The sequence below is a fragment of the Achromobacter sp. ACM01 genome, from assembly GCF_014851745.1.
GTDB lineage: Bacteria > Pseudomonadota > Gammaproteobacteria > Burkholderiales > Burkholderiaceae_B > Achromobacter > Achromobacter aegrifaciens.
The window spans coordinates 55,719-113,389 of the sequence record NZ_JACVAF010000010.1 but is presented as its reverse complement, the minus strand read 5'-3'; the positions used below and the strand labels follow the sequence as shown (position 1 = coordinate 113,389).

The following is a 57,671-nucleotide window of genomic DNA, read 5'->3' as shown; positions in this document are numbered from 1 at the left end:
CGGCGCGCGAACAAGGCGGCAAGGTCACGGGAGGCGAGCGCGTGCTGGCCGAGCAATATCCCGACGCCTGGTACGTGCGTCCCGCCATCGCCGAAATGCCGGGCCAGACCGACGTGGTCTGCCACGAGACCTTCGCGCCTATCCTCTACGTGATGCGCTACGCCGACTTCAACCAGGCGCTGGCCTTGCAGAATGGCGTGCCGCAGGGCCTGTCGTCGGCCATCTTCACCAATGACCTGCGCGAAGCCGAGACCTTCCTGTCGGCGGCCGGCTCGGACTGCGGCATCGCCAACGTCAATATCGGCACCTCGGGCGCCGAGATCGGCGGCGCGTTCGGCGGCGAAAAGGAAACCGGCGGCGGCCGCGAATCGGGTTCGGACGCCTGGCGCAACTACATGCGCCGCGCCACCAACACGATCAACTATTCGCGCCAGCTGCCGTTGGCCCAGGGCATCAAGTTCGGCGAATAAGCCCGCGCGCAACGCTGTCCCCACAAGCCCCCGCCATGCGCGGGGGCTTACGCTTTCTACATACGATTAGCCTGCCTTACAAACTGTAGCGGGGGTCGATGCTACATTTCCTGGTCACAAAACTACGTTATGACCAGATGACCATCAGCCGTCCTGCACGATCCGCCCTCCCCCTGCGCACCCTGGCCGCCGCCCTGGCCATGGGCCTGGCGGGCGCAGCCACCGCGGGCGTGTCGTACCGGCTGGATCGCCCCTCGGCCGCCCCCGGAGAGACCGTCACCATCGAGGCGGTGTACTTCAACGAAGGCACTTCCCGCTCCACCTGGGAAGCGCCACCGGAACTGGTGCTGCAATGGCGCGGCCAGGACGGCCAGATCGTGCGCAGCCTGGCCAAGCTGCGCGGCGGCACGGCCAGCTTCAGCGTGCCCGTCAACAACTTCGCGCGCATGGCCTGGACCGCCGTCGTGCCCGCCACGGCCCAGGGCCTGCAGGCCGTATCCATCGAAGGCCAGCCCGCGATGATGGCGCTGGACGCCACCGGCCGCGACAGCGGCACCCTGGCCAGCACGCCCGCGCGCGGCCCGGTGGTGGACGCCAGCAGCGGAGAACCCGTGCCCGCCGCCGCCGTGGCCGCGGTCGGCGCATCGCCCGAAGGCGGCCCCTCGCCCGACGCGTCCGCCGTGCCGACGGTACAGCAGCAGACCGCGTTCGACCGCTTCCGCAGTTCCATTTCCGAATACAAGCCGGTGTACTTCGACGTCGGCACCCGCGGGCAGACCACCGCGCGCTTTCAGATCAGCGCCAAGTACCGACTCTTCAGCCCCGCGGGCGACCGTCCCGCGACCTGGGACGAGAATTTCTACCTGGCGTACACGCAGACCTCGCTGTGGGACCTGGAAGGCGATTCCATGCCCTTCATCGACACCACCTTCAATCCCAGCGCCTTCTGGCTGTCCGACAACATCTGGCAGTCCGCCAGCCAGAACTGGCGCTTCGGCATGAATACCGGCGTCGAGCACAACTCCAACGGCAAGGACGGCGAGGATTCGCGCTCGCTCAACGACGGCTATATCGAGCCGCGCTTCCATTACCGCTTCGACGGCGGCAGCACGCTCACCTTTGCGCCGCGAGTCAAGGCCTACTTCGGCGTCGCCAGCGAGAACAGCGACTATGCCGACTACGCCGGCCACGTCGACTGGCAATTGCGCTGGGCCCAGGACAATGGCGCAGTCATCTCCGCCATGTACCGCCAGGGCGACCAGAAGCGCCGAACCACCCAGCTCGATTTCGCCTGGCCGCTGCAGCGCACCTGGCTGAACATGAACGGCTACCTGCATCTGCAGTACTTCAACGGCTACGGCGAAACGCTGCTGGGCTACAACCAGCGCAACGAATCGCAGTTCCGCATCGGCCTGTCGCTGGTGCCGTAAGGCGCGCCGCCAGACTCGCGTAGGCGTCCTAGCCTTCCACCGCCAGCTCTTCCCAGCCCAGTTCGCGGGTGCGCTCCAGCGCCACCGTGACCTGGGCGGCGGCCGAGCGCACCGCCTCGACCAGCACCTGCCCGTTCAGCAGTTGCGCCGTAACGCCGGCCATGAACACGTCGCCAGTGCCGTGCACCGAAGGCGGTATCGCAATCTCCGGATGCGTCACGACCGTGGCCTGATCCCGCGTCACCACCGCCAGCTGCAAGGTGCCGGCCGCGGCGGCCATGGGCGCGGCGCTGGTCACGACTATCCAGTCCGGACCGCGCGCGATCAGTTCGCGCGCCGCCGCCACGACCTCGTCGATCGACGACAGGGCGCGCCCCACCAGCAACTCCAGCTCGAAGTGGTTCGGCGTCATGCCGTCGGCCAGCGGCACCAGCAGGTCCCGGTATTGTTCGACCAGGCCTTCGTTCACGTACAGCCCGTCGTTACGGTCGCCCATGACGGGGTCGATGTGCACCTTCAGATCAGGCCGGGATGCGCGCAGCGCAGGCAGCCAGCCGGCCAGAAGCCCGGCCTGCCCGGGTTGGCCCAGGTATCCGCAGACCACCGCGCGCGCAGTCCGGGTGACGCCGCGCTCGTCCAGGCCCTGCAACAGGCCCTCGAACCAGTCCAACGGCACCGCGCCGCCATGCAGGGTCGGATAGTGCGGCGTGTTGCTCAGGATCACGGTAGGCACCGCGATCGCGTGCAGGCCGGCCTTGCGGAAGACGGGCATGGCGGCGTTGTTGCCGACGCAGCCGTACACGACCTGGGATTGGACGGAAACGATATCCACCTGCGCGGTAACGGCGGGGATTGCGCTCATGGGGCTGGCTCCTGGGCTGCCGCGGTCTACGCGGCGCTACATGCGGGTGATGAAATAGATCTTCTTGACGAACTGGTCCACTTCCCAGCGGCCGGTATAGCCTTCGGGCATGACGAAAGCCTCGCCCACGGTCAGTTCATGCACGGTGCCGTCCGGATCGACCAGGCGCGCCGCGCCTTCGACGATGTAGCCGAACTCGATATAGCCCGTGGTGTTGGACTGGAACACGCCCGCGGTGCTTTCCCAGACGCCGGCTTCAGCCTTGCCGCCGTTGCCTTCGAAGGCAGTCACGGTGCGGAACGCCGCGTCGCCCGAGATCGGGCGGCGGGGCTTTCCAGGCACCGGATTCTTCATGGGGCCGGCATCGATGCGGACGAGCCGCGATTGATCGTTCTTCATGGCACTCCTGTATGCGGATAGATGATGAGTCCGAAGGCCTGCTCAGTGCGAGGCCACCACCAGCACCTCGGCCATGGCCCGGCTGACGGTGCGCATGCGGTGCGGCAGTTCGGAGTCGAAATAGACGGAATCCCCGGTCTCCAGGCGGAACTGGCGTTCGCCCACATGGACCTCGATGGCGCCCTTGAGCACCAGCAGGAATTCCTCGCCGGGGTGCGGAAACACCGCGGTCGCATCGGGAAAATCGCGGGGCGGATGCACCACAAAAGGCTCCATCGCCTTGACCTTGCGGCGACCGGCCAGCGACTCGTAGTGATACTCGGTGCCCAGCCCCCGGCGCTGCAAGGCTTCGCGGTCCGCCACCCGCACCACGCTGACCACTTCTTCCTGCGCAGCATCGTCCGTGCCCACCAGCTCCGACACGCCCAGGCCATAGGCTTCCGCCAGCCGCAACACGGTGGAAATGGAGGGTTCGCTCAGGCCCCGCTCCAGTTTGGAGAGGTAGCTCTTGGTCAATCCGGTGCGCTGCGCCAGCTGTTCCAGGGACAGGGTTTGCTGGCGACGCAGGGCGCGCAGGCGGTGCGGCAGGTCTATCATGGACGGGGTTGCAAAAATACGGTCGCGGAATACGACCGGTAAGCATGCCCTAATCCGGCCCTGCCGTCGAGCCGGCCCCGCCCGCCGCCGCCATCAGGCCAGCACGTCGGGATGCGCCCGCAGCGCGCGCCGCGCATAGTACGAAAAGCCGACCTGCGAACGCTTGGGCGTCAGGATCCAGTCATGGGCCTCGCGGCCCAGCGCCGGCGGAATGGGCTGGATCTTGCCGGCGGCCATGGCCAGCAACTGCATGCGGGCGGCGCGCTCGAACTGCAGCGCCAGCACGCAGGCCTCTTCCACCGAACCCGCCGCAATCAGCATGCCGTGGTGCGACAGCAGGATGGCGCGTTTCGAACCCAGCGCGGCCGAGATGATCTCCCCTTCCTCGTTGCCCACCGGCACGCCGGGCCAATCCTTCAGGAAGGCCACGTCGTCGTACAGCGGGCAGTTGTCCATATGCGAGATTTCCAGCGGCACCTCCAGCATCGACAACGAAGCCGCGTGCAGCGGATGCGTGTGGATGATGCAGTTCACGTCCGGACGCGCGCGGTAGATCCAGGAGTGAAAACGGTTGGCCGGATTGGGCATGCCGCCGCCTTCCTGCACGCGCAGGTCTTCGTCCACCAGCAGCAGATTGCTGGCGGTGATCTCGTCAAAGCCCAGGCCCAGGCGTTGCGTGAAATAGCGGTTCGGCTCCGGCGCGCGCGCCGTGATCTGTCCGGCCAGGCCGGAGTCATGCCCGCCGTCGAACAGGATGCGGCAGGTCAGCGCCAGGCGCTCGCGCAGGCTCCAGTCGGGCGTCTCGAACTGGCGCTGCATTTCGGCTTTCGCCCGCGCGATCAGTTCGTCCTTGCCCAGGTGCATCGTATCGGCCATCGTCGTCACTCCTAAGATAGTGTCTCTGTCATGCCGCTTCGATCAGCGGCGTAAACCCTGGCAAGGCGCGCATGCGCGCCAGCCAGGCATCGATATGGGTAAAGCCGGACAGGTCGTAACCGCCCTCGGCCGCCATGCTCGTATAGGGATACAGCGCAACGTCGGCAATGGTCGGCGCGGTACCCACCAGATAATCGCGGCCGGCCAGATGCGCGTCCATCAACGCGGCCGCCTTCATGCCGATCTCGCGCCACGCCCGCATCGCCGGGTCGTCCACCTGCGCGGTGTTGCGCAGATGGATCAGCAGGCGCGGCTGCGCAAAGGCGTGCATGTGCTGGGTCTGCTCGAAACTGAGCCAGCTGCTGACCTGCGACTGCTCCAGGCGGCCGGCGGGCAGCCAGGGCGTGCCCATCGCCAGATACCAGAGTATCGCCTGCGACTCGGCCAGCCACTCGCCCTCCGGCGTCAGCAAGGCCGGCACCTGGCGCCACGGATTGATGCGCGCGAACGCCTCGGTCTCTAGGTCGCCCTGCACGATGTCGAAGGTGCGCCGCTTGATCGGCAGCCCCATGTAGCCGCAGGCCAGCCGGATCTTCCAGGCATTGCCCGAACGCAGCGTATCGGCCAGTTCCAGCGGCTTGCCCGCCAAGGGATGCGGTATCTGGTTCATCGTCAGTCCATCTTGATGTTGGCGCGCTTCACGATCTCGGTCCACTTGGCCTTCTCCCCGGCGATGAAGCGTTGGTACTCGTCCGGCTTGCCCGTGTACAGCTGCGTCCCCTGCGACGCCAGCCGGTCCTTCAATTCCGGCGACGCCAGCGTCTTCTGCAGCGCCGCGTTCAGCTTTTCCATCACGTCGGGCGGCGTGCCTGCGGGCGCGAAGAACGCGTTCCACGAGCTGATCTGCAGGGCCGCGTCGCCCACCTCGCTGCTGGCGGGCACGTCCGGCGCGGACGGCAGGCGCTTGTCGGCGGCCACCGCCAGCGCGCGCAGCTTGCCAGACGCCGCATGTGGCATGATCACCGGGCTGGCGTCCATCACCACGTCGACCTGCTCGCCGATGGCGGCATTGACGGCTTCGCTACCGCTCTTGAACGGCACGTGCACGATGTCCAGCCCGGCCGTCAGCTTCAGCAGCTCCAGGCCCAGGTGCGGCGAACTCGCATTGCCCGCCGAACCGAAGTTCAGCTTGGCCGGATTGGCCTTGGCATAGGCCACGAACTCGCCAAAAGTCTTGGCCGGCACGCCCGCACGCACGGCCAGCAAATACGGCGATCCCGACACCATACCCACCGGCGCGAACTTGTCCGCGTCATAGCTGAGCTTGCTGTAGATCAGCGGGTTGACCACCTGCGTGCCCACCGTACCCATGAAGATCGTATAGCCATCGGCCGGCGAGGTGGCGGCCACCTGCGCCGCGATCACTCCGCCCGCGCCCGGCCGGTTCTCGATCACGATGCTCTGCCCCAGCGCGTCGCCCATGCCCTTGCCGACCTGACGCGCCACGATGTCCGTGATCCCCCCCGCGCCGAAAGGCACCACCAGCCGGATCGGCCGGTCCGGATAGGCCGCCTGGGCCCCATTGCCCGCCATTGCCGCAACCAACGCCAGCGCGCCGGCGATTCCCGAAATCTTCATGTCATCCCCCTACGGGCGCCGCCTATCGGCACCATCATGACACGAAGTGTCCTATAGGAGATTGATTTTCCGCAAGGAAAATGAGTTTAGGGAAAACCCTGGGCCGCAGGAATATAGTTCGCCTTTGAAGTTCGCCTTTTGGCTTTGGCGCGCGAGGCCCGGCATTGCGCACGCATCTTGCGCTCGTCTCTGCGCATGGAGACGCAGCGTCATGCTGACGCTGCGGTGCCAATACTGGGAAGTACGCGGATCAGACCGGGCGGTGACACACCGCTTCTATGTTGTAGCCATCCGGGTCCAGGATGAACGCGCCGTAATAATGCGGGTGGTATTGCGGACGCAAGCCAGGCCCGCCGTTATCGCGCCCTCCAGCCGCCAGCGCCGCCTGGTGAAAGGAATCGACCTCGGCACGGCTGCGGGCGCGAAAAGCCAGATGCACGCGCGGGGTGCTGGGCGTGCCCTGATGGATCCAGAATTCGCCGCCCGGGTCTTCAGACTCGTGAGGCTGGCCTACTCCGAAGCCCATCCCGGTCGCGAGCACTTTGCGCGGTATGTAGCCTAGCGCCGCGAGCGCGCTGCGGTAGAACATCCGGCTGCGCTCGAAGTCGCTCACGTGAATTTCGACATGATCCAGCATGCGCTGACCCTTCGGAAAGCGGCCCCAGCGGGCCAGAAAGATCAGGATAGGTCAGTTGGCAAGTCAGGGAAGCTTCGATTTGCAACGCGGGCCTCGCGATTCTTCCGCAATTCGCGCACCGCAAGCGCAACTCCGGCTCGCCGCGATCAACGCTCAAACGCGGCCTGCGACACTCGTTTGGGAGAACGGAATGATCTTGCGCTCCATCAGCACCCTCAGCCAGTGCTTCACGCACGCCTCGGTGTCGTAGGTTTGCGTGAAGCCCGCCTGCTTGATCTTGACCGTGCTGACAAATGCGGGCGCGGGCGGGGTCTTCAGGCCATAGCCGAAACGGGCGTCGGCGGAGTAATGGGATTCGCCAAGGATCTGCGCCATACTCAGCGGCCGCAAGCCATGCTGCTTGACGATCTCGTTCCACAGGTCCGCCCGGCCGGGCAGGTACTCGGCCAGGCGCAGGGGCTGGTCCGGACCCGCTTCGACGTCCAGGAACTCCGCCAGGGACGGCCATAGGTCATGCCAGCTGAACACTTCGCCGTTGGTAAGGTTGTAGTGCTCGTTCCAGGACGCCGGATTCTCCGCCGCCCAGACGCCTGCATCGCCGATCAGGCGCGCGTCCACGGCTTCACGCGGATAGGAAATGTGGCCGGGATAGCAGAACGGCTTGCCTTCGGCGCGGCACACTGCCGCGTAGACGCCTATGACCGGCACCGTGTTCATGGCCACGCCCACATTGGGGCCCAGCACGATGGTGGGACGGAATATCGTCCAGCCAAAGCCGGACTGCGCGGCCTTTTCCCGGATGTAGTCTTCCTGGAACCAGTACGAGTTCGGATGATCGTCCCGCGGCTGGCGTTCGCGCGCCGGCGTGCGGATGGGATGCAGGTGTACGCCATAGGCCTTGGTACCCTGCAGCACGCTGACATGCTGCAGCCTGCCGCTGGCGGCCAACGGCTCGATGACGTTCCTCATCATGCCCAGGTTGGTGGCCATCTGCTCGGGATCCTGCCAGCCGGCGATGAGCCCTGGCTTCTCATAGACGGCCGCATAGAAAACGTGCGTGGCTTCAGGCATATCCCCGAAGGCGCGGCGGCAAGCCTCCGCGTCCTGCAGATCGACCGGCAGATGGGTGTACGGCCGTTGGCTGATGATCTCCGGACGCCGGCGGGAAACCGCGATGACTTCCCAGCCCGCGTTGAGGAATGAATCGACGGCAGCGGAGCCGACCAGCCCGCTGGCGCCAGTAACGATTACGGTGCGTGACATGATTCCGTCAATCCATGACCAGGTTGATCTGCTTGAACAATTCCTTGAAACGGACGTACTCGTCCGCCATGCGCTTGCCGAAGTCCGCCCGGCTGTCCGCTGAAGGAACGATACCGAGGCCGGCGAATTTCTCCTGGGTTTCCGGGTTGTTCACGGCCTTGACGATTTCGTCGTGGAGACGGTCCAGGATCGCCTGCGGCGTGCCGGCAGGCGCGACGATGCCATACCAGGCGACGCTCTCCGCACCGGGCAGTCCGGCTTCGGCAACAGTGGGGACGTCCGGCAGCAAGGGCGAACGCTTGGTATCGGCCACGGCCAGGGCGCGCAGCTGGCCGGACTTCACGAACGACAGGATGGGCGGCACGCCGCTGATGACCATCTGGGTGCGCCCGCCCAGGGTGTCCGTAATCGCATCGCTGTTGCCCTTGTAGGGCACGTGCAGGATTTCGGTCTTGGACAAGTGCTGGAACAGCTCGCCGGCGATATGACCGCTGGTGCCGACGCCAGCCGAGGCGTAGTTGACCTTGTTCGGATTGACCTTGATGTAGGCAATCAGCTCCTTCAGGTTGGTCACCGGAATCGACGGGTTGACCAGGATGACGTTCGGTCCCGTCGCCACCAGGGCAACCGGCGCCAGATCCTTGAGCGGGTCATAGGGCATCTTGCTGCGGGCATTGGGATTGACCGTGATCGGCCCGGCCGAGGCGAAGCCGATGGTGTAGCCGTCCTTGCCGGACTTGGCGACGATGTCGGTGGCCAGGTCGCCGCCGGCGCCGGGCTTGTTCTCTACGATCACCGGCTGGCCGAGTTGCTCGGCCAGGGGCTTGGCCACCAGGCGCGCAATGATGTCGATGGAACTGCCGGGGCCGAAGGTGGCGATCAGGCGTATGGGGCGCGCAGGGTACGCATCGGCGGCCTGCGCGCCTGTGACGGCGGCCAGGCTCAGGGCCAGGCCGGCGATCAATCGAAAAGCAATCATGATGTTGTCTCCCATGGATAGTGGTTTTTTTGCGGATCGTGTTCGCGGCGCGCGGCTCAGTCCCGGTGCGAGTACATCCGCTTGCCGGGATGCGGCAGCCGGGCGCGCAGGATGACGCCCTGCTCCGCTTCGGTGATGAACAAGGAGCGCCCGTCCTCGCCGCCGAAAGCGACGTTGGTGGTGCGCAGGCCCGCGCAGGAACGGATGCGGTAGAGGGGTTCGCCCAGCGGGCTGAACAGCCATACGGTGCCCGCCTGCGCGTGGACGATGGCCAGGTTGCCGGCCTCATCCAGGGCCATGCCATCCGGCCCGGCCGTGCTGCCCGATAGCTGGATGAAACGGCTGGCCTTCTTCATCTGGCCATCCGGCTCCAGCCGCAGGGCGTAGATGGCGTTGTCGTGCGTGATGGCCACGTAGAGCACGTTCTCGGCCTTGTTCATGACCAGGCCGTTGGGGCCCGCCAGGCCATCCATGATGAGGTCCACCGTCTCGCCGTCGGCGCGCAGGCGGAACACGCGGCCGGTGGGGTTTTCCAAGGCGCTTTCACCCTGATCGGTGAAGTACAGGTCGCCGTTGGAAGCGAAGAACAGATCGTTCAGTCCCTTCAAGCCTTCCCGCCGCACGTGCTGCAGGTAGGGCCGGATGCTGCGGGTCTCGGGATCCAGAAGCATCAGGCCATGCAGATGGTCGGCAACGAAGATGCGGCCGTCGCGATGGATCTTCAGGCCGTTGGGTTCGCCTTCGTAGCTGACGATGACCTCGAAATTGCCTGCCGGATCCACGCGCAGGATGCGTCCATGCGCCAGGTCGACGCACCAGAGATTGCCCAAGCGATCGAAGGCGGGCCCCTCCAGAAAGGAGTGCATCTTCACATGGCGCGCGGCGAGCCAGGTCGAGGCTTGATCGGTCAGGTGCAGGGATTCGGGCAGCCGGGCGTAGACCTCGGTGCCCATGGGTTCAGCGGGAGGGTACATTGCTGTTCCTTTCAGGATTGCGATGGGCTGGCCGGAAGCTCGATTCCCAGCATCAACGAACTGAGCGACTTGCCATGGGGATCCAGGCGCAGCGAGCGCGTGACGCCGCCGGACAGTACGTCCGGGATGACAAAGTTCAGCGCCCTCAGGCTTTCGACCTCGTAGCGCCTCACCTTTCCTGCTCCCAGATGGGCAAAAGCCTGCTCGACCCGCTCGGCGGTAAGCGCCTGGCGCAGCAGGCGCCAGGCGTCCTCGTCGTAGGCAATGACGGCGATGCTCGAGGTATTGCCCTTGTCGCCAGCGCGCGCATGCGCAAGGTCATGAACCAGAATGCTCATGGTCAGGCTCCCACCGTAATGACTTCGGGCGTGACCCAGTCGCGCGGAATCAACAGGGCGTCCACGGCTATGACTTCCTTGGCGCCCAGGTTGACGGGACCGCCTGCGCCATAAGGTCCCTGCATGTTCAGTTGCCGCACGTGATCCCCCAACAAGTGCGCGCTCTTTTTGTCGGGACAGCGGGCCGACACGCGCAGCCGGACTTCGTAGGGGTGGCCGGCGACGGCCTGCGGATGATCGCCATGCAGGCTGCTCACGCCGATCAGATCGACCTGGATCTCGCTGGCCGCGCCGCCGTCGAGCCGGAACCGCTCTTTCACCGTGTCGGCCGCCAGCCGCGCCCGCGCGATCGCGTTCACGCCTGCATAGGCGACCTCGCCAGTGCCTATCCAGCCATCGAAGTAGCCGACCACGACCTTGTAGCTATCGGTGCGCGGCGCGGCGCGTATGCCGCGCACGGCCACGCGGTCTGCGTGCTGCTCTTCAAAATGCAGGCCTTCCAGGCTCAACACGCAATCTGGCGTGATGTAGGCCGAGGGATCATGGATTTCGTATAGCGCCTGCTCGGTACAGGTCATGCGGTCGAGGCGGCCGCCCGAGCCGGCGGGCTTGCCTATGTACAGTTCGCCGTCGCTGTAAAGATCGGCATAGGGATAAGCCAGTTCGGCCAGGCGGGGCACGTCTTTCTTTCCCGGGTCGGCGAAATAGCCGCCGGTGATCTGCGCGGAACACTCCAGCAGGTGGCCCATGATGGTGCCCGCCGCCAGCTTGGGCAGGTCCTCGTAGCTCCAGCCGTGATGATGCAGGGCAACGCCCAGAAACAGCGAGGGATCGGCGACCCGGCCCGTCAACACCACGTGCGCGCCGGTGGCCAGCGCATCGCGGACCACATCGGCGCCCAGGTAGGCATTTGCCGAGGCCAGCTGGGGCAGGATCGCCTCCAGCGGCAGATCGCGATCCAGCAGGCGCAGTTCAGGATGCAGGCGCACGCGCTCGGCCACGTCGTCGCCGACTACGGCGGCGCACTTGAGCTCCCGCCATCCCAAGGCGTGTCCTATGTCCAGCGCGGCCTGCGCGGCGCCGGCCGGATTGGCCGCGCCCATGTTGGACACCAGCCGTACACCTTTCTCCCGGCACGCCGGCAGGAAGGCACGCATGCGCTCCTCCAGCATCGGGTTGTAGCCGTGAGCGCCGTCATGCTTGCGTGACAGCGTTTCGCGCGCAATGGTCCGTTCGGCCAGGCATTCGCACACCAGGTAATCGATATCGCAGTCTTCCAGCAGCGGCATGGCCGGACCGATGCGGTCGTCCGCCATGCCGGCCCCTACGCCGATGCGCAGCCGCTTGCGCGGTTCATTCATGTCTGTCTCCGTCCGTATTGCTACTTTGCGGCCTAGTATGCTGCGGCCAGCCTGATCTGAAAATTGATATATTTATATCTTCGTAATAACCCAAACGCATCACGCAGGCCATGACCCTGACCATTTCCGAATTGGAGGCGGTGCTGTTGGTGGCGGAAACGCTCAACTTCCGCATGGCCGCCGAACGCGTGCCGATTTCGCAGCCGGCGCTCAGCCGGCGCGTACAGGCGGCGGAACAGAAGCTCGGCGCCAGGCTGTTCGACCGTGACAAGCATGGCGTGGCGCTGACCTCCGCTGGCGCGGAACTGGTGCCTATTGCGATGCGGATGCTGTCGGAGTTCCGCGACTCGCTTAGCGATCTGTCCGAATTCATCGCGGGCCGTCGCGGCAGCATCAACATCTGGGCCCTTCCCTCCGTCGCCTCCGCACTGCTGCCCGCGGCGACGCGCACTTTCCAGAAGTCGCACCCGCAGGTACGCCTGAACATCCACGCGGTTTCCGCGCGCCAGATCACGCAGGCCGTATCGGAAGGCAATGCCGACATCGGCATCTCCATCGAGATCCCCGACCAGCCGGCCAGCGTGCAATTCACGCAACTGCTGAAAGAGAACTTCGTGCTGATCTGCCCTATCGGCGACCCGCTGGCGCAACGCAAGCGCGTGGATTGGAGCGTTTTTGCCGACCGGCCTTACGTTGCGAGCGGGCCCACCAGCAGCATCCGCCAGGTCACCGACCAGATCCTGGCAGCCTCCGGCCGGCTGCCGGAAATGAACTACGTGTCCGACAATATTTCGGTAGTAGGCGCAATGGTGGCTGCCGGCGTGGGCATAGCGGCAGTGCCGCAACTGGCCCTGCGCCTGATGGATACCACGCGCCTGTGCAGCGTGGCGCTGCACTCGCCCGCCGCGTCACGGAACATCGGCATCTTGCTCAAGCGCCAACGATCCCTGTCGGCGGCGGCGCAACGCTTCCTGGACACCTTGCGGCAGACGGATCCGGGTTAGGAGCGCGACGCCAGCGGGCTCTGCCCCCCGGTTCCGACCGGGTTCAAACGATCCGCAATCTCGCGCTGCACACGCCACAGATGGACGCGCATGCTTTGCTCGGCCGCATCCGGCGATCGACTCGCAATGGCTTCCGCGATTGCGCGGTGTTCCTGGTCACGCATCTGTATGCGCTCTCGCGTGGTTTGCGTCGTGGCGGGAATATGCAGGCGCTGGTCCGCGCCGACGTGGCGCAAGAACGCATAGAGACTTGCAGCCAGTTGGTTCCCGGAGCTGTCCGCCAGCAATTTGTGGAATGCGATATCCCCGGTCGAGCGCGCTACCCCTGACGGCGTTGTGGCGGCTTCCAGGATTTTGGCGATCTGCACCGGCGAGGCCCGGATTGCGGCCAATCGCGCGATTGCCGGCTCCAGCACCATACGCAGTTCGATCACCTCGAGCGCATTCGTCTCCTGGACCACGACATCGCCTTTGAGAATGGGCGGATCGTTGCGGCGGATGACGGGCCGCGGCAACTCCGATGCCTCGCGCATCTTGTCCAGGGCAAGGCGCAAACGATGACGGTTGACGTCCAGTTGCCCGGCGAGAACCCGCTCGGAAGGTAGTTCTTCTCCTTTGCCCAACAGCGCTCGGATCTGCGTAATCAGCCTGCGTATGTCATTGGAAACCTCGGGTTGGCGGGTGCGTGCCATTGTTCCCTCGCGTCATGTTTTCGCAACCATCTTAGATTTGAAAATGGTTGATTCGCAATAAAAATAAACAACCGGTTGAGAATTTTGATAAACGGATTATTTTCCATAATCCATTGTTTTATATGTGTTTTTTATTATTCAAAAGCCCAACAATCCGAGCACTTAGGGGTTTTCCATATCGAACCACAAATACCGTTTACACAACCATTGGTTGTTATTAGATTTGTTCCGCCATGTGGTTAATCAATAACTTTCAAGGGGAACATGTATGCACGGAACCCGTCCCGTCAGCGGCACTCGCGAAGCGGATTTGTTGGCCATGTATGAGCAGATCGAGCGGAGATCCATGTTTCCGTTCTGGGCCCGCGAGAACGAGGCGCACGACGACATCAAACAGCTCGTCAGCGGCCCCAAGGCCGTGCCCTTCCGCTGGTCGTACAAAGAGGACATCCAGCCCCTGCTTGCCGAATCGGCGCGGCTGATCTCGACCGAAAACACCGACCGGCGCTCGTTGATCCTGGTCAATCCGGGCCTGGCCCCTCGCCGCGCGACGGTGTCGACCCTCTACACCGCGTACCGTCAGAACGATCCGAACGAGATCATGCCTCCGCACTCGCACACCGCGAGCGCCATCCGCTTTGGCCTGACGGGCCAGCAGAACTTTACCGGCGTGGAGGGTGAAGACATCACTTTCCTGCCTGGCGACATGGTGCTCACGCCGCGCGACACCTGGCACAACCATGGCAATCTCGGCAACGAGCCCGCCATCAACCTATCAGTGCTTGACTACCCGCTGGTCGAAAACCTCAACGCGCTGAGCTTCAAACACGACTACCAGGAGAACGGCGAAATCGTGCGCAAGCAGAGCGCCCGCTTCCAGACCGAGTATTCGCGCACAGTCTATGGCGTGGGAGGCCTGACACCCCGATTTGTCGACCATCGGCGCGGCGGCGGCGACTCATCGCCCATGTTCGTGTATCGCTACGACGCCATGCGAGAGCTGCTCTACCGCTTTCGGGATTGGGACGAATCTCCGCACGAAGGCTTGCTCGTTGAATATACGCATCCGTTGCGGGGCGGCCCGGTGTACCGCACGATGACCTTTTTCATGCAGATGGTCCGCCCCGGAGAGCGGACTCTGCCGCTGAAGCAGACGGCCAATCTCCTGGTCGCTCCGTTTTCCGGACGAGGCGCGATGACGATCGGCGAAGAGAGCTTCCCGCTCGAGCCCTTCGATACCGTGGCCGTGCCCAGCGACACCTGGGTCCAATACCGCAATGACCACACCGAACCATTGATCCTCTTCATCGCCAGCGACGAGCCGGCACTGCGCGCAATGGGGCTTTTCCATCAGTGGGGCCGCACCGCGCAGGGCGATCTCATTGAGTTGGTCTGAGGAGACCGGTCTTGGCTAAAGCTTGGAATACCTCGTTGGTGGCTCATGTGGACTGCGAGGGCGGCGGGCAGGTCTGGGTGGAAGGGAACACGATGTTCGTGTCCCATATGCGGCCGCCCTATGGCACCTCCATCTATGACGTGGCGGATCCCCGGCGGCCTCGGCTGCTGGCCTCGCTCGAGGTGCCGATGGGATGGCATTCGCACAAGGTGCGCGCGAAGGACGGCCTGATGATCGTCAACTACGAAAAGTTCCGTGTTGGCGCGGACGACTTCGGCGGCGGACTGGGCATCTACGATGTGAGCCGTCCGGACCGGCCCCGCCTCATCAAGCACTGGAAGACGGGGACGGAGGGCGGAGGCGTGCATCGCTACGACTTCGATGGCCGCTATGCCTACATTTCGCCCACGGCCCCCGGCTTCGTCGGCAACATCGTGAAGATCCTGGACCTGCAGGAACCGTCGCGTCCCGAAGAGGTGGGAAGCTGGTGGATTCCAGGCCAGAACATGCAGGCCGGCGAACACTATCCGTGGGACAACTATGTTCCGCCTCGCTGCCATCACCCGCTACGCATGGGAAATCGGCTGTACGTGTCCTACTGGCACCACGGCATGTTCATCCTGGACATCGAGGACCTGTCTCGCCCCAAGCTGGTATCGCAATTCAACACGGGGCCGGCGCATCCCCATCCGACACACACGGCCCTGCCGATACCCATGCTGCTGAAAGGCCGGCAGATCCTGGTCGTCGCCGATGAAGACGTCGCCAAGCTGCGTCCTTCCCCACCGGCCTTTACCTGGCTGTTCGACATCACCGATGAACGCCAGCCCATTCCCGTCTCGACGTTCCAGGTCGATGGCGTCGACCCGGACGGCACTCCCAAAGAGCCTATGTCAGGCTGTCACCAGCCCGCAGAGCGCTTCACGGGCAGCGTCCTGCCCTTTGCCTGGTTCGCGCGCGGCTTGCGCCTGGTCGACATCAGCGACCCTTTCAGGCCCAGAGAGGTCGGCTACTACGAGCCCGACACGCCGGCCGGCTTCGAGCGGGTCTCATCGAACGACGTCACGACCGACTCGCGCGGCCTGCTCTATCTGCTGGACAGGCAGCGCGGGCTGGACATCATCGAAAGCTCTGTCTACGGAAACTGAAATGGCATATCTACAACAAGCCTTCGGCAAGAAGAATCCCAACCTTCCCTTCCATCCGGCCGTGCGTGCGGGCGACTTCGTCTTCGTGTCCGGGCAGGTCGCCAAGGACGAGAACGGCGTCATGCAGGAAGGGACCATCGAACAGCTGACACGCAGCACTATCGAAGCCATGCGCCGCGCCTTGCAAAGCGCGGGCTGCGACCTGGCGGACGTCGTCAAGGTCACGACTTACCTGGAAGACGCGCGCGACTTCGGCCGCTACAACGGCGTCTTCAAGGAGTACTTCCCGGACGGCATGCTGGCGCGCACCACGGTGGAGGCGCGCGCCGTCATCGACACCAAGATCGAGATCGAATGCATGGCCTACAAGCCGCTTTGACCACAAACACACGACAAACACACTCAAGGGAGTTGCATCATGTTGGAAGTTCTTGGCCGCGCCACGTCCGGCAATGTTCAGAAAGTGCTGTTCCTGCTCGAGGAGCTGAAGGTCCCTTACCTGCGCAAGGACTACGGCAAGACGTTCGAAGGAACGACGCTCACCGGGGAATACAAGGCCATCAACCCCACGCAGAAGGTGCCGACGCTGCGCGACGGCGACCTCCATATCTGGGAATCGCACACGATCCTGCGTTACATCGCCAACACGCACGAAGCCGAAACCCTGTATCCCGCCAATCCGGCGGCCCGCAGCCAGGTCGAGCGCTGGATGGACTGGACTTTGGCATCGCTGAACGTCGCATACCTGGCGGGTTTCAAGGAAGCCAAGCTTCCTCCCGAAGAGCTGACCGAGGCTGCGACGAAACTGCTGGGCGCGGAGCTATCACTGCTCGATGGCCACCTCGCAGGCAAGACCTGGGTGGCGGGCGACAAGATTTCCCTGGCCGATATCTGCCTGGCTCCGCTGGTCCGGCGCTGCCTGAAGTTCCCGCACGCCAAACCCGAATTGCCCAACCTGAAGGCATGGATGAAACGGATCGAGGACAGGCCGGCCTTTGTCACGGCCGTCGCGGCCGGTTGAGGTCGGCCATGGAGACCGGCATGCACAAACCGCCAGACGACTCCCAGATCCGCGCGCGCGGACTGACTGTCGACTTCGACACCCGCGCCGGACGCGTGCGGGTGCTCAACGACATTGACGTGGACATCGCGAAGGGATCCTTCACCTCCATCATCGGCCCGTCCGGCTGCGGCAAGAGCACCCTGTTGAAAGTCTTTGCCGGATTGGTGCCGCCCACCGGCGGCGACGTCCGCGTGGCCGGCGTGCCCCCCACGGAAGCTGTGCGCCAGCGCCGCGTGGGCATGGTCTTCCAGGAAGCCGCGCTCATGCCCTGGCGCACGGCGCTCGAGAATGTCTGCTCGCTGATGCACCTGGTGCATGCCCGGCCCAGGCAGGAAATTCTCCAGCGCGGCCGCGAAATGCTGCGGCTGGTCGGGCTGGAGTATGCGGCCGACCGCTATCCCAAGCAGCTGTCCGGCGGCATGCGCCAACGGGTTTCCATCGCGCGGGCCTTGGCCCTGGATCCCGAGGTACTGATGATGGACGAACCGTTCGGCGCGCTGGACGCCATCACTCGCGAAACCATGAGCGACTTCCTGCTGGACATCTGGGAGCGCACCGGCAAGACCATTGTCTTCGTCACCCATTCCATCGACGAAGCCGTTTACCTCTCGGACCGGGTCTATGTCATGGCCACCAACCCCGCTCGCATCGTCGACTGCCTGCCGGTCGCGCTGCCGGGCCCGCGCAGCGAGGCCACGTTCGCCAAGCCCGAGTTTCACGAGAAGTCGTATCAGCTTCGCCAACTGCTCAAGACCGGCCACGCCCAGGGGAGCACATCATGACGGCGGGTAGCACCATGAAAGCCAAAGCGCAGTCGCAAGTCCCTGTCGTTCCCCGGTTGCCGGGAAAGATCCGTCACGCGCTCGGCTCGGCCACGCCCAGCATCGTGCTCGTGCTGATCATCCTGGCCGCCTGGGAGGCCTGTGTCCGCATTCTGCAAGTGCCCGCGTTTGTCGTGCCCGCGCCGACGGACATCGCGGCCGTTCTGGCGGAACGGCAGGCGGAACTCTTCCAGGCCTCGCTCGTCACGGGCGCAGAGATCCTGTACGGCTTCCTGTATTCGTGCGTCGTGGGCATCGCGATTGCGCTCCTGGTCGACCGCTATGCCTGGTTCGGCCGCGCGAGCTATCCGCTGATCGTGCTGTTCCAGAACGTGCCGAAGATCGCCCTGGCGCCGCTGCTGATTCTCTGGTTCGGGTACGACCTGCTCCCGAAGATCGCCCTGATCGTGATCATGGCCTTCTTCCCGGTCACGCTCAACATGTTGGTCGGCCTGCGGTCGGCGGATGCCAACCTGGTCGCGCTGCTCAGGTCCATCGGCGCGACGCCCAACCAGATACTGCGCCAGGTGAAGATCCCCGCTTCGCTACCCGCTCTGATGGCGGGGATGAAAGTGGCCATCACGCTGAGCGTCATCGGGGCGATCGTAGGGGAATTCGTAGGCGCTTCGGCCGGACTGGGCTACATGATCCAGTTCGCATCCAGCCAGATGGAAACAGCGTTGGTATTCGCCGCCCTGGTCCAGATTTCGGTGCTCGGCGTCTTTTTCTACTACGTCATCGAATTGATCGAATACAGGTTTTTGGGTTGGGCCACTCACTAAATCGAATCAACAAGGGGAAAAACATGAGATCGAGTTGGAGATTCAGCGCGCTCTTCGGAGTGCTGGCACTGTTCAGCGGCGCCGTCCACGCCAAGGACGCAGTCACCGTGCAACTGGACTGGGTCGTGCGCGGCAATCATGCGCCCTTCTTCGTCGCCAAGGAGAAAGGCTATTTCGCAGACCAGGGCATCGATGTGACGGCGATCCGCAAGGGAACCGGCTCCACCGACGCGCTGCGGCTGGTGGCCAACGGGAACGCCGACTTCGGCTTCTCCGACCTGCCTACCCTGATGGTCGGGAGATCGCAGGGCGTGGCCAACTCGGCGCTGCTGGCGGTCAACCAGAAGACGCCGCTGGCAATCATATCGCTGAAGAAAAACTTCGACCTGCAGAACGCCAAGCAACTGAAGGACGCCAACATTGGCGTGCATCCCAGCGGTTCGACCTACATCTTCCTGAAGGCCGCGCTGGCCAAGAACGGCCTGGCGCTCGCCGACATCAAGCAGTCGACGGTGTCGCCGCCCTACGAAAACCTGTTGCTGCTGAACCGCGTGAACGTGGTACCGGGCTATATCGACGCCGAGGTTCCCGAACTGGAACACAAGGCAGGAGGGCCGGGCTCCCTGTCCATCCTGCACGGCGAGGATCTGGGCATCCAGAGCTACGGCTCGGGCGTCTTCACGTCGGACAAGAATATTGCTCAGCGCCCGGATCTCGTGCAGAGGTTCGTGACGGCCTACGCCAAGGCCTTTGCCGACGTGATCCAGAACCCGGAAGCGGCCGCCGACACGCTGATCAAGAACAACCCCGAGTACAAGGGCAAGAAAGACATGCTGGTGGCACAGTTGCGCGCAGATCTGGACTTTACGTTCTTCAGCGACCACACCCGGACGCACGGCATCGGCTGGATCGATCCGGCCCTGTGGCGCTCATCCGCGACGCTCTTCAAGGAGCAAGGCGCGCTGTCGCCTTCCTTCGACGACACCCAGGGCTTCGACACGCGCTTCCTTGAAAAAGCGCAAGCTCTGAAGCAGTGAGGCGACAACATGGCAGGAAAAACTCATAAGACCGCCTCGGGCGATGTCCAGCTGCCCGCCAACAACGGCGTCTACTATGGCGGCGGCTGGCACGCCCCCCTCAGCGAACGCTGGATCGACATCGCGGCGCCCGGAACGGGCGAACGGCTGATGGCCGTGGCTGATGCTGGCGCCGAAGACGTGGCGCGCGCGGCCGGCGCGGCGCGCGCCGGAGCCCTTGCATGGCGCCGTACGGCCCCGCTGGCCCGGGCCGCCATCTTGCGCAAGATGGCCCAGCGCTTGCGGGACAACGCAAGGGAGCTGGCGCTCCTGGATGCGTTGGACTGCGGCAATCCGGTATCCGAGATGGGTTCCGATGTCATGGTTGCCGCGGCGCTGCTGGATTTCTTCGCAGGCCTCGTGACGGAACTCAAGGGCGACACCATCCCGATGGGACACGACGCGCTGGACTACACCGAGCGGGAGCCCGTCGGCGTCGTGGCGCGCATCGTTGCGTACAACCATCCGCTGCTGTTCGCCATGGGCAAGCTGGCCGCCCCGCTGGCTGCGGGAAATGCAGTGATCATCAAGCCGCCGGTGCAGGCGCCCTTGTCTGCCTTGCGTTGTGCGGAACTGATCGGAGATCTCTTGCCTCCGGGCGTCTTTTCGCTGATCCCGGGCGGCGCCGACGCCGGGGCCGCGCTGGCCGCCAGCCCCGACGTCGACATGATCGGCCTGGTGGGCAGCATTCCCACCGGGCGCAGGGTGATGCAGGCCGCGGCGTCGCGGCTCAAGCCCGTGGCGCTGGAACTGGGCGGCAAGAACCCGTTTATCGCCTGCCCGGACGTCGACCCCGCGCTGGCGGCGCGCGCGATCGTCGATGGCATGAACTTCACGTGGTGCGGGCAATCTTGCGGGTCCACCAGCCGGGCCTTCGTGCACCGTTCCATCTATGACGAAGTCTGCGCCAAAGTGGCGCTGGCTTGCGCCGCGTTCGTGCCGGGAGACCCGACCGACCCCGCCACCACCATGGGCGCAATGATCAGCCGCGAACACCGCGACCGCGTCAAGCAGGCGATCGACGCCGCCGTGGCGCAAGGCGCCCGCCTGATCGCGGGCGGCGGCATTCCGCGCGCCGGCGTCCCCGCAGGCGGCTTCTATCTGGAACCGACCGTCTTTGCGGACGTGGCCGCCACCTCGCCATTGGCCACCGAGGAGTTCTTCGGTCCCGTGCTGGCGCTCATTCCGTGGGACGACGAGCAAGAGATGCTGGCAGCGGTGCACAGCCTGGACGTCGGCCTGACCGCCGCTATCTGGACGGCGGACCTTGCGCGCGCCCACAGGCTCGCCCGCGAAATCGATGCGGGATTCATCTGGATCAACGAAGTCGGCAAGCACTTTCTTGGCGCACCGTATGGCGGGGTCAAGCAATCAGGCATCGGCCGCGATGAGTGCATCGGCGAGATGATCTCGTTTACCCGGGAAAAGAATGTCCACATCAACTTCAGGCCAGTGAGCCCGACATGAAGGCGGAATACGACTACATCATCGTTGGCGCAGGCTCCGCAGGCTGCGTGCTGGCCAATCGTTTGAGCAAGGACCCGGCAGTCTCGGTGCTGGTCATCGAAGCGGGCCCCTGGGACCGAGACCCGCTCATCCACATCCCGCTGGGATGGGGCAAGATCCTGCAGCAACGCCTGCATGACTGGGGTTACGACGCCGAGCCTGCCCCGCACGCCGATGGCCGGGCTATCGAATGCGCGCGCGGCAAGGTTGTAGGCGGAAGTTCGTCGACCAATGCGATGGCGTTCGTGCGCGGCCATCCCAAGGATTACGCGCGCTGGGCGCGGCATTACGATCTGCCCGAGTGGCGCTTCGAGGAAGTCCTGCCCTACTTCCGCCGCCTGGAGGACTGGGAGGACGGACACTCCGGCGACCGTGGCGCGGGCGGCCCCTTGCGGGTGCAGCGCTGCCGCTACCAGGACCCGCTGCTCGACGCCTTCTCCACGGCCGCCCGCCAGGCCGGGCACCCCTGGCTCGACGACTACAACGCCTCGCCGGCAGGCGGCTTCTCGCGCCTGCAGATGTCGATCCGGCGCGGACGCCGATGCAGCGCCGCGACGGCCTACTTGCGCCCCGCGCTGCGGCGTCCCAACCTGACCGTGGTCACGTCGGCGCATGTTCTTGGCCTGGACTTCGACGGCAGCCGCGCAGTCGGCTTGCGTTTTACCAGACAGGGCCGCACCACGGCCGTCAGGGCGCGCCATGAGGTGATTCTTGCCGCAGGCGCCATCAACACGCCCGCGATCCTGATGCATTCAGGGATCGGCCCCGCTCAGACATTGCGCGATGCCGGCATACGCATCAGGCAGGAACGCGCCGGGGTAGGTGAAAACCTGCAGGACCATATCTCCGTCATCGTCACCGCACGCCGCCGCGAACCGGGCCCATTCGTGCATGGCATGCGCCTGGACCGCATCGGCGTCTCCATGGCGCGCGCCTATCTGGGCGGCGGGGGCTTTGCCGGCGACGTTCCAGGCGGCATAGTGGGATTTGTGCAGCCAGACGGCGGGGATACGCCGGACCTGCAGTTTCTCCTGACTGCCGCGCCGTTCAACGCTCATCCCTGGTTCAATCCGGTGCGCAAGCCTTTCGCCGACGGCTTTGCCGTCCGAACGGTGTTGCTGCACCCCCATAGCCGCGGCAAGATCACCGTCGCCAGTGCGGACCCGTTGGCGCCACCCCGGATCAACCAGAACTTTCTGGCGAGCGACGCAGACCGGGTCAGGGTACGCGAGTCGGTGCGTATCGCGCGGACCTTGCTGGACCAGCCCGCGCTTGGCGATTACGTCGCCACCGAGCTTGCGCCGGGCGGCGGCGTAATCGATGACGCCGCTATCGACGCATTCGTCCGAAAGACTGCCATCACGGTTCACCACCCCGGCGGCACGTGCAGAATGGGAGCCGAAAGCGACCCGATGGCAGTCGTCGACAGCCGTATGCGCTGCATCGGCGTTCCAGGCCTGCGCATCGTCGATGCCTCGATCATGCCGGACCTGACCTCGGGCAACATCAACGCGCCCGTACTCATGCTGGCGGAGCGCGCCTCGGACTGGATACTGGAGGAGGCGCGCTGATGCGGCTTTCATTGCAACGTCATCGCTGTGTCAGCCTGCTGCCGCTGGCGCATACCGCCCACCAGCGGCTGGACGATTTCTTTTCCGTCGAGTACTGCAGCCGCGCCGATGAGCTTCCCGCCGACACGGCCGCGCTGATCGTCGGCGGTGCAAGCCTCTCATCGCTGCAAACAGGGCTGCCGGAGCGGATTCAGTCCGTGACCGTGGTGGGCAGCGATGCAGTGCCACCGCAGTTCGTGGAACAGATGAAGGCCAGGCGCGTACTGGTAACCTGGCCACGGGTCGCCGGCGCCGAAGACGAGCAAGAAGCAATGGAGATCTGTCACGACGTGATGGCGGCCTTTGGATTCGGCCGCATGGGGTCGCGGCCGCGCAACGTAGTCAACGATGTTTTGCTTTGCGATTGCTGTTGACTGCGTATTCCCATGAAAGACCTGGCGCCGGCAGAAGGAGGTTCTGCCGGCGCCATCATCCACCTTAGAAAGTCATCCTGAAACCCGCGGTCGCGGTGACGACATGGCTGCCGGAGAAATCCGAGTCCGCGTCGATCTGGCCGTAGATCGCATAGCGTTCCCCCCAGCCGTAATTCACGCCCGCCCCCACGCTGCCCCAGGTTCGAGCCATGCGACTGGCGACCTGCGTGTCGGCCACGCGTACACGCGTTCCGTCCAGGAATTCATGTTTCACGTTGACGACGCCATAGACGCTGGACTCACGCTTTACACCGGCCGTTTGCCAATTGCTCTTGTAATCCAGCGCAATGCCAAGGCGGCCCAGCAGGCTGTCGCCCTTGTCGCTTTCGACGCGCGCGCCGAATCTGTCGTTGAAGCGGTCGAAGCGGGTCGATACGTATGTCAGCTGCGCCTGCGGAATCAGGGCGAACCCCTCGCTCAGACCGAACGCCTTGCCTGCCTCGATACCCAGCCCATAGCTCTGGGCCTTCTGGCCGCCTTTCAGTTTTCCTGCCAGCCGTGAATTGAGGTCGCTGTCGAACCAGGTCGCCTGAGCCTGGGCATCGATATAGACGCCATTCTTGCCATACCAGGTCAAAGTTGGCGTCAGGCCATAGGCAGTGGTGTCGATGGTGCCGTCGCCATACACCGACGACACACGCGTGTCGGCCTTGCCGTAGTAAAAGGCCAGGCCGCCCACCAGACGGGAGCCCTCTTCCTGGCCCGCCAGGATACGGTCAACGCCGAATTGCGCTTTCCAGCTATCGATGTCCTGGCGCGCGCCCGTAGTCGACGCCGCGGGATCGAGCCGGCCCGTCGAGCCCTCCACGCGGCTCCATACGCCGTTGCGGCCGGCGTCCGCCGGATCATAGAGGCGATTGCCGACCCGCTGGCGCAGGGTAGGCAGCTGGCTCAGGTGTAGCAGCGTATTGGCATAGGCCTCATAGACCGGCACGCCGGGCTGATAGAGCAAGGGCGGCTCGGCGCCCGGCGTACCGCCGCCGGGCGAGGGTGTGCCAGGATCGGTCGGCGTAGTGCCCGGGTCCGTCGGGGTAGTGCCTGGATCCGTCGGGGTAGTGCCGGGATCCGTGGGAGTGGTGCCGGGATTGGTCAGGGACGACCGCAAGTACCAGCCGCCGTCGGCCGAATCCTGTTGCAGCACATAGCCATAGGCGCCGGCCACCAAGGCCGGACGCCCCCCGATGACGTAGTCGCCGTTGGCCAGATCGAATCTTCCCGCCGACAGGCCATGGACCTGTACCACCTGGATGCCCCGTTGGGTCTGCGCGCCGGCGCCTCCCATGTTCTTCACCGTGACCGGTGTGGTGCCAGCGCTGTCGCCCGTGATCACCAGCTTGTCCGTCGGCGAATCATCGGCGCCAAGCTGCGTGCGAATTTCCAGATTGCCGCCCTGCGCCGCATAGTCGCCCGCGATCGTGAGGGTGCCGAAGCCACTGCGCGGACCCGGTGCGATCGTGCCCTGGTTGACCGTTGCGCCTACGCGTCCCGTGCCGGTCAGCCGTGCTGCCACAAGCACATTCACCGGGCCGCCCAGGACGCCATCCACCTGCAGCGTCCCAGCTTGAATGTCAGTGGTTCCCGTGAACGCCGCGCTATTGCCTGACAGAGTCAGCGTACCGGCGCCCTGCTTGTTCAAGCGCGACGTCCCCGAGAACGCGGTAGAAACGCCCACGTCGTGGCCGTTCGTATCAAACCAGGCGCCACCACTGCCCACGGCCTGCGTGGCGAAACCGTTCAGGAAATTATCCTCGTCACGATTGGCCCGCAGGATGCCGCCGTCCAGGTTGAAGGTGCCGTCGCCCGCGCCCTTGATGACGGAGCCGGTCTCCAACACGCCGCGGCCGCTGGCATCGCCGGTCAGGTTCAGCGTGCCGGTGGAAGTGCCGGCAGGGGCAAGCCACGTGTTGCGGGCGGCGACCGCAACCCCGCCCTTGGCGATGGTCAGCGTGCCCGTGCCTTCCGCACCTATTTCGATGCGGTCGCTGGCGGTGAGCGTGGAGATATCGGCCGTCGCGCTCGATACGGTCACCGTGCCGACGCTGCCCGCGCTCTTGCCGATGTAAACCGCTGCCGCGGCGCCTGGCCCGCCCGAGCCGACGGTGCTGACGCTGGCTCCATCCAGGACGCGCAAGTCGCCAGTTCCTTCGAAACCCACGTATATATTGTTCAGCGGGTCCCAGACCGCCTTCGGGCCCGATACCGTAACGCTCCCTTCGCCGCCGACGTTCCAGCCGATGATCGCCTGACCGCTGTGCACGACGCCGTTGTCGATCTGCAGCGTGCCCTTGCCGCCCGTGCCGATCTCGAACGCGCCGATGGTGTTGAGATTCCAGGTGGACCCCGCCCCGGAAACAAGAACGTTCCCGACGCTGCCATTGTCGACGCCGATTCTGGCCGAGTCGCTTTGCGCCACGCCGCCGTCCAGGATACTCAGCGTGCCGATGCTGCCGGCCTCGCCCCCGATCAGCACCGGGCTGGCGCTGGTCCAGGTGGACGCCGTCCCATTGCCGTCGCGGCCCTTCACCGTCACGGCGCCTGGAGCGCCATTAAAAATTCCAACGTTGGCCCAGTCATTTTCTACGGAACCGCCCGCATCGATGACCAGCTCCCCGGCCAGGGTATCTCCGACCGTCAGATCGCCCCCGACATTCCAATGCGGCGTCTGGACGGGCCCCGGCAAGACCTGGCCAGTGACGGAGACCGATTGGGCATTTGCGGGACTGGCGAAGTTCGCCGCGTAGACAACGAGGGCAGCCGACTTCAGCCATCCCGTGCGCGAGCAATTCCTGGCGACCATGAACAATCCTTTCTGAGTAGACGAGATCTCCTGTCGGTACGGCATGCAACCTGGCTTTCTTAATAGGTATTTTCACCAAAAGCGCGGGATTGCATACGCGGGTTGGAGCTCGCCCTCAGAACGCCCAGCGCACACGCACCTGCGCCGATTGGTCGCGGTTGCCTCCTCCGAATTCGCCGTTGTAGCCCAGCGCCAGGGCGGCGCGATTGCTCAGGTCCACCTCGGCCTCCAGGCCGACTACCGCCGCGTTGCGCGCCAGCGGCACGCCAGCCACAGTGAAGTCCTGCCCGCCTTCGAAAGCCATGGTGGACTGGGTGGCCAAGTCGCCAAACGCATGACGCCAGCCCAGCGTGGCGCGCAGACGCCCGTCCCTGCCGCCTGCCGCGAAGTCGCTATGGGCGCGCACGCCCAGCGTCGTGCTGGCCAGGTCGTCGCTGCTATTGTTGCCGCGCAGGGCCGCAAAGCCGCCGCTTTCCTGGAAACCGCGCGTACGTTGCTGGCCCAGGCTGACGCCGGCGAAGGGCTCGATGCCTGCCTTGTCGTCCTGGCCCATGGCGTAGCCCACTTCGGCAAACACCTGCGTGGTGCTGGCGTGATAGTCGGCCTTGAGGGTCTGGCTCAAGGACGTCACCTGGCGTTGCGACGCGATGTCGTGCCAGGTGTAAGCCAGGCCGCCCATGACGTTCAGGCGGCCCGCCCCCAGGCCAAAGGATTTGCCGCCATAGATGGCGGCGCTGTAGCTGTCCACCGTGGCCTTGGAGCTGCGGTCGGACACCTGGCCATCGGCGCGCGTGTAGCCCAACGATCCGCCCAACCGCCAGCCGCTGGCAGCCACTTCGGCGTCGCCCCCCAAGAACAGGCCGCCGGTGTTTTGTTTCCAGCTGGCGGCATTGCCGTCGCCCGCGTAGTTTTGCCAGTGGCCCACGACCTCGGCCCACATGGGCAAGGCGCTGGACGCGGGCCAGGCGGAGGCCGCAATCGGGCCGCCCGACTGCGCGGTCGGCGCGCCAGGGCGCAGCGTGGCAGTGAGATTGCCGTGCAGGTGATTGAGCGCACTGGCGCCGAACATGGCGGCGCCGGCGCGCATGCTGCCTTTGGCCGTGGCGTGGCTTTCGCCGGACAGGCTGTCGAACACGGCCTGGGGCGTTCCCGCAGGCAGCGTTTCAACGTAGCGGTACAGGGCGCTTGCAGGCGCCAGGCTCTCCACCCCGTTGGCCACGGCGGCCTGATTGCGGGTCTCGGCCAGATCGGCAAAGGTCATGCTGCCCGAGCTGTCGTTGGATTTGCGCCGCAACTGCAGCGTCACGTCGGTGCTGGTGTAGTTCAGCGTCGGGGCCAGGTAGGCGTAGTCCGAAGCCACGGTATCGAATCGGCCGATCAGGCTGTTCGCCGACAGGATGGAGTAGGTTTTGGCGACCTCGAAACTGCCCGGCGCACCCATATGAACCACGCCTCCGGCCAGCGTAGCCGTGCCTGCCACCTGGGTCAGCGTGCTGGCGCTGCTGTCGGGGTCGGCCCGCACCTCGTAGGTAGAGCCCGCCTGCAGTTCCAGATCGCCCTGTACGCGCAACGTCCCATAGGGCGTTGCCGCATCGGGGCTCAAGCCCGCTGCCAAGGCTCCGCCGCTCTGGATGATGGTCTTCGCGCCAGAGGATCCTACCGAGCCCGTGCCCGCCAGCTTGCCGCCGCCGGCTACGGTGAGCGCGCCGCCCAGGTTGCCGTCCACGACCAGATAGCTCTGCTGCACAGTCGTGCTGCCGGCAAAGCCGCTGCTGTCGCCTGTCAACGTCAGCGTGCCCGCGCCTGTCTTGGTCAAGCTGCCGTTGCCGAGCAGGGTTTGGCCCATGCTGGCGTCCAGCGTCTGGCGCAGTTCCAGAGCGGCATTGTTGGTGATGACGCCGCTGCCCAGGTTGGCCGCCGATGCCACCAGGCGGCCCGCCCTGATGAACGTGGCGCCCGTGGATGTGTTGGCGCCCGTCAGGGTCAGTGCGCCTGCGCCGGTCTTGCTCAGGCTGCCGCTGCCGCTGAAGGCTTGCGCCATGCTGGCATCCACGGCCTGGTTCAGTTCCAGCGCCGCGTTGTTGATGATGGCGCCGCTGCCCAGGCTGGCCGCCGATGCCACCAGGCGGCCGGCGTTGATGAGCGTGGCGCCGGTGTAGGTGTTGGTTCCCGTCAAGGTCAGCGTGCCGGCGCCGGTCTTGCTCAGACTGCCGCCGCCGCTGATGGCCTGGGCCAGCGCGCCGTCCACGGCCTGGTTCAGCTCCAGCGCCGCATTGTTGATGATGGCGCCGCTGCCCAGGTTGTTCGAAGACGCAATGAGGCGTCCTGCATTGATGAGGGTGCCGCCGGTGGAGGTGTTGGCGCCGGTCAGGGTCAGTGTGCCCGCTCCGGTTTTGGTCAGGCTGCCGCCGCCGCTGATGGCTTGGTTCAGGGTGGCGTCCACGGCCTGGTTCAACTCCAGCGCCGCATGGTTGGCGATGGCGCCGCTGCCCAGGCTGGCGGCGGAGGCCACCAGCCTGCCTGCGTTGATGGCGGTGCCGCCGGTTGACGTGTTCGCGCCCGTAAGAACCAACGTGGCGTCGCCCGTCTTGATCAGGCTGCCGCTACCGCTGATGGTTTGGGCCAGAATGGCATCGCTGGCCTGGTTGAGTTCCAGCGCCGCATTGTTGATGATGGCGCCGCTGCCGATGCTGGTCGCCGACGCCACCAGACGCCCGGCGTTGATGATGGTGTCGCCGGTGGCGCTGTTCGGCCCCGTCAAGGTCAGCGTCGCGTTGCCTTGCTTGATGAGGTCGCCATTGCCGCCGATTGCGCCGCTCAGGAGCAGATCGTGGCTGCCGTCCACCGTCAACGCCTGATCGAGCTGCATGCGGTTGCCCACCGCCATGCTGCTGGCGGTATCCAGATGGGCAGCGCCGGTGACGTGCAACCTACCGCTTCCGAGGGCCGCTTGCTGCCCCAGTATCAAGGTACCGGCATTGAGCTGCGTGTTCCCTGAGTATTGGTTATTACCGTTGAGTTCGAGCGTACCGCTGCCCAGCTTGACCAGCCCCCCTGCGCCGGCAATGTCGCCGTTCAGCGCAAGGTTGTTGCTTCCCGCCAAGGTCAGATCCGCGTCCAGGGCAATGGCGTTGGACAGCGCGATTGCAGCGCTGCTGTCCAACGCAGCCGCCCCCGTGACGCGCAGGCTGCCACTGCCCAGCGCGCTGCCAGTGCCCAGCAACAGTTTGCCTCCCGCCAGGCGGGTGCCGCCGGTGTAGCTGTTGTTGCCATTGAGCGCCAAGGTGCCAGCGTCCAGCTTGGCCAGCGTGGCGTTGCCGCCCAGGTCGACATTCAGCGTGGCCGTCTTGCCGGCGTCTACGCGGATGGCGGCATAACCGGCGGATCCGTCCACCAGTTCCAGCTTCCCGGCCGCTCCCGCCGTCAGCAGATAGCCGTCACTGGTGAACTGCATCCCGGTGGTGCGCTGGGTTCCTTCCACGGTAACCGCGCCGGGGCTGCCCGCGAACACCGCAAAGCTGTCATTCCATCCCGCATTGAACCCGCCGCTGGCGATGGTCCAGTTGGTGTTGCTGCTATTCCAGACACCGCTGCCGCCCTCGACGTTACCGTTGCCGGCGGGCCCGCTGCCGTCCCAGAAGCGGACGTTGGACGTTCCCCCCACCACCAGATTGACCTGACTGGCAACGCTGGTCTGTACTTCCAGGTCGTTGGCGCGCACGCCTGAGGGCAGTGTCCCGAACGCCAGTCCGCGATCGGTCAGCGTGCCGACGTAGTCGAACAGGCGATACACGCCGATCCCGAAGCCACCGGTGTCGATGATGTTGAGCTTGCCATCCAGACGCAGGTTGCCGGCAACTTGGGCCAGGGCTGGCGCATTGGGCGAGGCGACGCCCAAGGCCACATCGATCTGGGAGTCGTCATTGAGCGCCAGCGCCCCCAGGCGCAACGTGGTGCCGCTGGCCAGCCCCAGGCGGCCGCCATCGGCAATGCTGACGGCTCCGCTCAGCGTGCCTGAGCCCGTCAGCGTGGCGCCGCTGGCCACGGCAACGCTGCCAGATCCCAGCGTGCCGTCCACGCGCAGCGTACCCGCATCCACCGCCGTGGCGCCGGCCAGGATGCTATTGCCGCTGAGAACCAAGGAGCCGTTTCCGGTCTTGTTCAGGCCGCCGTTGCCGTTCAGCGCGCCGCTGAAGCTGCCTGCCTGCACATTGAAGGATCCGGCCCGGAGGTCCACGCTGCCCGCGCCATTGAGTTGCCCCGCGCTGCCGCCCTGGTTCAACTGCAGGGTGGCGCCGGACGCGACGTTGACCTGGCTTGGGCTGCCCAGGCCACTGGCGGCGCTGCCGATCAAGCGGCCGGCATCGATGTTGTAGACGCCGCCAAAGGTATTCACGCCGCTCAGGGTCAGCGTGCTGGCCCCGGACTTGGTCAGGCCGCCGTTGCCGCTGAGCGTGCCCGTCAGCGCCAGGCCCTGGGTGCCGGCGAAGGTCAGCGAACCGCTGATGTCTACCGCGTTGGCCAGCGTCACGAAAGCGGTGCTGTCCAGCCTCGCAGTGCCAGCCACGTCCAGACGGCCGCTGCCCAGCGCCTTGTCATGGCCCAGAGCCAGGGTGCCGGCGTTGAGCGTGGTGACGCCGCTGCGGCTCAGGTTGCTGCCGCCAAGGATCAGCGTGCCGTTGCCGTTCTTGATCAGATCGCCGCCGCTCCTCATCTCGCCCGTCAGGGCCAGGCTATTGGCGCCATCCACGGTCAATGCCGCGCCCAGGTGCACCTCGTTGGCCACGGTGATGCTGTTGGCAGCCTGCAAGGTAGAGGCCGAACTCACGTTCAGAAGCGTGTTTCCCAGCGATGTGTCCTGCCCCAGGCGCAGGCCGCCGCCGTTCAGGGTAGTCTGGCCGTCCAGCGCATTGGCGCCTGTCAGGCTTAGCGTACTGTTGCCCTGCTTGACCAGGTCGCCAGTGCCAGACAACGTGCCAGAGAGGGTCAAGTCTCGATCGCCGACGAGGGCCACGGTCCCGCTGACCCACACATTGGTGCCGACATTCATGCCCGCAACGCCCGCCTCGATCGACGTGCCATTGATGGCGTTGAGGATCCCCGTACCGAGCGCCAACGGATTGCCGATGACCAGCCTCCCGCCGGTCAGATTGAGGTTGCCGAGCATGTTGTTGACGCCGTTGAGCGTCAGGGTGCCGCTGCCCGCTTTGATCAGGCCGCCGACACCACTGACGTTTCCGTTCAGGGTCAGATTGGTTCCCACACCCGTCTGCACCGTGGACACGCCATTGAGCACCTGGCTGTTGGCCAGTGCGACATCGATGATATCGGTCGCCAAGGTCGTGCCGCTCCCCAGCGCCACGCTGCCTGTGCCCAATGCCCGGTCGTGGCGCACGACCACGGTGCCGGCGCTGAGCACAGTGCCTCCCGTCCAGCTGTTGTTTCCGCTCAAGATCAAGGAACCCGCGCCTGTCTTGGTGAGCTTGCCGGCGCCCTGGATTGGCGCGCCGATCAGCGCGCTGACGTCGGTATCTGTGATTACCTGCGCGATGCCGTTTGAGCCGTTTATAAGGTTCAGCGCACCGGACGCGTCAAGCTGGCCGACGATGTAGCCGTCGGTTTTGAACTGCATGGCGCGGACATCCTGGGCGCCGTTCACCATTACCAGGCCGTTCTGCCCCAGGAACACCGCGTTGGTGCCTTTCCAGACGCCGTTGTCATTGCCGGAAGACTTGGTCCAGTTGCTGTTGACGCTATTCCATATCCCGCTGCCGCCCTCCACGACGCCGTTGGCGACAGTATTGCCGCCATCCCAATACTGCGTGCCGAGGGTAGGCGAATTGATGACGAGGGTCAGCGTCTTGCCTGCGATGTCGAAGACCCGCCCCACATCGACGGTGCTCAGATCGCTGGGCGTACTGGCGGCAACGAGGTTGGTGCCGGTCAGGCTACCGGTGTAATTGAACAGACGGTAGTTGCCATTGGCCAGGTTGCCCGCGTCGATGATGTTGAAGGTGCTGCTGGTGATCGACAAGTTGCCCTGGATGTTGACCATCGGCGTAAGGCTCGGCGCGCCCAAGGCGAGATCGAGTGTGGCGCCGTTGCTCAGAGTCAAGGAACCCGTGGTCAGGGTATTGCCGCTGCTCAGGGCGAGGCGGCCGCCGCCGGCGACGGTCACGGCGCCGCTCAGGGCGCCGCTGCCGCCAAGCGTGCCGCCGCTGCGGACGTTGACCATGCCGCTGGCCAGGCTTGCGCCGGCAGCGAGGTCCAGGCGTCCGCCGTCTATCGTGGTGAAACCGCTGAAGGTGTTGATGCCGCCCAGGGTCAGCTTGCCGCTGCCCGTCTTGGTGAGGGTGGCGCCCGCAGAGCCGGAGATCGCGCCATTGAGGGTGATGGCGTTGGAACCCGTCACGGTCAGGCCATTGGTCCCCGCAGGCACGTTCAATGCCAGGGAGATGGGATTGTTCACGGTCAGCTGGCTGGCCGAGCTGCGCAGGGTCCCCCCCGCGGCCGTAATTACGCCGCTGCCAGCGAAACCGCCGTTGTCCACCACCAACTCGCCGCCCGTCAGGCTGGTGCTGGTGGCCGCGCCGCTCAACAGCGCGCCGTTGACGGCCCAGGTCCCGCCTTCGACTTGCAGGTTGCTGAAGTTGGTGTACACCGACGAGAAAATCGCACCGCTCCCGGCGGCGCTCGAATCAAACCCGTTGCGCAGGGTCAGCGTGTTGTTGCCATTGGCGCCGCCATCGACGATGCCGACCGGCGCGAATGCCAGGTTGACGCCCAGATTGTTGCCCAGGACGCCGCTGGAGCCGCTGCCCGAGACGCTGCTGCCGGTGACCGCGATGAACTGGTTGGTACTGCCCGCCCCCAGCGACACGCTGCCATATATCGTGCCGCTATTGGTGAAGACATTGCCCTGGCCTGACGTTTCGAACGCAACCCGGCCATGGATGGTGGCGCGATTATTCAGGTGGACCCGGCCGCCGCCATAGACGGCGATCACCGGCCTGGCATCGGCAGCCTCGATGGCGCCGCTTAGCGCCCTGGAGCCGATGGTGCCATTGTTGTCGATGGCGGTCAGCCCGCCGCCGGCATTTTTCACCTCGATCGCCATGCCGTCGAACGTGGACAGGCTCGGCGGCAAATTGCCTGACACGCCGTATATGGCGGCGCCGCTGCTGTTGGTGATGGTCAGGTTGGATGCGACGCCTCCCTCCATTTTCAGCGCCGTGGTGGACTGGTTGAAAGTGCCCCCGCCGGTCGGATCGAAGACGCCGCTGTTGTTCACCGTAATCCCGCGGCCGAGCAGGTGCATCGAGGGCAGGCCGATGACGCTGGAACTGACCGTAGCACCGTTCTGAATATCAAAGAGGAGGTCGTTGCCGGTGACGAAGTAGTCCTGGACCGTGCCGCTACAGGTGAGCGTAGTGCCGTCCGCAGGCGCCACAGGCGTACAGGCGGCGTAGGCCGCGCTGTTGCCAAGCGCGGCGGCCAGCAGCGTGGTCGCGGCGGTCAGCGTGGGCAAGCCGGCCCGGCGCGCGCGCCGCGGGCGTTGGCGGCCTTTGCCCGGGCCTCCAGCGATTTCGCTGACAGCCTGCCACACGCCTACGGCTGCGTTGAACACCACGCGGTAAATTCGGTTCATGGCACCTCCCAGGGGTGCATGGCCCTGGTCTACGAGTGAGATTGCAAGGATTGGAAGGGCCGTTCCGCCCGTCGTGACGCCGCATTGGACGCGGCTGGAGCCAACGTCGCTTTTGTATGCAAATTTTTACAGATCCGCACAATAAGCGATAAGCGGTAACACTGCAACGCTGGATTCTTGCGTGGCCAACATCGCGCGCCGTACCCGATCGGAAAAGATGCCAGCTAGAACAGCACGCCGTCCTGCGGCGACAACGGCGGCGGCAAATTCTTGTCGCCCAGCAATTCCCCGACGTTGATCTCGATGCCGCGGCACAAGGCATCCAGGGGCAGGTTGTTGGGCAGGCGGTCGAAGGGTTCCTCGATCTGCTCGCCCAGGGCGTCCAGCCCGAAGAACGTGTAGGACAGCACGCCTACCATGAACGGCGTCACCCAGCCTATGCTGCCAACCAGACAGAACGGCAGCAGCAGGCAATAGATGTAGACGGTCCGGTGCAGCAGCAGGATGTAGGCAAAGGGAATCGGCGTGCTGCGTATCCGCTCGCAGCCGCCGCCTATGTATGACAGCCGCGTGATCTGGGCATCGATGTCCGCGAGCAGGATGCTGTCCAGCCGCCCTTCCCGCCGCAACTGGGCATAGGCTTGGCTCAAGTCGCCCAGAAGCACACTGGGCGGATTCTCCGCCTGCATGATGCGGGTCGCAGTAGCGGCGGGCAGCCAGGGCTGCAGGCCTTCCTTGGGATCGCTCTGCCTCAGCATGTGCCGCAAGGCATGGGCATAGGCGATGAGGCCGTGCGCCAGTTCACGCTGGCGCACGGCGGGCAGGCCGTCGGGAAGGCTCAGCGTCTGCCGCGTCAGGTTGCGGATGACGATGAGCAGCTCGCCCCAGAGCTTGCGCGCCTCCCACCAGCGTTCGTAGGCCACGCTGTTGCGGAACCCCAGGAAGATGGCCAGGGTCAGTCCGACCAGCGTCAACGGCACCGCGCCCAGCCCCACCCCGCTCAAGGGCAGCCGATGCTCCGCCAGCACCACGGCGGTGGCCAGCAGCATCATGGCGACGACGCGCTTCCAGATGATGGAAACAATCGATCCCTTCAACGTGAACAGCAGCAGCCAGGGAGAGCGGGATGCGGGGCGGACGATCATGACGGCTTACGCTTGGGCGCCTCCCTGCGCGGCTTTGCGGATGCGCACCGGTATCGACTTGTAGGAAGGCGTGCCGCATTCCTTATCGATATAGTCCAGCGGAACCAGGACATTGGCCTCGGGATAGTAGGCCGCGACCGAGCCCCGCGCGATGCTGTATTCAATCGCGGTGATGCCTGCCAGCCGCAGCGTCCGATTCCGCGACACGGTTTCTATGTCCACCAGATCACCGTGCTCCAGGCCCTGCGCGGCCAGGTCTTCCGGATTCATGAAAAGCACGTCGCGGCGGCCGAAGACGCCGCGGTAGCGGTCGTCCAATCCGTAGATCGTGGTGTTGTACTGGTCGTGGCTGCGTATGGTCACCAGCCGCAGCACCTCGTCCGGCCAGGGTTCATAACGCTCGCGCACGCCGGGGAACACCGAGAACATGGCCTTGCCGGTGGGCGTGTTCCACTTGCGCTCGGTCGGCGGCAAGGGCATGCGAAAGCCGCCGGGCACGCGGATGCGCGCGTTGTAGTCGTCGAAACCCGGAACCGTGCGCTCGATCAGGTCGCGGATGCGATCGTAGTTTTGCACCAGCCCCAGCCAGTCGACCTTGCTGTGGGGCAAGGTCGACCGGGCCATGGCGGCGACGATGGCCGGTTCCGAGCGCAGCTCGGCGGACGCCGGCTTGAGCTTGCCCGCCGAGGCGTGGACCATGGACATCGAGTCCTCCACCGTCACCGATTGTGGGCCGTCGGCCTGGACGTCGAGTTCGGTGCGTCCCAGCACCGGCAGCAGGAAGGTCTCGCGCCCCACCAGCAGATGCGAGCGGTTGAGCTTGGTGCCCAGATGCACGCTGAGCGTCAGTTCCTTCATGGCCGCGAAACAGAGTTCGGGATCGGGCAAGGCCACGGCGAAGTTCCCGCCCAGGCAGATGAGCGCTCGGGCGGTGCCGTCGACCATCGCTTCCATGGCCTGCACCGCGTCATGGCCATGGCCCTGCGGCGGCGTGAAGCCGAACTCCGCTTGCAGCTTTGCCAGGAACTCCGGGCTGGGCTTTTCCGTGATGCCGACAGTGCGGTTGCCCTGCACGTTGGAATGGCCGCGCAGGGGGCAGATGCCGGCGCCGGGCTTGCCGAAGTTGCCGCGCATGAGCAGCAGGTCGGCGATCAGCTTGACATTGGCCGTGCCCGTGTTGTGCTGGGTGATCCCCATGCCGTAGGTGACGATGGTGGCGTTGGACTTGGCGTAGGCCTCGGCCACATGCTCCAGGTCGGCGCGCTGCAGGCCGCTTTCGGTTTCGATGTCGGCCCAGGAGGTTGCGTGCAGGTCCGCGGCCAGCGCGTCAAAGCCCAGCGTGTGTTCCGCGATGAACGGGCGATCCAGGACGTTGCCGCGCTGCGCTTCGAGCGCCAGCAGCGCCTTCATGATGCCCTTGAGCGCGGCTGCGTCGCCACCCGCCCGGACCTGATAGTAGGTCGAGGCGATATTGGTCGAGCTGAAGGTCGCCATTTCCACGATGCGCTGCGGATCGGCGAAGCGTTCCAAAGCGCGTTCGCGCAAGGGGTTGAAGACGATGATGGGAACCTTGCGGCGCGCCAATTCGTGCAGCGTGCCCATCATGCGCGGATGATTGGTGCCAGGGTTATGGCCAATGGAAAGGATGAGCTCCGCATGGTCGAAGTCCTCCAGCGAGACCGTGCCCTTGCCTATGCCGATGGACTGCGGCAAGCCCACGCTGGTCGCCTCATGGCACATGTTCGAACAGTCGGGGAAATTATTGGTGCCGAATTCCCGCGCGAACAGCTGAAACAGATAGGCCGCCTCGTTGGAGGCCCGCCCCGAGGTATAGAACTCGGCCTGGTCAGGCGCGTCCAGGCTGCGCAGCGCCTCGCCGATGCGTTCGAACGCGGCATCCCACGATACGGGAACGAATTTGTCCGTGGCCGCGTCGTAGGCCATCGGGTGAGTCAGGCGGCCGAAGTCCTCCAGCTCGTAGTCCGACAGCGCCAGCAATGAAGACACCGTGTGCTGGGCGAAGAAATCCGGCGTCACGCGCTTGCTCGTCGCTTCCCAGGTAACCGCCTTGGCGCCGTTCTCGCAAAACTGGAACGTGGAGCGGTGCTCCTTGTCCGGCCACGCACAGCCTGGACAATCGAAACCCGCCGGCTGGTTGGTACGCAGCAGGACGACGGGGGCCTCCACCACTTCCATCTGTTGCCGCACGGCCTGGGCCGTGGCCTTCAATGCCCCCCAGCCGCCCGCCGGACCGTCATAGGGGCGGATGCCGGGTACTTCACGTCGTTGTTTCATGGCTGGTCTCCTTCAAGCGCCCAATTCCCGCCAGCATGCGGCAACGACAAGAAATGATCTAATTTTTCCTGTGAACCTTTTGATAATCCATGGTTATCAAGGTTTGGCCGCCAGCGAGTGGTTGAGGACGGCCTCCAGGTCCATTTGGCCGGCGATCTGCCAGGCGGCGTCCGATAAGGCAGGCGGCTTGTCGCGCCGCAGCCTGACCAGGCAGACGTCCTCGGCGTGTTCGGGAATGATGGGATGCGCCAGCAGCCCGGCCCCTTCATACTGGGCGGGCAAGGCGCTCAGGGGCATGATGGAGAATGCCCGCCCGCTCTGGCATTCCGTCAGCAGCACGCGGATGTCGTTGCTTTGCAGCACCACGCGCGGCTTGGCTTCCACGCTCTCGAAACATTTGTTCAAGGTCTGGCGGTTTTGCATGTCCGGGCTGAGCAGGCAGAGCGGAAGTTCGCCCACTTCCGACCAATCCAATTGGCGCGGCAAGGAGGCCTGCTCGTTCGCCACCAGCACGTAGCGCTCGGCGTACAGCGGCATCACGTCAAAGTCGGCGCTGTCGAGCACGGACCGCTCATAGAGGATGCCCAACTGGATTTCCTGGGCCTTCAGCCGGCGCAGGATTTCCGGAGTGCTGAGCGAGGTGACTTCCAGCGTCAGTTGGGGAAGGATCTCCCGATACTGGGCGCTGAGCAGCGTCGCCGCATGGTTGGCAGTGGGAATGGCGCCTATCGCCAGGTGGCCTTGCGGCACGCTGCGCACGAGATCGGCCTCCTGCCGCAGCCCCTCCAGCGAAGCCATCACCTGCCGCACCCATTGGATCACCCGCTCGCCTTCGGGCGTAATGCCTTCGAAGGTCCGGTTGCGCTTGACGATCGTGATTCCGAGTTCGCGCTCCAGTTCGCGGATGCCGTTGGACAGCGCGGGTTGCGAGACATGACAGCTTTCCGCCGCCCGTCCAAAATGCCGGTATTTGTCCAGGGCCAGGAGATAGGAGAGCTGACGGATAAACATGGACATCCCCGGATTTCATCGTCGACTTCACGGCTTATAGCGCAAAGCGGTTCAGGTCCGCTTGCAAGCCATGCGGCCGATCTTACTCCCGGCACTTGCTGGCGCGATGCGCCATGTAGCCGAAGACGCAGGCGGCGGCGATGCTTGCCACCCAGACCGCAAGATGCAGCGGCCGTGCCCAAGCCGACCTCAGGCTCTCGTCGAACGCCATCGCCAGCATATCGGCAGAAGCCACGGCCAGCCATAGCAGCGCCGCCGCCCGCCATTGCTCCGTCCACAAGCGGCGCTCGCCTCGCACCAAGGCATGCACGCCGCAAACCATCCATGCCAGAAAGAAAGCCGTCACCTCGCGTTCATGCAACCCCGCCGCATGTGGCCACGCCAGGCGATTGGCCAGCAGGTACGCGGCGCAGGCGCACGTCGGGCCGCAGATCATCGCCACATTCAACCGGTGGGCAGCGCGGCCGAAGCGGGAGGCGGCCGCCGCCGGCCGCGCCGCGTACAGGACCAGTCCCGTCGCGATCATGGCGGCGCCTGACAGGGCCAGCAGGAAGTACAGCGCGCGCAGCAGCGGCGCGGCGTAGTAGCCATAGTGCAGCCCTCCGAGCGTCCGGATCAGTTGCAAGGATCCAGGATAGGCGGTTTGCGCATCGACGACCCGGCCCGTCGCCGCATCCAGGCTGACGCGGTCGGGAAAGGCCAGCAGGCGGTCATCGTACCGGCGCCAGACATCCGCAAGCGCGCCTTGAGTGCCAGGCTGCCTGACCGTGATCGCGGCGATCTTGCCCGCGCCCAGTTCCGCCTCGGCGCGCTGCGCCAGGGCGGCCAGCGGCAGCATTGCGCTCGCACCGCTGCGCGGCGAACTGGCCGGCGGCTGCGGAAACACGTCCGCCACCATCGCCGCCACGTCGCCGCCATAGCGGCTTTGCACGCCTGCGGGCAGATAGCCCAGCAACAGCGTGCTCAAGGCGGTGAGCAGGATCATGCAATGAAACGGCAGCGGCAGCACCGACAGGACGTTGTGCGCATCGAGCCACGCGCGGCCGGGCGAAGCACGCGGCCTGAACAGGAAGAAATCCGCGAAGAAGCGCCGGTGCACGATGACGCCGGAAACCAGCGCCGCCAGCAGCGCCAGGGTACAGGCGCCGACCACCCAGATGCCGGCCTGGCCAGCATGCAGGCTGTAGTGGAACTCGACCAGGAAGTCGCCGCCCTCGGTGTCACGCGGCACGATCTCGCGCCCGCTGGCCGGATCGAGCAGCACGGCGCCGCCGCCCTTTTCATCCTCCCATGACAGCCCCAGCAGGGAACGGCGCGCATCCGGCAGCTCGATGCGCCAGGAAGCCGCCGCCGCGGCATTGCGCGCCAGCCAGTCTTGCGCGCGCTCCAGGGTTGACGGCTGGTCCGCTCGACCAGCCGCGGAACTCTCCGGCTTCATCCAGAGGCTGATTTCAGGCGCGTAGACACTGAGCGCGCCCGTCAGGAACACTGCAAACGCCAGCCAGCCGAACAACAGGCCGACCCAGGTATGCAGCCAGGCCATGCGCTGGCGCAGGCTTCCTTCCGGATAGGCGTTCATGCCGCCGCTCCCCACGCCATGGCCCAGCAGCCCGCGCAGCCTGCGGCAATGATCAGCCACACGCGACCCACGCTGCGGGCCGCGAAAGCCCATATCGCGAGGCCCACGTGCGCGGGAATGGCGGCCAAGGCCGGATAGAGGATGGCGTCGGCAGGCGCCAGCGGCAGTCGCGCCGCCGCTGCCACAGCGGCCCAAACCAGCGCATAGGCGCCCAGCGTGGCCGCGCCCGCACGCGCCGTCACGCCGCGCCAATTGCCGTGCGGCCTCACCATGCGTACCGCAGCGTGGCCAACACCAGCCGCCCGGCGCCGTAGGTGCACGACGTGGTGGTCACGCAAGTGCCCACATACGTGCGGTCGAACAGGTTGCTGGCGTTCAGCGACAGCGTCATGCCCCGCATCGCGGGCTGCATCCGGCCCAGGTCGTAGGACAGGGCGGCATCGACCAGCGTCACCGCCGGAATGCGCAAGGTGTTGGCCGCATCGCCCCAGTCGGCGCCGATGTAGCGCACGCCCGCTCCCAGTCCCAGACCCTGCAGCGGCCCCTCCTGCACCTTGTATGCCAGCCATGCCGCGGCCTGGTGCGCCGGCGCGTAGTACTGCTTCTTGCCCTGCCGCGACTGCGGCGCGCCATCGACGATGTCGACGTTGGAACTCTTGGTCACCACGGCGTCGACGTAGGAGTACGAGGCGATCACGTCCCAGCCGCGCGCGAGGCTGGCCTTGCCTTCCAGTTCGATCCCGCGCGAGCGGACCTCGCCCGCCTGCAGCTGGAAGCCCGGAGGACGGCCCGGCGTGGTATCGCTGGTCAGCACGTTGGTTTGCGTCAATTGATAGGCCGACAGCGTCACCATGCTGTCGCTGCCCGGCGGCTGGTACTTCAATCCCGCCTCGATCTGCCGGCCCTTGGTCGGCTGGAATGGGTTGCTCTCGTAGTCGGTGCCTCCCGTGGGCGCGAAGGACGTCGAGTACGCCACATAAGGCGCCAGGCCGCTTTCCAGCATGTAGGTCAGGCCCGCCCTGCCGGTAAAGGCCGAATCGTTCTGCGCGACCTTGCCGGACGTCAGCAGATTGCGGGTCGTGCCGCGCGCCATGTCGTAGCGGCCGCCCAGTGTCAGCAGCCAGTTGCCGTACGAGATCTGGTCCTGCGCGTAGACGCCGGACTGTTCGGTGCGCTGGCGCGAATCGATGCGGGGAATCAGGTCCGAGATGCCCGGCCGGGGCCGCCCATACACCGGATCGTAGAGGTCCAGCGGCGGCACGCCGGCGATGACGTTGGCGAACTGGTAGGTGTCGCGCATGTCCAGATAGTCGAAGCCAGCCAGGAACTCGTGCCCGACCTGGCCGGTGTTGAAGCGCGCGACGGCCTGGGTATCCACGTTCAGCGTCGCCCCGGTGCCCTTGCCCTGCGACATCGAACGCGACCAGGTGCGCATGTCCACCGGATTGAGCATATAGCCCACGGTGGTGCGCGCCTCGCCCCGCATGTGGCTGTAGCGCAGTTGCTGCCTGACGGTCCAGGTGTCGTTGAACTGGTGCGAAAACAGATAGCCCGCCGAGTACTGCTCCCGGTCATAGGTATCCCAGCCGGGTTCGCCGGTATAGCGGTCGCGGGGAATGCGGCCGTTGGGATTGGAGTAAAGCGTGCCTGCCGCCGGCAGATTGCCGTACATGGGCACCTGGTGGTCCTTTTGATAGAAGCCCAGCAAGGTCAGCGAGGTGGCCGCCGACGGCCGCCACGTCAATGCCGGAGCGACGAAGGTCCGGTCCTCTTCCGAGTAATGGGCGGACTGGGCCGCATCGCGCTGCAATGCGACCAGGCGATAGCTCCACTGTCCGTCCTGGTCCATCGGGCCGCTCAAATCGGCGGCAGCCTGGATCCGGCCATAGCTCCCGGTCTGCAACTCGATCTCGCGCTGGGGCGCCGGCGTCGGCAGCTTGCTGACCATATTGATGAGGCCGCCGGGCGTATTCTGGCCGTACAGCACCGAGGACGGCCCTTTCAGCACCTCCACCCGCTCCAGCCCGTAGGGCTCGATCTGCAGCATGCCAAAGCTGTATGCGCCAAATGGCAGCCGGGCGCCGTCCAGGTTGTTGCGCGCGGCGTGGCCGCCGCGCAGGTAGATGTTGTCGTAGCGCAGATCGGCGCTGCCGCCCGGCGAATAGGCGCCCGGCGTGTAGGCCAGCGCCTCGACGATGCTGCGCGCGCCTCGCATCGTTATCTCGTCGCGCGTGACCACGTTCACCGTCTGCGGGATCTCCAGGATGGGCGTGTCGGTCTTGGTGCCGCTGGCGCTGCGCTGCGCCACGATGCCGGCTACGGGTCCGTAGGCCGACTCGTCCGTGCCCTCCACCCGCACCGCCGGCAGCACTGCCGCCGGCTCGTTGGGCACGCGCCTCAGCGTGTAGACATTGGCGCCATCGCGCCGCGCCGCCAACGGCGTGCCCGCCAGCAATTTGGCCAGCCCCGCCTCGACCGTCCATGCGCCTTGCAGCCCGGCCGTGCGCAAGCCTTCGGCCAGCGCCGGGTCGAACGAAAGATTGATGCGAGCCACCCCGGCGAAGGCCGACAGCGCCGGTCCCAGCGGGCCCGCCGGAATGTCGAACCGTGCCTGGACGGCTGCGCCGGACGTATTCGCAGCCGGCTGCGCGTGGATGGCCGGCGCCACTGCCACCAGTGCCGCGCAGAGCGCGCCAGCGGCGGCGCGGCGGTTCGTGCGGCAAGCTGGCCTGGCCGCGTTGTTCTTGCTTGAAAGCATGCTGATCCCGACGAAGTACGAGCGAAGGTGCTATATGGACTTGTCGGACGAAGCGAAAAAAGGGGCCAAAAATCCGCGCGCCACGGTCAGGCCGGCGCCACGCTGACCCAGTAGCGGCTGCGCGAAACCACCCGCACCGGCAGGCTGCGCGACACCGCCAGCAGCACCGCATCGGTGTCATCCACCTGGAACCCGCCCGAGATGCGCAGATCGGCCACCGCCGGATCGCAGCGCAACAGGCCCGGGCGATAGCGCGCCAGCTCCTTCAGGAAGTCGGCCAGCCTCATGTCGTCCGCATAAAGCACGCCATCCAGCCAGGCTTGCGGCGGATGGACATAGGCGCGAGGCGCCAGGACTTCACGGTCCGAAAACTCGGCGCATTGCCCTGCCGCCAGCACGACGCCCGCCGCCGCCGCACGCGGCTGCAGCCGCACCTGCCCTTCGATCACCGCGACCCGGCTGCGCGCATCCAGTTGCCGCACGCCGAAGTACGTGCCCAAGGCCTGCACGCTGCCTTCGGCGGTGCGCACCCGCAGCGGCCGAGGGTCCGGCGGCGCCGCATGGGCCGAACGCAGCAGGATTTCGCCCTCCCGCAGCAGCACCAGACGTTGTTCCGCCGAATAGTCCAGGTCCACCGCCGAGGCGGTATTGAGCGCCAGCACGCTGCCGTCCGGCAGCTGGAACTGCCGGCGTTCGCCACTGCTGGTGGCGTAGTCCGCCGTCCAGCTCTGCCAGGGCGCCGTGCGCCATGCCAGCCAGCCCGCCGGCCCCCCCACGATCAGCCCCGCCAGCACCCGCAGACCCGCGCGTCGCGTTGCGTCCGCGTCCATGGCGGCCCGCCCCAGCCCCGGCGGCAAGCCGCCGAACTTGGCCAGGACAGCCTGCGCCCGGGTCCAGGCGCGGTCGTGCTCGGGGCTGCGTTGGCGCCAACGCTCACAGGCCAGCTTGTCCGCATCGGAGAAGCGCCCCGAATGCAACCGCACCAGCCAATCCGCGGCTTCGCCCGCGATCTTCGGATCGATGGCGTCCGTCGCTGCCGTCATGACGCCGCCAGGATGCAATGCTTGAAGGCCTCGGCCATGTAGCGCTTGACCGTGCGCACGCTCACCCCCATCTCGACGCCGATCTGCTCGTACGTCAGGCCGTCGAGTTGCGACAGCAGGAATGCGATCCGGGCCTTGTCCGGCAGGGCCGCCAGCAAGGCGTCCACCTCGCGCAGCGTCTGCAGCACCATCAGGCGCTGCTCTTCCGACGGCGCATGCCGCGCCGGCATGGCCGCGAGGGCGTCGAGGTAGGCCTGCTCCAGCGCATGGCGCCGGTACAGGTCCACCATCAAGCGCTTGGCGATGGTGGTCAGGTAGGCGCGCGGCTCCTGCAACTCCGGCATGGCGCGCCGGCGATAGCTGCTCAGCAACCCGACAAACGTGTCCTGGGCCAGGTCGGCGGCGTCGGCGCTGTTGCCCAGCCGCCGGCGCAGCCAGCCGAACAGCCAGCCGTGATGCGCGTCGTAGATGCGCTGCACGGCGACGGCGGAAGTCGGGTCGGGGGGAGGCATGGCGAGGACGTGGTCGGATTACTTCGATAATGGGAATTAATCGCAATTATCGCCACAAATCCGCCCTCCGGCAATCCACGGTTTCCGATCGCACGGCCCCGGCCGGCGCGGCCGATCGAGCGAACGAAACCGGATTGGACTGGGAGCCTGCGCCAGCTCGCGGCCAGCGGCGGCCGCTTTCAAAGCGCTTTGCCGTATGCCTCGAAGTCCTCCGGATCCAGCCAATCTTTCAAAGCCTCGGCATCCGGCGGCTGCGGCGCCGTCGGCCTGGCGCTGGGCGTCCTGCTGAAGCGCGGAGCCGGCGCGGGCTGCGTGATGCCGTCCACCTCCAGCAGCGTGCCGCGCGCCCTGACCTGCGGATGCATGGCGGCGTCCCTCAGCGTCTGCACGGGCGCCACGCATACATCCAGATGTGCCAGCCTTTCGCACCAGTCGTCGCGACTGCGCTGGGCGAAGGCCGCAGCCAGCACCGTCCGCAAACGGGGCCACGTGTTCCTGTCCTGGTGGTCCCCCAGTTCGCGGATGGCATTGTCGTCCAGGCCCAACTGCCGCAGCAGCAGCTCGTGGAAGCGGCGTTCTATCGGGCCGACCGAAAGCCATAGGCCGTCGGCGCATGGGTACACGTCATAGAACGGCGCGCCCGAATCGAGGATGTTGCTGCCCCGTTGGGACTGCCATGCGCCCGACGCGGCCAGGCCGTAGAACGCCGTTGCCATCGAGGCCACGCCGTCCATCACGGCGGCATCCACCACCTGGCCCTGCCCGGACTGGCGCGCTTCGATGATGGCGGCCAGCATGCCCAATGCGAGATAGGGGCCGCCGCCGCCGAAATCGCCCACCAGCGCGAGCGGCGGCGTGGGCGGCTGGCCTGCGCGGCCGATGGCGTCCAGCACGCCGGTGACGGCGATGTAGTTGATGTCATGTCCGGCCACTTGCGCCAGCGGGCCGTCCTGCCCCCAGCCGGTGATGCGGCCGTAGACCAGCCGGGGGTTCTCCGCCAGGCAGGCTTGCGGCCCCAGGCCCAGCCGCTCGGTCACGCCGGGACGGAATCCTTCGATCAGCCCGTCGGCCTTGCGCAGCAACCGCAGCACCAGGGCGACGGCGCGCGGGTCCTTCAGGTCCAGCGCGATGGAACGCCGGCTGCGCAGCAGCAGGTTGTACTTCAGCTCGCGCTTGACCCCCAGGTCGGCGGGCTCCTTGCGTTCGATCCGCAGGACGGTCGCGCCCATGTCGGCCAGCAGCATGGCCGCCATCGGTCCCGGACCGATGCCGGCCAGCTCGATGATCCTGATTCCAGCCAAAGGTCCCATGTGTTCGTCTCCCCATGCATGGCGGCGCATGTGCCGCCGGATCAACACAATTCAATGGCGATGGCCGTGGCTTCGCCTCCGCCCAGGCACAGGCTGGCCACGCCGCGGCGCAGGCCGCGCCGCTCGAGCGAGTGCAGCAGCGTGACGATGATGCGCGCGCCGGTCGCGCCCACGGGATGCCCCAACGCGCAGGCGCCCCCTTCGACGTTGACCCGCTCGGCGGGCAGGCCCAGGTCGCGCAGCGCGATCAGGGCAACCACCGCGAAGGCTTCGTTGATCTCGTACAGGTCCACCGAGTCGCGACTCCAGCCCACCCGGTCGAGCAGACGCGCGATAGCGTGCACCGGGGCGACCGGGAACTGTCCCGGCGCCAGCGCTGCGGCGGCATGTCCGACGATACGCGCGCGCGGCGTCAGTCCCAGCGCCGCCACATGGCTTTGGCGCGTCAGCGCCAGCGCGGCCGCACCATCCGAGATCGAGGACGCGTTGCCGGCCGTGACCGTGCCGTCCGTGGAGAATACCGGCTTCAGACCGGCCAGCCGCGTCGCGTCGCAAAGGCCCGGCGTCTCGTCGTCGACAACGAGCGCGCCTGGCGCCACGCCGCGGCGATTCCGCGCCGCGATGGGCGCAATCTCCGCCGCGAAAGCCCCGGAGGCGATGCTGCCCTGAGCCCGCAATACGCTCTGTTCCGCATAGATATCCTGTTGGGCGCGGCTGAAACCGTGCTCGCGCGCCGCCAGATCGGCGTAGTGCCCCATCAGATGGCCTTCGTAGGCGTCCTGCAGGCCATCGCGGTACATATGGTCCAGCAATTGCCCATCGCCCAGCCGGTATCCCTGCCGCGCCCTGGGTATCAGGTGCGGCGCGTTGCTCATCGACTCCATCCCGCCGGCCAGCACCAGGTCCGCCGATCCGGCGCTCAAGATGTCGTGCGCCAGGGTTACGGCCTTCATGCCCGAGCCGCACATCTTGCTTAGCGTGGTCGCCTGCACCGTGATTGGCAGCCCCGCGCCCAGCACGGCCTGGCGCGCGGGCGCCTGCCCCAGTCCGGCGAACAGGCAGCAGCCCATCAATGCCTCCTGGGCGGCATCGGGCGCCAGACCCGCCTGACGGATTGCGGCAGCCAGCGCATGAGCGCCCAGCTCGGGCGCGGTGTAGTGCGACAAGGCTCCCTGAAAAGCGCCAATGGGCGTGCGCTGCGCGCCGACGATGACGACGGGATCTGAATGGTTGGACATGAGTCGATACCTCGATTGCAAGGGAGTTCGAAGAATGCGCGGCTGTCGGTCCGCCTTGCGCTACGCGGCAACGCGCGCCGGCACAGCCGACATGACGCCGCGCACGAAGTCCAGCAAGGTCGGGCTGTCGCCGGCCAGCAGTTGCCTGCCGATCAGGCTGGCGCACTCGTCTTCGCTCGTGCCGGCGGCGCGCCACTCATGCAGCCGCGTGGTGTATATGCCCAGGGCCAGCTCTTCGGTGATCCCGATTGCACCGTGTATTGCGTGCGCCAGGGCGCACACCAGTGGAATGGCTTCGCCTGCCCGCAGCCGCGCGCAGGCCGCAAGCGTGGCGTCGGGAAACAGGGCCCCGCTGGCGCATGCCAGCCGTGCTGCCATGGCGGTGGATGCCACCTGCTCCGCGAGCATGCTGATCTCTTGCTGGATCGCCTGGAAGCGCCCCAGCGCTTTGCCGAACTGCTGGCGCTCGCCTACAAAGGCGACGCAGCGATCGAGCACCGCCTGCATCGCGCCGGCTATTCCGGCGGCGTCGGCGGCGTCACGCCAGGCCCGCACGGCGTCGTCCGGCAAGGCGATGCGGCCAAGGACCGCCGGTGAGTCCGCCCATTCGGGCGCGGCGCTCGCGCGCGGCCGGAACAAGCCGGGGTCCGACGCGGCGGGCGCGGCCACCAGCAACAGGCCGTCATCGCGCTGGACCAACAGGGTGCGCGCCAGTCCGGCTCCTGGCGTCTGGACGCAACGCAGGCCGCGCGGCCCCGGCAGCGCTCGGGCCAGGGCGATGGGCCCTTCGGGCACGGTCTGGCCGCTGGTGCGCAACAAGGCGCGCGCGAGCATGGTGTCGGCCAGCGGGTAAGGCAGCGCCAGGGCGCCCGCCGCACGCAGCAAACCCTCGGCGTCCTCCAGCGACAGTCCTGCGCCGCCCAGTTCCGCGGGCGTCAACGCGTCCACGTAACCGAGCGCATCGATGTCCCGCCACGTATCGGCGACGAGATTGTCCGCCCCAGCGCCCTCGCCGGCCGCCTCGATCTCGCGGACCCGCTCCAGCGGACACAAGCCAGCCAGGGCGCGCGCAAATTCGTCGTACAGGTCTTGCTGCATGGATGCCGGCATGGGCCCTCCTTCAGTGTTCGATGGGCCTTAGCGCAGGCCTAGCTCGCGCGCGATGATGCCGCGCAGGATATGGCGGGTACCGCCGCGCAGTGAAAAGGTCGGATTGATCAGGGTCAGGTAGGCCAGCGTGCGAGCAAGCGTCTCGTCAGGCGCCGCACCGGCGTCCGCGCGCAAGGCCTGGCCTATCCATTCGGGCACGGCCTGTTCGAACTCCGTACCCAGGTCCTTCACCAGCACGGCCGCAAGACTGGCGTCGGCCCCTTCGTTCAGGCGCTGCGTCACCGCCAGCGACATGGCCCGCAGCACCGTCAGCCGCCCGGCCAGGCGCCCCGCCAGGCGGATCTGCGCCTCGTCCGGCGAGGAAGCCCGGCGCAGATGCGCGAGCCAGCCGTCCATCAGCACCATGCTGGAATAGATCCGCTCCGGACCGCTGCGTTCCAGCGCCAGTTCAGCCGTGACCTGCCGCCAGCCGCTGCCCTCTTCGCCTACCAGCGCATCGCGCGGCAGGCGGACGTTGTCGAACAGGACTTCACAGAAATGCGCATCTCCCGCGATGTCGCGGATCGGACGAATTTCAATGCCGGGCAAGGACAGGTCGAAGATCATCTGCGACAGCCCTTTGTGCCGGTCTTCCGGCACGCCCGAGGTGCGTACCAGCGCGCACATGTAATGCGAGCGGTGGGCGTTGGTGGTCCAGATCTTGCGGCCGTTGAGCAGCCAGCCGTCGCCATCAGGGGTAGCGCGCGTGCGCACGCTGGCGAGGTCGGATCCGGTATCGGGCTCGCTCATGCCAATGGCAAAGAAGGCTTCGCCCCGGATGATGCGCGGCAGGTAGAAGTCGCGCTGCGCCTGCGAGCCGTAATGCAGAATCAATGGCGCGGTCTGGCGATCGGCGATCCAATGCGCCGACACCGGCGCACCCGCCGCGAGCAGCTCCTCGCTCAACACGAAGCGGGCGAAATTGCTGCGTTGCGCGCCGCCATAGGCGGCGGGCAAGGTCAGGCCCAGCCATCCCTGCCTCGCCAGCGCGCGGCTGAACTCCGCGTCATAGCCCATCCAGGAGCGCGCCCGTAGGTCCGCCGGCATGTCCTTCAGCGCCTCGCGCAGAAAGGCGCGCACTGACGGACGCAACGCCTCATCCTGCGCAGGAATCGCGGCAAGCCGCTGTGCCTCGTTGATAGCGCCCAATGTGATCCCCGGAACGCGCGGCGTCACGGCGCCGCCGCGCGCATTCCAATTTGCGAAAGTGCCGTGCAAACCCGGCCCGCGGCGGAGCGCGCGGGCTTTATGGCAATCTACACGGGGGGCACATCACGGTCTAATATTAGATGTGGACCGGGCAATACATCACAAATATCGCGAGCCCGGCGCATCAAGGGAGGCGCCCGTGGAGCTACGCCAGCTCAAGCAGCTGTTGGTCCTGTCCGAAACACTCAACTTCCATCGGGCCGCCGAGCGGCTGCACATGGCACAGCCGCCACTGTCGACCGCGATCAAGAAGCTTGAACAAGAGCTCGGCGTACAGCTTTTCGATAGGCTGCCGGCCGGCCTGCAGCCCACGCCAGCAGGCCAGGTTGTGCTGCGGTATGCACGTACCACTCTGTTCTATGCCGAGGAGATCCGCCGCGCGGCGAGGGAAGGTGCCAGCGGCGAACAAGGTGTCCTGAAGGTGGGCTTTGTCGGCTCGTCCACCTACTCGCTGATGCCGCGGCTGCTGTCGGAATTCCGCAAGGACTACCCGCGCGTCGACCTGATCATCGAGGAGTCCACCACCGTCGATCTGCTGCGCCGGCTGGACGCGCACACGCTGGACGTGGCGCTAGTTCGATTCCCTGTGCTCGAACCCACGGCCGCTCGCATCACCTTGCTGCAACCCGATCATCTGATGCTGGCAGTGCCAGCGGGCAGCCGCCACGCGCAGCGCGAGGACGTCGCGTTGAGCGAACTGGCGGATGAGCCGTTCATCGGCTATTCGCGCACGCATGTTCCGGGCATGCACGCGCTGGTCATGTATGCCTTCCAGCAGGCAGGCGTGGTGCCGCGCATTGCGCAAGAAGCGATCCAGGTGCAGACCATCCTGAGCCTGGTCGAAAGCGGGCTGGGCGTGGCCATCGTGCCGGCGGTGGCCCGCCGGCAAGCGGGCAGCAATGTGCGCCTGGTCAATGTTTCGCAGCTGGCCGAAACCATCAAGGTGGGCATCGCCCTGGCAGTGCACCCGGACAATGCCACCCCTACCACCGCCAATTTCGTCGAGATGGCCTGCCGCCTGATGCGGCCGGCGCCCACGGTCGCGGCCCCCGAATGACGGGGCCTGGACGCGTCTACTCCTGCTGGATATTGGCCAGCTTGGCGATGCGCCGCATGGACTCGAGCTCGTCCTTCTGGAAGGCCGCGAGCGTCTCGAGGCCGCCGACAAACGACTCGCCGCCCAGATTGGCCATGAACGCGCGGCCCTCGTCGCTGCGCACCAGCGCCTGCACTGCATCCGACACGCGCGCCACGATGGCGGGATCGACCTTCGCGGGAAAGAACGCAGCCGTCCAGGCATAGGCCTCGTAGCCCTTGGTGCCGCTCTCCTGCATCGTAGGCACGTCCGGCAGGTCCTTGATGCGCTTCGCGCTGGTCACTGCCAGCGGCCTCAGCTTGCCGCCGCGTATCAGCGGCAGCGCGGCGCTGACGTCGGCCAGGCTGTACTGCACCACGCCGCCCGCCAGATCCGCCAGGGCGGCCGACGTGCCCTTGTACGGCACGTGCGTGGCCTTGATCCCGTTCTGCTCATGGAACAGCTCCAGCACCACCTGATAGGTCGCGGTTCCGCTCGCGAAGTTCAGCTTGCCGGGCGCTTCCCTGGCGGCCGATACCAGGTCCGCCACGTTGCGGTATGGCGAGTTGGCCGGCACCACCAGCACCATGGGAAAACGCGCGATGGGCGCGACCGGCGAAAAATCCTTGATCGCGTCATAGGGCAGGTGCTTGAAGACGGCGGCATTGGTCGTCATGGGCGAATTGCTGGCCACGAACATCGTGTAGCCATCCGGCGCGGCGGTCGCCACCGCCTGGGCGGCGATGAAGCTGTTGGCGCCCGGCCGGTTCTCGACGATGAACGGCTGTCCGAACTGCTCGGCCAGATGTTTGGACAGGAATCGCGCCGTGGTGTCGGCGCCGCTGCCGGGCGGCAGCGAGACGATGATCTTCACCGGATGCGAGGGATACTTTTCCGCGGCGCGGGCGTTGCCGCCCAGCGCCAGCGCCGCGCCCAGCATCGCCGTCATGGCCAGGGTCCTGATATTCATACTTGTCTCCGCAAGGCTGTTCCATTCATAGTCATGGCCTCGCGGCCATGGCGTTTGCCATATTCATTCAGGCTGTATGCCTGCCATCCTGACCGCGTCGCCCCAGCGCCGGACCTCCTGCCCCAGATAAGCCTGGAACTCGGCGGGCGAGGAACTGCGCAGGTCTACCCCCTGCGCCGTAAACGGTCCGGCGATGGCCGGATCGCGCACCGCCGCGGCCACCGCCTGGTTCAGGCGCTGGATCACCGGCTGCGGCGTGGCAGCCGGCGCCAGCACGCCTTGCCAAGTACTCATCGTAAGGTCCTGCAAGCCGGCTTCGCGCAGCGTCGGCACCTGCGGCAACGCGGGCGACCGTTCGGCGCCGGTCACGGCCAGCGCCTTGACCCTGCCGTCACGGATATAAGGCAGCGCCGAGCTGATCGCGTCCACCATGAACTGCACCTGGCCGCCCAGCATCGCCACCATGGCCGGATTGGTGCCCTTGAAGGGAATGCCCACGGCGCGCGTGCCGGTGGCATGCAGGAACAGCGCCACGCTCAAATGCGTGATGTTGCCGACGCCGCCGGTGCCATAGCTGAGCGCATCGGGACGCGCCTTGAGGTAGGCGATGAATTCGCTGGTGTCCCTGGGCGGCAAGGCATTGGTCGTCATCAGCACCAACGGGATCGAGGCCGTCAGCCCCACCGGCGCGAAATCGCGCAATGGGTCATAGGGCAGCTGCCGGTACAGCGCGGGGCTGATAGCCAGGCCCGACGAGTGATATAGCAGGGTGTATCCGTCGGGCCGCGCGCGCGCCACGGTTTCGCCAGCGATGTTGCCGCTGGCGCCGGTCTTGTTCTCGACGACCACGGGCTGGTCCAGTTGCCGCGCCACGTGCTGCGCCACGGCCCGGGCCAGCACATCGGTCGGACCGCCCGCCGCGTAAGGCAGGATCAGCCGCAAGGGCTGCGCCGGCCACGCCGCGGGATTGGCGACGGCGCGCGCCAGCGGCAGGCCAGCCAGCGCGCCTAAAGCGGCCACCAGCGTTCTTCTTTTTGTCTCCATGGATCTCCTCCTTATGTCGCCTCGTTGTCGGTTGCGCGTCGGCGAGGCTGCCGTGGCCAGGGCGCAAGCCTCAGCCGCGCGTCTTGTCCAGGTATGCGTCCAATGCGCTGGCGTGCTCTTGCGTGTGGTGCGCCAACGCCTGGAAGCCGGCCGATAATTCCAATAGGGTATCCAGCCGGGTGTGCTGGCCTTCGCGCAGCAAGCGCTTGGTCAGACGCAGCGCATGGCCGGAATGCTGGGCAATCTCCTGTGCCAGGGCCATGGCGGCCGGCAGCAGCGCCTCCTGGCTGAGCACCTGCGAAACCAAGCCCATGTCGAGCGCCTGGGCGGCGTCGACGCTACGGCCGGTAAACGCCAGCTCGCACGCGCGCGACATGCCGACCACCCGCGGCAGCAGCCAGGCGCCGCCGTCTCCCGGCGTCAGGCCCAGCTTGACGAAGCTCTCGGCGAAGCGCGCCTCCTCGGCGGCCAGACGCATGTCGCACATGCAGGCCAGGTCGCAGCCCGCGCCGATGGCCGGCCCGTTGACCGCCGCTATCGTCGGCACTTCCAGATTGCACAGGGCCAGCGGCACACGCTGGATGCCATCGCGGTAGGCCTGCCGGCTGCGCACCGGCTCGCCCAGGCCGGCGCCGACGGCTGCGGACAAGGTCTTGAGATTGCCGCCGGAAGAGAACACGCCGTGCGCGCCGGTCAGCACCACGGCGCGCACCGACATGTCCGCGTTGACCTCGGCGCAGACGTCCACAAGCGCGTCGATCGCGTCGGGATCGGATAGCGCGTTACGTGTAGCCGCGCGGTCCATGGTCAGGAGCAGCACGGCCCCATGGCGCTCGCGTTTCAGGAAATCAGTCATGGGCAGCTCCGGTCACTGCGGCATCGTTGGTCGCCGTCAAGGTCACGCCATCCCTTAGCAGCGTGGCAATGGCTTCATCCGGGTAGCCGGCCTCCTTCAGCACCTCGACGCTGTGTTCGCCCAGCCGCGGCGCATGCCGCGAGGGGTCGGGCGGCGTGCCGGACCAGCGCGACGGCACCGCCATCGTGCGCAGCTTGCCCTCGCTGGGATGCTCGACCGTGTTGAAGAACCCGACAGCTTCCAATTGTGGATCGCGCAGCAGCGAATCCACCGTGTGCATGGGCATGGCCGGAATATCCGCCGCCTCAAACGCCTCGAGCCATTGCGCGGTCGTGCGCTTGGCGATCTCGTCCGACACCAGGCGATAGATCGCATGGATGTGCTGGGTGCGAGTGCCTATGTCGCGGAACCACGGGTCGGTGGACTCGCGCCCAGGCTGGCCGATCAATTCGAAGAACGCCGCCCATTGCTTGTCCGCGTAGATCAACACGCAGATATGCCCGTCCAGCGTGGCATAAGGGCGCCGGTCCGCGTTCAGGATGCGCGGATAGCCGGGAGGGCCCAAGGGCGGCTCGAAGGACTGGCCTGCCATGTGATCGCCCAGAATCAATTGCGCCATGGTCTCGAACATGGGCACATCGATGGCCTGCCCCTGTCCTGTCCGGGCCCGGTGGTACAGGCCGGCGCTGACCGCGTTGGCCGCGCTGATGCCCACGATGCGGTCGGCAATGGCGCTGGGCGCGTACCGAGGTGTTTCACTGCCAGCCTGGACCGACAACGCCGGGATGGCCACCGCGCCCTGGATCAGGTCGTCGTAGGCAGCGCGCGCCGCATAGGGCCCCCGCTGATCGTAGCCGTAGACGCCCACATACAGGATCGCCGGGTTGACCTGCGCCAGCTCCTGATAAGACAGCCCCAGCCGCGCCATGGCCTGCGGCCGCACGTTGTAGATCAGGACGTCGCAGGTCGCCGCCAGCTTCAGCAGCGCGTCGCGGCCGGCGGGCCGCTTCAAGTCCAGCACGACGCTGCGCTTGCTGCGGTTGGCGTGCAGAAAGATTCCGCCCATGCCAGGATGCCGCGCCGGGCCGATGCCGCGCACGTTGTCGCCGGCCGGAGGTTCGACCTTGATCACGTCCGCGCCCAGGTCTCCCAGTATCTGCGTGGCGTAGGGGCCCATCAGCACCGTGGTGATATCCAGGATGCGCACGCCTTCCAACGGGCCACTCATGCCCTGCACCCCGAACGCCCCGCCCGCACGCGCATCCCGCGCGGCCCGGATATCCTGCAAACACCACCTTCGAACATGACAGCTCCCATTCCAGAATGTCTTGCTGGACATCCTAGGTAAGAACTGCAAGCGTCGGAAATACTATATTTGGGTCAGCCGATACATCCAGGATATTGGCGGGAGATCGCGGCCGAGCCGGCCCTAGTTCAGGGCAGCGCGCCGCCGACCGTGCGCGCCAATTCCCCGTACCGCAACTTTTCGGCCTGAATTTCCCGGGAGAATTCCTTGCTCCCAATCCCCACCACTTCGCCACCGCTCTGCTGGGCCAGTTGCGCCCGCAGCGCCGGATCGTCCATGACCTGTCGCATCATGTCTTCAAGCTTGCCGGCTATCGCCGGAGGCGTCTTGGCGTGTATGGCGAAGCCTATGAAAATGTACAGGGAGTAGCCGGGATAGCCCGATTCCTGCACGGTCGCCACGTCGGGCAGCAGCGGATGACGCTGGTCTCCGGCTACGGCCAGCGCCCGGATTTTCCCCGAGGCGACCAGGGGCGCGGCGCCGGCGATGTCTATCAACGCCAGATCCACCGAGCCCCCCACCACGTCCGCCACTGCCTGCGCGGCGCCCTTGTATGGGACATGGTTGAAATCCACGCCCGCGCGGCTGGCCAGGTCGAGCGCGCCCAGGCGATAGCTGTTGCCGTAGGTGGCCAGGCTGACGCCGCCCTTGTCGCGGCGGGCTGCCGCGACGACGTCGCCCAGATTCTTGTAGGGCGAACTCACCGATGCGACCAGCACGGCCACGTGCCGGGTCACGTTGAGCATCGGCAGCAGATCCTCGGGGCGATACGGCAAGTCTTTTACAAACAATGGGTTGATCACTGTCGCGCTGGGGCTGATCAACACCACGGTGTAGCCGTCGGCTGGCGCGCTCAGCGCCACCTGGGTGCCTAGCGAGAGTTCGGCGCCGGGCCGGTTCTCCACCAGTGTGGACTGGCCCGCCACTTTGCGCAGGTGCTCGGCGAAGGTGCGCGTCATCGTATCGCCGCTGCTGCCGGGTCCGATGGGCACGATGAAGCGTATGGGCCGTGAAGGATAGGCATCGGCTCCGGCTCCTGCGGCCGGCATCGAAGCAAGCAGTGCGGTGCAGGCGAGCACTGCAGCGCGCCACGCGGTTCTGGCAACGGACATGGTTTCGTCTCCTCGGGTTCTTGTGGCCTGTCACGATAGCGACAAGAACTCCGGCGTGCCATGCGGGAACCGACGATCAGCTATGCACGGTCTGAACAGCTGTCTGCCAGGCCTTGGCCCAGCGCGCCTCGCGCATCTGCGCGGCCTGCTGCAATCGGACGAAGTGCTCTCCCAGCACCGCGACCAGGCAGCGCTCTACCGCAAGGCTCGCGCGGTTGATGCGGTGCTTGGCGCCGGTGGCGCAGAAGGTGTGCAAGGTGAGCGCCGGTTCGACGATGCGGGAAATCGCCAGGTCGCCTTCGTCCAGGTAGTCCTCGATGCGATGCACCTGGGTAATGGCATGGCGGCCGCAGCGGCGCACCACCTCGCGGATCATCGCGCCGGAGTTGATCTCCAGTTCCGCGCGCAACTCCAGCTGCATGTCGCGGGTGCGTTCACGCACCACGGCCTCCACGGGGTTGGGCGAAGGCGGCATCACGATGGACAAGCCGTTCAATGCGGCCAGCGGCACGGTGGGGTCGCGCAACAGCGGCGAATCGCGCCGGCCCAGCAGCACCAGGTCGGACGAAAACAGGCGCTGTGCCTGGGCGGGCGGCTCGGGCTGGCAGCTGTTGAAGACGCCGATATCGAGCTTGCCCGCCGCCAGCCTGTCCATCACGTCGCGGCTGTAGCTTTCGTGTATGACCAGATGGATCCTGGGAAACTGGGACGTTATGCGATTCACCAGCATCGACACCGGGCCTTCGGCGGCCCAGCGCGGCAAGGCGATCTCCACCGTGCCGGACGGCTGCTCATTGGTGGAGGAAGCCAGCTCCAGGAAGCCGGTGGCGCCATCCAGCAGGCCCTGCGCCACGGGCAGCAGCGCCACGCCCAACTCGGTCAGCAGCACGCCGCGGCCAGTGCGGTTGAACAGGCGGCCGCCCAACTGTTCTTCCAGTTCCAATACCCGCCGGCTCAGCATGGACTGCGAGCATCCCCGCAGCACCGCCGCCTGCGAAAAACTGCCTGACTCCGCAGTCGCGACGAAAGCGGACACGTTCTCGATCTTCAGCTCATCGGCTGCGCGGGCCACCAGTTTCACTTTCTGTCTCCTGCCGGGATGGGACAGCCTGCATTGGTTTTTTTTGATCATATCAGGGCGTATCGCGCCCATGCGGCCTGGCGCGGCGCCGCGTCAAAGGTGCTGCGTTGCGGCAAGCGCGCGCCGACCGGCTGCTTCATCCATGCCGGATCGGGATCAACCCGCAGCAACTCCGGGAGCGTTCTTGCTGCCACGCAGCACGGACCGAATCACGGCGAATCGACCTGAGCGTTGCCGATCCTGCATACCTGCCATCCGCTGCGCGTGCTTACCCCGCTCGCCCTCCATGCCTACAGTTGGCCCATCCCGATTCCGGGTGTACGGATCAACCTGCCAAGGAGATGAAATGGCTGGAGTACTTGAAGGGAAAGTCGTTCTGGTCACCGGCGCCGGCCGCGGCGTCGGCCGCGAAATCGCCCTGCTGGCGGCGCGCGAGGGCGCAGCCGTGGTGGTCAACGATCTGGGCGGCAGTCCGAACGGCGAAGGCGCAGGCACGTTGGACCCGGCATCCGAGGTGGTCGCGGAAATCCGCCAGGCAGGCGGGCGCGCCGTCGCCAACGGCGACAGCGTCTCCGACCCGGATGCGGCGGCGCGCATGGTACAGACCGCCGTCGATAACTTCGGACGGCTGGACGGCGTGGTCAATAACGCCGGCATCCTGCGCGACCGGATGTTCCACAAGATGAGCAACGTGGACTGGCAGCAGGTCATCGACGTGCATCTGCGAGGCGCCTACAACGTCAGCCGCGCCGCCGCCGCGATGTTCCGCGAGCAGCAGTCCGGCGCCTACGTGCACATGACCTCGGCAGCCGGCCTGGTGGGCAACATCGGCCAGGCCAATTATTCGGCGGCCAAGCTGGGCATCGTCGGGATATCGCGCTCCATCGCGCTGGAAATGGAACGTTGCAACGTACGCTCGAACTGCGTGTCGCCTTGGGCCTGGAGCCGCCTCATCGGCACCCTGCCCGACGAAACCGAGGAGCAGAAGCGCCGGTTGGAACGCTTCAAGCAGATGACCGCCGACAAGATCGCCCCCATGGTCGTGTACCTGCTGTCAGACCTGGCCGCCGGCGTGAGCGGGCAGATCTTCGGCGTGCGCAAGAACGAAATCATGCTGTTCAGCCAGCCGCGGCCGGTACGCAGCGTGCATCGCTCGGAAGGCTGGACCGTCGAAGCC

Annotated in this window: 48 protein-coding genes (2 of these 48 cut by a window edge); 15 read left to right on the top strand and 33 right to left on the bottom strand. The window is 66.1% G+C overall.

The window, feature by feature from the left end:
* Positions 1-470 carry the final stretch of an aldehyde dehydrogenase family protein gene (locus tag IB268_RS29710; RefSeq protein ID WP_054451272.1) on the top strand. The gene continues 1,033 nt to the left of window position 1, outside the view, so 470 of the gene's 1,503 nt are visible here — the last part of the coding sequence; its start codon lies beyond the left edge, outside the window; it ends in the stop codon at positions 468-470.
* Positions 471-607: 137 nt separating this feature from the next.
* The gene (locus tag IB268_RS29705) at positions 608-1,900 is read left to right on the top strand and encodes a phospholipase A (RefSeq protein ID WP_175214224.1); all 1,293 of its coding nucleotides are present in this window, start codon (positions 608-610) and stop codon (positions 1,898-1,900) included.
* 28 nt (positions 1,901-1,928) lie between these two features.
* Here the strand turns inward: IB268_RS29705 and pdxK are convergent, their stop codons facing one another.
* The 12 genes from pdxK to IB268_RS29645 all read right to left on the bottom strand — a co-directional run bounded on the left by pdxK (position 1,929) and on the right by IB268_RS29645 (position 11,824).
* Complete coding sequence (pdxK, locus tag IB268_RS29700) at positions 1,929-2,762, bottom strand: pyridoxine/pyridoxal/pyridoxamine kinase (protein WP_192355241.1); 834 nt, start codon at positions 2,760-2,762, stop codon at positions 1,929-1,931.
* A 36-nt stretch (positions 2,763-2,798) separates the two neighbouring features.
* A complete protein-coding gene (locus tag IB268_RS29695; protein ID WP_054451269.1) occupies positions 2,799-3,161 on the bottom strand; it encodes a cupin domain-containing protein in 363 nt (120 codons plus the stop codon).
* A gap of 42 nt (positions 3,162-3,203) precedes the next feature.
* Positions 3,204-3,758 carry a helix-turn-helix domain-containing protein gene (locus tag IB268_RS29690; protein WP_192355240.1) on the bottom strand — a complete coding sequence of 185 codons (555 nt, stop codon included), beginning with the start codon at positions 3,756-3,758 and terminating at the stop codon, positions 3,204-3,206.
* A 93-nt stretch (positions 3,759-3,851) separates the two neighbouring features.
* Entirely contained in the window at positions 3,852-4,634 is a 783-nt protein-coding gene (locus IB268_RS29685) for an aldolase (RefSeq protein WP_054451267.1), read from the bottom strand.
* A 28-nt stretch (positions 4,635-4,662) separates the two neighbouring features.
* Positions 4,663-5,304, bottom strand: coding sequence for a glutathione S-transferase family protein (locus IB268_RS29680; RefSeq protein ID WP_054451266.1), 642 nt, complete (start codon positions 5,302-5,304; stop codon positions 4,663-4,665).
* A 2-nt stretch (positions 5,305-5,306) separates the two neighbouring features.
* On the bottom strand, positions 5,307-6,272 hold the full coding sequence (locus IB268_RS29675) for a tripartite tricarboxylate transporter substrate binding protein (RefSeq protein ID WP_175214226.1): 966 nt from the start codon (positions 6,270-6,272) through the stop codon (positions 5,307-5,309).
* 250 nt (positions 6,273-6,522) lie between these two features.
* Positions 6,523-6,909: a VOC family protein gene (locus tag IB268_RS29670; protein WP_054451254.1), complete on the bottom strand. Its 387-nt coding sequence runs from the start codon at positions 6,907-6,909 to the stop codon at positions 6,523-6,525.
* 153 nt (positions 6,910-7,062) lie between these two features.
* Positions 7,063-8,172: an SDR family oxidoreductase gene (locus IB268_RS29665; RefSeq protein WP_192355239.1), complete on the bottom strand. Its 1,110-nt coding sequence runs from the start codon at positions 8,170-8,172 to the stop codon at positions 7,063-7,065.
* Between the two features lie 7 nt (positions 8,173-8,179).
* Positions 8,180-9,151, bottom strand: coding sequence for a tripartite tricarboxylate transporter substrate binding protein (locus IB268_RS29660; protein ID WP_192355238.1), 972 nt, complete (start codon positions 9,149-9,151; stop codon positions 8,180-8,182).
* A gap of 56 nt (positions 9,152-9,207) precedes the next feature.
* Complete coding sequence (locus tag IB268_RS29655; protein WP_192355237.1) at positions 9,208-10,125, bottom strand: SMP-30/gluconolactonase/LRE family protein; 918 nt, start codon at positions 10,123-10,125, stop codon at positions 9,208-9,210.
* An 11-nt stretch (positions 10,126-10,136) separates the two neighbouring features.
* Positions 10,137-10,463 (bottom strand): hypothetical protein, encoded by a 327-nt coding sequence (locus IB268_RS29650; RefSeq protein WP_054451251.1) that lies wholly within the window; start codon positions 10,461-10,463, stop codon positions 10,137-10,139.
* Positions 10,464-10,465: 2 nt separating this feature from the next.
* Positions 10,466-11,824 (bottom strand): acyclic terpene utilization AtuA family protein, encoded by a 1,359-nt coding sequence (locus IB268_RS29645; RefSeq protein WP_192330811.1) that lies wholly within the window; start codon positions 11,822-11,824, stop codon positions 10,466-10,468.
* Positions 11,825-11,934: 110 nt separating this feature from the next.
* Between IB268_RS29645 and IB268_RS29640 the strand changes: the two genes are divergently transcribed.
* Complete coding sequence (locus IB268_RS29640; protein ID WP_192355236.1) at positions 11,935-12,828, top strand: LysR family transcriptional regulator; 894 nt, start codon at positions 11,935-11,937, stop codon at positions 12,826-12,828.
* On the opposite strand, the gene IB268_RS29635 is transcribed toward IB268_RS29640, so the two are convergent.
* Positions 12,825-13,520, bottom strand: coding sequence for a FadR/GntR family transcriptional regulator (locus IB268_RS29635; protein ID WP_119449540.1), 696 nt, complete (start codon positions 13,518-13,520; stop codon positions 12,825-12,827). The two genes, IB268_RS29640 and IB268_RS29635, sit on opposite strands and share 4 nt — an antisense overlap.
* A 268-nt stretch (positions 13,521-13,788) precedes the next feature.
* Here IB268_RS29635 and IB268_RS29630 point away from each other — a divergent pair, with 268 nt between their 5' ends.
* From IB268_RS29630 to IB268_RS29585, 10 genes are read left to right on the top strand one after another with little or no spacing between them, the layout of a single operon-like run.
* Positions 13,789-14,916, top strand: a complete 1,128-nt coding sequence (locus tag IB268_RS29630; protein ID WP_192355235.1) for a cupin domain-containing protein — start codon at positions 13,789-13,791, stop codon at positions 14,914-14,916.
* Positions 14,917-14,927: 11 nt separating this feature from the next.
* Entirely contained in the window at positions 14,928-16,064 is a 1,137-nt protein-coding gene (locus tag IB268_RS29625; protein ID WP_054451246.1) for an LVIVD repeat-containing protein, read from the top strand.
* 1 nt (position 16,065) lies between these two features.
* A complete protein-coding gene (locus IB268_RS29620; protein WP_054451245.1) occupies positions 16,066-16,443 on the top strand; it encodes a RidA family protein in 378 nt (125 codons plus the stop codon).
* A 39-nt stretch (positions 16,444-16,482) separates the two neighbouring features.
* Positions 16,483-17,085, top strand: coding sequence for a glutathione S-transferase family protein (locus tag IB268_RS29615; RefSeq protein WP_192355234.1), 603 nt, complete (start codon positions 16,483-16,485; stop codon positions 17,083-17,085).
* 20 nt (positions 17,086-17,105) lie between these two features.
* Entirely contained in the window at positions 17,106-17,909 is an 804-nt protein-coding gene (locus IB268_RS29610) for an ABC transporter ATP-binding protein (RefSeq protein ID WP_225590541.1), read from the top strand.
* 14 nt (positions 17,910-17,923) lie between these two features.
* On the top strand, positions 17,924-18,730 hold the full coding sequence (locus tag IB268_RS29605) for an ABC transporter permease (RefSeq protein WP_192355233.1): 807 nt from the start codon (positions 17,924-17,926) through the stop codon (positions 18,728-18,730).
* 23 nt (positions 18,731-18,753) lie between these two features.
* Positions 18,754-19,767: an ABC transporter substrate-binding protein gene (locus IB268_RS29600; RefSeq protein ID WP_054451241.1), complete on the top strand. Its 1,014-nt coding sequence runs from the start codon at positions 18,754-18,756 to the stop codon at positions 19,765-19,767.
* Between the two features lie 9 nt (positions 19,768-19,776).
* On the top strand, positions 19,777-21,273 hold the full coding sequence (locus IB268_RS29595) for an aldehyde dehydrogenase family protein (protein WP_054451240.1): 1,497 nt from the start codon (positions 19,777-19,779) through the stop codon (positions 21,271-21,273).
* A complete protein-coding gene (locus tag IB268_RS29590) occupies positions 21,270-22,883 on the top strand; it encodes a GMC family oxidoreductase (RefSeq protein WP_175161872.1) in 1,614 nt (537 codons plus the stop codon). Before IB268_RS29595 ends, IB268_RS29590 begins: the two co-directional genes overlap by 4 nt.
* Entirely contained in the window at positions 22,883-23,296 is a 414-nt protein-coding gene (locus tag IB268_RS29585) for a hypothetical protein (protein WP_119449536.1), read from the top strand. The genes IB268_RS29590 and IB268_RS29585 overlap by 1 nt, the downstream gene beginning before the upstream one ends.
* Before the next feature lie 64 nt (positions 23,297-23,360).
* Here the strand turns inward: IB268_RS29585 and IB268_RS29580 are convergent, their stop codons facing one another.
* The 14 genes from IB268_RS29580 to IB268_RS29515 all read right to left on the bottom strand — a co-directional run bounded on the left by IB268_RS29580 (position 23,361) and on the right by IB268_RS29515 (position 48,990).
* A complete protein-coding gene (locus tag IB268_RS29580; protein ID WP_192355232.1) occupies positions 23,361-26,153 on the bottom strand; it encodes an autotransporter outer membrane beta-barrel domain-containing protein in 2,793 nt (930 codons plus the stop codon).
* Between the two features lie 115 nt (positions 26,154-26,268).
* A complete protein-coding gene (locus IB268_RS29575) occupies positions 26,269-33,801 on the bottom strand; it encodes an autotransporter-associated beta strand repeat-containing protein (RefSeq protein WP_192355231.1) in 7,533 nt (2,510 codons plus the stop codon).
* A gap of 224 nt (positions 33,802-34,025) precedes the next feature.
* Positions 34,026-34,946, bottom strand: a complete 921-nt coding sequence (locus IB268_RS29570; protein ID WP_192355230.1) for a bestrophin family protein — start codon at positions 34,944-34,946, stop codon at positions 34,026-34,028.
* A gap of 6 nt (positions 34,947-34,952) precedes the next feature.
* Positions 34,953-37,241, bottom strand: coding sequence for an FdhF/YdeP family oxidoreductase (locus IB268_RS29565; protein WP_192355229.1), 2,289 nt, complete (start codon positions 37,239-37,241; stop codon positions 34,953-34,955).
* 96 nt (positions 37,242-37,337) lie between these two features.
* Complete coding sequence (locus IB268_RS29560; RefSeq protein ID WP_125471094.1) at positions 37,338-38,258, bottom strand: LysR family transcriptional regulator; 921 nt, start codon at positions 38,256-38,258, stop codon at positions 37,338-37,340.
* Between the two features lie 76 nt (positions 38,259-38,334).
* Positions 38,335-39,831, bottom strand: a complete 1,497-nt coding sequence (locus IB268_RS29555; protein ID WP_192355228.1) for a PepSY domain-containing protein — start codon at positions 39,829-39,831, stop codon at positions 38,335-38,337.
* Positions 39,828-40,103 (bottom strand): iron transporter, encoded by a 276-nt coding sequence (locus IB268_RS29550; RefSeq protein ID WP_192353509.1) that lies wholly within the window; start codon positions 40,101-40,103, stop codon positions 39,828-39,830. The genes IB268_RS29555 and IB268_RS29550 overlap by 4 nt, the downstream gene beginning before the upstream one ends.
* Positions 40,097-42,589, bottom strand: coding sequence for a TonB-dependent siderophore receptor (locus IB268_RS29545; protein ID WP_192355227.1), 2,493 nt, complete (start codon positions 42,587-42,589; stop codon positions 40,097-40,099). Before IB268_RS29545 ends, IB268_RS29550 begins: the two co-directional genes overlap by 7 nt.
* An 86-nt stretch (positions 42,590-42,675) precedes the next feature.
* The gene (locus IB268_RS29540; RefSeq protein WP_192355226.1) at positions 42,676-43,632 is read right to left on the bottom strand and encodes a FecR domain-containing protein; all 957 of its coding nucleotides are present in this window, start codon (positions 43,630-43,632) and stop codon (positions 42,676-42,678) included.
* A complete protein-coding gene (locus IB268_RS29535) occupies positions 43,629-44,144 on the bottom strand; it encodes a sigma-70 family RNA polymerase sigma factor (protein WP_192353512.1) in 516 nt (171 codons plus the stop codon). The genes IB268_RS29540 and IB268_RS29535 overlap by 4 nt, the downstream gene beginning before the upstream one ends.
* 179 nt (positions 44,145-44,323) lie before the next feature.
* Complete coding sequence (locus IB268_RS29530) at positions 44,324-45,454, bottom strand: CaiB/BaiF CoA-transferase family protein (RefSeq protein ID WP_175161853.1); 1,131 nt, start codon at positions 45,452-45,454, stop codon at positions 44,324-44,326.
* A 41-nt stretch (positions 45,455-45,495) separates the two neighbouring features.
* Positions 45,496-46,692, bottom strand: a complete 1,197-nt coding sequence (locus IB268_RS29525) for a thiolase family protein (protein ID WP_175161851.1) — start codon at positions 46,690-46,692, stop codon at positions 45,496-45,498.
* Between the two features lie 60 nt (positions 46,693-46,752).
* Complete coding sequence (locus IB268_RS29520; RefSeq protein ID WP_192355225.1) at positions 46,753-47,802, bottom strand: acyl-CoA dehydrogenase family protein; 1,050 nt, start codon at positions 47,800-47,802, stop codon at positions 46,753-46,755.
* A gap of 27 nt (positions 47,803-47,829) precedes the next feature.
* Positions 47,830-48,990 (bottom strand): acyl-CoA dehydrogenase family protein, encoded by a 1,161-nt coding sequence (locus IB268_RS29515; RefSeq protein WP_192355224.1) that lies wholly within the window; start codon positions 48,988-48,990, stop codon positions 47,830-47,832.
* 199 nt (positions 48,991-49,189) lie between these two features.
* On the opposite strand from IB268_RS29515, the gene IB268_RS29510 reads away from it, so the two are divergent.
* Complete coding sequence (locus IB268_RS29510; protein WP_175161845.1) at positions 49,190-50,107, top strand: LysR family transcriptional regulator; 918 nt, start codon at positions 49,190-49,192, stop codon at positions 50,105-50,107.
* Between the two features lie 16 nt (positions 50,108-50,123).
* Here IB268_RS29510 and IB268_RS29505 read toward each other — a convergent pair whose 3' ends face one another.
* The 6 genes from IB268_RS29505 to IB268_RS29480 all read right to left on the bottom strand — a co-directional run bounded on the left by IB268_RS29505 (position 50,124) and on the right by IB268_RS29480 (position 56,494).
* Complete coding sequence (locus IB268_RS29505) at positions 50,124-51,095, bottom strand: tripartite tricarboxylate transporter substrate binding protein (RefSeq protein ID WP_192355223.1); 972 nt, start codon at positions 51,093-51,095, stop codon at positions 50,124-50,126.
* A 63-nt stretch (positions 51,096-51,158) separates the two neighbouring features.
* On the bottom strand, positions 51,159-52,139 hold the full coding sequence (locus IB268_RS29500; RefSeq protein ID WP_175161841.1) for a tripartite tricarboxylate transporter substrate binding protein: 981 nt from the start codon (positions 52,137-52,139) through the stop codon (positions 51,159-51,161).
* A 70-nt stretch (positions 52,140-52,209) separates the two neighbouring features.
* The gene (locus tag IB268_RS29495) at positions 52,210-52,995 is read right to left on the bottom strand and encodes a crotonase/enoyl-CoA hydratase family protein (protein WP_192355222.1); all 786 of its coding nucleotides are present in this window, start codon (positions 52,993-52,995) and stop codon (positions 52,210-52,212) included.
* Positions 52,988-54,223, bottom strand: coding sequence for a CaiB/BaiF CoA-transferase family protein (locus tag IB268_RS29490; protein WP_192355221.1), 1,236 nt, complete (start codon positions 54,221-54,223; stop codon positions 52,988-52,990). The genes IB268_RS29495 and IB268_RS29490 overlap by 8 nt, the downstream gene beginning before the upstream one ends.
* Before the next feature lie 206 nt (positions 54,224-54,429).
* Positions 54,430-55,413: a tripartite tricarboxylate transporter substrate binding protein gene (locus tag IB268_RS29485; RefSeq protein ID WP_192355220.1), complete on the bottom strand. Its 984-nt coding sequence runs from the start codon at positions 55,411-55,413 to the stop codon at positions 54,430-54,432.
* 76 nt (positions 55,414-55,489) lie between these two features.
* Positions 55,490-56,494, bottom strand: coding sequence for a LysR family transcriptional regulator (locus IB268_RS29480; RefSeq protein WP_175161834.1), 1,005 nt, complete (start codon positions 56,492-56,494; stop codon positions 55,490-55,492).
* Between the two features lie 346 nt (positions 56,495-56,840).
* Here IB268_RS29480 and IB268_RS29475 point away from each other — a divergent pair, with 346 nt between their 5' ends.
* Positions 56,841-57,671, top strand: partial view of an SDR family NAD(P)-dependent oxidoreductase gene (locus IB268_RS29475; RefSeq protein ID WP_192355219.1) — the 5' portion only. The gene runs 87 nt beyond the window's last position; the window shows 831 of its 918 coding nt (coding positions 1-831); its start codon is at positions 56,841-56,843; its stop codon lies beyond the right edge, outside the window.

Coding starts and splice junctions, on each gene's coding strand:
- IB268_RS29705 (WP_175214224.1), top strand. CDS start 608: ATGACCATCAGCCGTCCTGCACGATCCGCCCTCCCCCTGCGCACCCTG.
- pdxK (WP_192355241.1), bottom strand. CDS start 2,762: ATGAGCGCAATCCCCGCCGTTACCGCGCAGGTGGATATCGTTTCCGTC.
- IB268_RS29695 (WP_054451269.1), bottom strand. CDS start 3,161: ATGAAGAACGATCAATCGCGGCTCGTCCGCATCGATGCCGGCCCCATG.
- IB268_RS29690 (WP_192355240.1), bottom strand. CDS start 3,758: ATGATAGACCTGCCGCACCGCCTGCGCGCCCTGCGTCGCCAGCAAACC.
- IB268_RS29685 (WP_054451267.1), bottom strand. CDS start 4,634: ATGGCCGATACGATGCACCTGGGCAAGGACGAACTGATCGCGCGGGCG.
- IB268_RS29680 (WP_054451266.1), bottom strand. CDS start 5,304: ATGAACCAGATACCGCATCCCTTGGCGGGCAAGCCGCTGGAACTGGCC.
- IB268_RS29675 (WP_175214226.1), bottom strand. CDS start 6,272: ATGAAGATTTCGGGAATCGCCGGCGCGCTGGCGTTGGTTGCGGCAATG.
- IB268_RS29670 (WP_054451254.1), bottom strand. CDS start 6,909: ATGCTGGATCATGTCGAAATTCACGTGAGCGACTTCGAGCGCAGCCGG.
- IB268_RS29665 (WP_192355239.1), bottom strand. CDS start 8,172: ATGTCACGCACCGTAATCGTTACTGGCGCCAGCGGGCTGGTCGGCTCC.
- IB268_RS29660 (WP_192355238.1), bottom strand. CDS start 9,151: ATGATTGCTTTTCGATTGATCGCCGGCCTGGCCCTGAGCCTGGCCGCC.
- IB268_RS29655 (WP_192355237.1), bottom strand. CDS start 10,125: ATGTACCCTCCCGCTGAACCCATGGGCACCGAGGTCTACGCCCGGCTG.
- IB268_RS29650 (WP_054451251.1), bottom strand. CDS start 10,463: ATGAGCATTCTGGTTCATGACCTTGCGCATGCGCGCGCTGGCGACAAG.
- IB268_RS29645 (WP_192330811.1), bottom strand. CDS start 11,824: ATGAATGAACCGCGCAAGCGGCTGCGCATCGGCGTAGGGGCCGGCATG.
- IB268_RS29640 (WP_192355236.1), top strand. CDS start 11,935: ATGACCCTGACCATTTCCGAATTGGAGGCGGTGCTGTTGGTGGCGGAA.
- IB268_RS29635 (WP_119449540.1), bottom strand. CDS start 13,520: ATGGCACGCACCCGCCAACCCGAGGTTTCCAATGACATACGCAGGCTG.
- IB268_RS29630 (WP_192355235.1), top strand. CDS start 13,789: ATGCACGGAACCCGTCCCGTCAGCGGCACTCGCGAAGCGGATTTGTTG.
- IB268_RS29620 (WP_054451245.1), top strand. CDS start 16,066: ATGGCATATCTACAACAAGCCTTCGGCAAGAAGAATCCCAACCTTCCC.
- IB268_RS29615 (WP_192355234.1), top strand. CDS start 16,483: ATGTTGGAAGTTCTTGGCCGCGCCACGTCCGGCAATGTTCAGAAAGTG.
- IB268_RS29610 (WP_225590541.1), top strand. CDS start 17,106: ATGCACAAACCGCCAGACGACTCCCAGATCCGCGCGCGCGGACTGACT.
- IB268_RS29605 (WP_192355233.1), top strand. CDS start 17,924: ATGAAAGCCAAAGCGCAGTCGCAAGTCCCTGTCGTTCCCCGGTTGCCG.
- IB268_RS29600 (WP_054451241.1), top strand. CDS start 18,754: ATGAGATCGAGTTGGAGATTCAGCGCGCTCTTCGGAGTGCTGGCACTG.
- IB268_RS29595 (WP_054451240.1), top strand. CDS start 19,777: ATGGCAGGAAAAACTCATAAGACCGCCTCGGGCGATGTCCAGCTGCCC.
- IB268_RS29590 (WP_175161872.1), top strand. CDS start 21,270: ATGAAGGCGGAATACGACTACATCATCGTTGGCGCAGGCTCCGCAGGC.
- IB268_RS29585 (WP_119449536.1), top strand. CDS start 22,883: ATGCGGCTTTCATTGCAACGTCATCGCTGTGTCAGCCTGCTGCCGCTG.
- IB268_RS29580 (WP_192355232.1), bottom strand. CDS start 26,153: ATGGTCGCCAGGAATTGCTCGCGCACGGGATGGCTGAAGTCGGCTGCC.
- IB268_RS29575 (WP_192355231.1), bottom strand. CDS start 33,801: ATGAACCGAATTTACCGCGTGGTGTTCAACGCAGCCGTAGGCGTGTGG.
- IB268_RS29570 (WP_192355230.1), bottom strand. CDS start 34,946: ATGATCGTCCGCCCCGCATCCCGCTCTCCCTGGCTGCTGCTGTTCACG.
- IB268_RS29565 (WP_192355229.1), bottom strand. CDS start 37,241: ATGAAACAACGACGTGAAGTACCCGGCATCCGCCCCTATGACGGTCCG.
- IB268_RS29560 (WP_125471094.1), bottom strand. CDS start 38,258: ATGTCCATGTTTATCCGTCAGCTCTCCTATCTCCTGGCCCTGGACAAA.
- IB268_RS29555 (WP_192355228.1), bottom strand. CDS start 39,831: ATGAACGCCTATCCGGAAGGAAGCCTGCGCCAGCGCATGGCCTGGCTG.
- IB268_RS29550 (WP_192353509.1), bottom strand. CDS start 40,103: ATGGTGAGGCCGCACGGCAATTGGCGCGGCGTGACGGCGCGTGCGGGC.
- IB268_RS29545 (WP_192355227.1), bottom strand. CDS start 42,589: ATGCTTTCAAGCAAGAACAACGCGGCCAGGCCAGCTTGCCGCACGAAC.
- IB268_RS29540 (WP_192355226.1), bottom strand. CDS start 43,632: ATGACGGCAGCGACGGACGCCATCGATCCGAAGATCGCGGGCGAAGCC.
- IB268_RS29535 (WP_192353512.1), bottom strand. CDS start 44,144: ATGCCTCCCCCCGACCCGACTTCCGCCGTCGCCGTGCAGCGCATCTAC.
- IB268_RS29530 (WP_175161853.1), bottom strand. CDS start 45,454: ATGGGACCTTTGGCTGGAATCAGGATCATCGAGCTGGCCGGCATCGGT.
- IB268_RS29525 (WP_175161851.1), bottom strand. CDS start 46,692: ATGTCCAACCATTCAGATCCCGTCGTCATCGTCGGCGCGCAGCGCACG.
- IB268_RS29520 (WP_192355225.1), bottom strand. CDS start 47,802: ATGCCGGCATCCATGCAGCAAGACCTGTACGACGAATTTGCGCGCGCC.
- IB268_RS29505 (WP_192355223.1), bottom strand. CDS start 51,095: ATGAATATCAGGACCCTGGCCATGACGGCGATGCTGGGCGCGGCGCTG.
- IB268_RS29500 (WP_175161841.1), bottom strand. CDS start 52,139: ATGGAGACAAAAAGAAGAACGCTGGTGGCCGCTTTAGGCGCGCTGGCT.
- IB268_RS29495 (WP_192355222.1), bottom strand. CDS start 52,995: ATGACTGATTTCCTGAAACGCGAGCGCCATGGGGCCGTGCTGCTCCTG.
- IB268_RS29490 (WP_192355221.1), bottom strand. CDS start 54,223: ATGAGTGGCCCGTTGGAAGGCGTGCGCATCCTGGATATCACCACGGTG.
- IB268_RS29485 (WP_192355220.1), bottom strand. CDS start 55,413: ATGTCCGTTGCCAGAACCGCGTGGCGCGCTGCAGTGCTCGCCTGCACC.